Here is a 57,671-nt window from a genome sequence, read left to right on the forward strand (position 1 = left end):
TTCAGCGAGTAAACGGCTATTTATTTTCTTTTGAAAATTGCCACTCATACGCTCTTGAATAATATTTTCACGCAATGAATTAAGTACCACAATACTCGCCATACTGGTGAGGATAAGTACTGTTACAAGCGTAAAACCACTTTGTTTTTTAGCCATTACACACCACCAAAAGCATTGTTTAAAATAACATTAGAAACCGCAATATCAATGGCAATAGTGTCTTCAAATTGCGCAGGTAAGTTCTCTGGGCCAACATTAATAGTGACAATGTTATTATCAATTGCAAAACTCAACCGGGCGACTCCCGTCAATAACCGCTCTGCTGGAGCTGCTCCTAATGTACACATTAAATTATTGCCTACTAAGCTATAAACTTCATTTATATCAGCTGTTGATACACTGCCATTACAGGTGATAACCCCAGCTGGCTGAGTAACAGTAATTGCCGAGCCATCTGCTGCAACCAAAGGTGCGCTTGGTGTTTGTTTAATGCTACGCGTAAAAACCTTACTTGTGTAACGTATTACTTCTTGCGCATTTTCAAGCTCTTTACTAACTGAAATAGTGCCTTTAATAGCTGAGTATGAAAGGCTAACTCCAGCTAGTAGGAATGAACCAGCGGCTAGAGCCACCATCAGTTCTACAAGGGTATAACCTCGCGGACGATAAATTGCCATCATCAAATACACCCAACTGGTAGCTCAGGGTAACTAGCATTTAAGGTAATTTGATTTTCTAATTGAGCAGGGTCTTGTTGCTTGATCCGCTCATCAGCCCATGAAACTGTGATTTGCATATCATGCGCATACGCCGCAGGTAAGCTCAGCTGATAATCATCGATTTGCGGGTCTAAAGAGGCACGAAAGTTAGCATCCGTGAATAAAGCTGGATTTGTCGTTTGTAACTCACACAAGCGAGGCCAAATACGCTCTAAAGTATTTTGCCCTTGCACCAGCGATACAGTGTAATTAAAACTGTTAGTGGCATATTGTAGCGATTTGAGCTGAGCTGCTGCCAACCCTAATAAAGCAATACCGGCGATAACAACTGACAGCATCACTTCTAATAATGAAAAGCCACTTTGTTTAATCATTATGCACATGCCACTGATTTTTCAGCTAACCAATTTTGGCCGCTTTTTAAAATGCACAAGTAATAATCTACCGTTTTATCATTGTCATCTTTAATTAAAATCTCGCTCGCCGCAGAGATTTCGCCACTTGACCACACGGTACGATCAACTAAACCAACTGTTACACCATGATGTTGGATGACGAATTCTTTTAATACTGTATCAACACCATCAACAGCTGCTGTTACCTGCCATTTATCACCACTTACCACTAGCTTAATCTCACGATTACGTTTTACCGCCTCACTACGCGCATATTTATACACACTATTGAGCTGATTTGCGGTGGTAACAACCCGATCTTGCATGATTTGCTGGCTAAAAGAAGGAAACGCTAATACCGCCATAATCGCAACGATCCCAACCACAATCATCAACTCCACTAATGTAAAACCGGCTGTTCTAGTCATGGTTACTCCCAGCAACTATTAGCATCAGCTGATTGTGTGCCATCATGCTTAATCACTAATGCACCACAGCGATCTCCTGCTTGGGCAGAACCGATTTTTGGGGTTGCAGTTAATGTAAAAGCACGACTTTTAAAATTAGCATCAGCTGCAGCGCCACTAACGCGGTTTAGCGCTGTATAAGTAAAAGTATAAAAATCTGTATTTTTTGCCGTATCAAAAGCATTTGGATAACCACCATTACGCGAATAAATACGCTCTAATACTGCACCATGTTGCAACATTACTTGTTGAATATCGGCACGGCGACTACGCTCCATATGCTCAATATATGAAGGCATAGCTACACTGTATAATATGCCTAGAATGGCAACGACTATTAATAACTCGATTAATGTGAAACCAGAAGAAAGCTTCGCATTTTTTATCATCTGCTCTTTCAATTTAAACATCCTTAACACTATGCCCAGTGCACAAACAATATACAGTGACAGCGCTGTCACTGTCAATAATCTGTAACCTAATTACAATGCAGCTACATTTTAATAGGTATAAATAATTAGTTTTTATTTTAAATCAAACTATACCAGATAAAAAACCTAAAAAAGGGACTTTAATCAATATTTATGTGGGAAATGATATGCTAGCTAGTGATATGTGTGAGAATAATAAACAAAAAAGCCGTGCTTTTCAGCACGGCTTTTTTCGCTTAATTAGAAATTAAGCTTCAGCGATTACGATTACTTTGATAGTAGCCGTTACTTCTGAATGAACTGCGATTGATACGTCAAATTCGCCAATCTCACGGATAGTACCTAGAGGTAAACGAACTTCTGACTTAGCAACTTCAACACCAACAGCTGAGATAGCGTCAGCGATGTCGCGAGTACCGATAGAACCGAATAACTTACCTTCGTCACCGGCTTTAGATACTAATGTAACTTCAGCTAATGCTTCAAGCTTATCAGCGCGTGCTTGTGCAGCAACAAGCTGGTCAGCGATTTTCGCTTCAAGCTCAGCACGACGTGCGTCAAAAGTTTCAACGTTAGCTTTAGTTGCAGGAACTGCCTTACCTTGTGGGAAAAGGAAGTTACGTGCGAAGCCAGATTTAACTACAACCTGGTCACCTAGGCCACCTAGGTTAGCGATCTTATCTAGTAGAATAACTTGCATGTTTCTACACCTTTTAAAAACGTGTTAATCCGCTGCTTACTTATGTAAGTCAGTGTATGGAAGAAGGGCTAAGTAGCGAGCACGCTTGATAGCAGTTGCTAGCTGGCGCTGGTATTTAGCGCTAGTACCTGTAATACGGCTAGGTACGATTTTGCCACTTTCTGTAACATAGTTTCTAAGAGTAGCTAGATCTTTATAATCGATTTGTTGTACGCCTTCCGCTTTAAAGCGGCAGAACTTACGACGTCTGAAATAACGTGCCATGAGATAAATTCCTCAAATAATTCTTTCTATATGCTGAGCATGCAAAACCAATTGGCTAAGGCCGTTACGACCTTCGTGACGATTTAAAAAACCGCTCACTTGCAATGCCTGCCCAACGTGCAAATGTTGAGTCTGTTGTTGCATTTGCTTACCACTAGCAACCACTTGAAGCCGTACATAACTATTACGGTTAAGGTCTGCTTCAATTTGCATTGATTTGTGTTCTACAACAAAAATACAATGCGGGATACCAGCAGGGCTTTGGCTAAACTTAGGTGTTTTACAAACAACCCCAGAAATAACCAGCTGATTCATAAAAGGACTGACCATATGGTTTACCTTAAAATTATCGCTGATCAAGTGCCATGCTTGGACTCAAAACAATTAAGCAGCTGGTGCTTCTTTCTTCTCTTCTCTTACAAGAGGAGATGCTTCAGTTACAGCGTCTTTAGTACGCATAACTAAGTTACGAAGCACTGCATCGTTGTAGCGGAAAGTAGTTTCTAGCTCGCTGATTACTTCAGTAGGTGCTTCAACGTTCATAAGAACATAATGAGCTTTATGAAGCTTGTTGATTGGGTATGCCAGTTGACGGCGGCCCCAGTCTTCAAGACGGTGGATAACACCACCAGCTTCAGTGATAGAACCAGTATAACGTTCGATCATACCAGAAACTTGCTCACTCTGATCTGGGTGAACCATGAATACGATTTCGTAATGACGCATGGATATTCCTTACGGTTAATAGAGCCTTCTACCGTTTCAGCCGGTCGGTTTAAGGCAAGGAATTAATATTAAATAGGCCGAAATGAGCGCGCATTTTACGCTTAGTCGGAAAATTAAGCAAGTAGGTTTTTAGCTTTAAGTGGTAAGTTGAAAAATCAGCTATCCGCTCAAAAAGAAAAACCATGCTTATTAAGTCAAGCATGGTTTCAAATTTTATCTCTAAACTGACGGCTACAAGCTTAAAGCTTTTCTTTTATGGCTGTGTCGTATTTCTCTGACGCAGTACTTCAAATAAACAAATACCTGTTGCTACAGATACGTTTAAGCTTGAAACAGTGCCCGCCATTGGGATTTTAACTAACACATCACAATGTTCGCGCGTTAAGCGGCGCATACCTTCACCTTCTGCGCCCATAACAATCGCCATAGGGCCAGTTAGATTGGCATCAAATACATGAACATCGGTTTCGCCAGCAGTACCAACAACCCAAACACCGGCATCTTTAATTTCACGTAAAGTACGCGCAAGGTTAGTCACTTGGATCAGCGGTACTGTCTCAGCTGCACCACAGGCAACTTTACGCGCTGTGCCATTTAGTTTTGCTGATTTATCTTTTGGCACAATAATGGCGTGAACACCGGCAGCGTCTGCACTACGTAAGCAAGCACCTAAATTATGCGGATCTGTTATGCCATCGAGAACCAGTAAAAATGGCGTTTCTTCACGCGCAATGATTGCATCTAAATCTTTTTCATTGAAAGTAGGAGCTGCGATAACATTAGCAATAATGCCTTGATGCTGTTCACCCTTTGATTTGTTATCAAGCGCTTTACGCTGCATAAACTGCACTGATATACCAAATTTACGCGCTTCTTCAATAATTGGAGATAAGCGTTTATCATCACGTCCTTTTAGGGCATAAATTTCAATAAAACGCTCAGGCTCACTTGCGAAAATTGCTTCAACAGAGTGAAAGCCAAAAATTAATTCATTACTCACGTATCACTTGCTCCTGAACTCTTACTTTTACGGGCATTTTTGCCGGGTCTTTTCGGCTTTTTCACGGCCTTTCTCTTTGGTTTTTTTGCAGTCGTTGAAGTGCCAGCATCCGCTGATTTTCCTGCAGGCTTCTTTTTACCTCTACTGGCACTGTTTTTTTTTGGCTTTGGTTTTCCCTGTTCAGAACGACCGCTAAGTTCACCAGGCTCTTTCGCGTCAGCTTTTTTACCTGGTATTTTGCCACGTTTTAGCTGCGAACGAACACTTGCCGGCTGATGCCCTTTTGCATCACCACGACGACGGGCGTATCTGTCTTGTGCAACATCGCCACTGAGCGTTAAATTGATGCGACGCTCATCTAAGCTTACCGATGCCACCTGAACAGTGACTTTATCGCCTAAACGATAAACTTTACGAGAATGCTCACCAATCAAGCAATGTTTAGCGCCATCATATTGAAAATACTCATCGCCTAAATTAGTGACATGGATAAGGCCATCAATTTGTAAATCAGCTAAGCGAATAAACAAACCAAAGTTAGTAACCGATGAGATCACTCCTTCAAATTCGTCGCCCACATGATCTTGCATGTATTCACATTTCAGCCAATCAGCTACTTCACGGGTTGCATCATCTGCACGACGCTCCGTATTTGAACACTGCTCGCCCAATTGCGCGACTTCTTCGTCACTATAAACATACGCACCCGACGTAACCATACCTTGGGCTTTCAAAATGCCTTTAATCGCACGATGTACGACTAAATCTGGGTAACGACGAATTGGCGAGGTGAAATGTGCATATTCACCTAATGACAAACCAAAGTGACCGATGTTTTCAGCTTGATATACTGCCTGCTTCATCGAACGCAGTAGCATAGTTTGGATAAGTTCAGCATCAGGGCGGTCGCCAAGCTTGGCTAACACATGGGTAATTTCTTTTGGTGTTGGCTCATCACTGAGTGTTGATTCAATACCCAACTCTGATAAAAACTGTCTAAAGTTAGCCAGTTTTTCTCCATCTGGTTCAGCATGAACACGATAAAGCGCGCTGGCTTCGTGTTTTTCAAGCATTTTAGCCGCAGACACATTGGCTAAAATCATACATTCTTCAATCAGCTTGTGGGCGTCATTACGCAGCACCGGCACTATTGATTCAATCTTACGCTGAGCGTTAAATACAAAGCGTGTTTCAAGGGTTTCAAACTCAATCGCTCCGCGCTCTTGGCGGGCGGCTTTTAATGCCATATACATTTGCTGTAAATCAGTTAAATGTGGCACGACCGGTGCGTATTCAGTACGTAACTTCTCATCACCTTGTAGGATAGCGTTTACTTTGGTGTAGGTTAAGCGCGCATGCGAATTCATCACCGCTTCGTAAAAGCGATAGCCTGATAATTTACCTTCAGCCGATACCAGCATTTCTGCGACCATACATAAACGGTCAACTTTTGGATTTAATGAACACAAGCCATTGGACAATACTTTTGGCAGCATAGGAATAACTTGTTCAGGGAAATACACTGAGTTACCACGTTCGATTGCCTCGGCATTAAGTGGGGTATTCATTGCGACATAATGGGATACATCAGCAATCGCTACCCATAACCGCCAACCACCCGATTCAACAGGCTCACAATACACCGCATCATCAAAATCGCGAGCATCTTCACCATCAATCGTAACCAATGGTAAATCACGTAAATCAACTCGATTTTGCTTGTCACCTTCTTCGACAAACTCACCTAAGTGTTCAACCTGCTTTTCAACCGCTTCTGGCCATACATGCGGGATATCGTGATTACGCAGTGCCACTTCAATTTCCATACCAGGGGCTAAATGCTCACCCAGTACATCAATGATTTTCCCTACCGCATTCATATTACGGTTAGGGTTTTGGGTAATTTGCACTTGCACCATTTGGTTGTGACGTGCGCCGTTTTCACTGCCCGGCAAAATAATAATATCTTGGGTGATACGTGGATCTTCCGCCACCACCACTGCTATGCCATGCTCAACAAAATAGCGACCAACAATCGGTGCTCGCTCGCCAGCCAGCACTTTAATAATACGCGCATCGCACTTGCCGCCGGAGCCTCGTTTGGTGCCTTTAGCCAGTACTATGTCGCCATGCAGCACCGAACTCATTTGATGCTTGGCAATAAACCAGTCTTTACTTTCGCCTTCGACTTCTAAAAAGCCAAACCCGTCACGGTGACCGATTACTTTGCCTTTAACAAGCCCAGCTTCATCAATTAAGGCGTAGCATTTAAATTTATTAAAGAAGAGTTGACCATCACGCTCCATGGCACGTAAACGACGCTTAAAAGCAATTTGACGCTCATCATCGTTTACCGCTAACTCCTCACATAATTGATGAAAATTAGCAGGCTTGGCACGGTCTTTTATATGAGTAAGTATAAACTCACGACTTGGGACAGGGTTTTCGTACTTTTCTTGTTCTCGACTGAGATTAGGATCTTGGTTTGACATTCACTATCTTGTTAATTGGTTATGATGTTATTTTAACCCATAACCGATCAATGAGACAGGCAAAAGCTATGAAACTTTTAAGAAAGCGCTTTTACTTGCTTTAAACAGCTTATTACGGCGTTATAACCAACCTTTTTGTTTGGCTATACGCGCTGCATCTACTCGGTTTATGGCATTTAATTTAGCAATAGCGTCTGATAAGTAATTACGTACCGTGCCCTCGCTTAAGTATAACCTTGCGGCAATATCGGCTGTTTTCAACCCTTCACTTGCGAGTTGTAATGCTTTTCGTTCTTTATCTGTCAGCGGATCAGTATCATCTAATGCGTTAATAGCAAGCTCAGGATCAATAACCTTTTGCCCGTGCATTACTTTTTTAAGCGCGCTAATTAATTCATCGCTCGGGGCTTCTTTTAAAATAAAGCCCTTAACGCCAGCACTTAAAGAACGCCTAATATAACCCGCTCGCGAAAAGGTGGTCATAATAACTATTTTTATAGCAGGGTATTTTGATGCAATTTGCTCACTGAGTTCGATGCCGTTCATGCTAGGCATTTCGATATCTGTTAAAATAATATCAGGAAGAGAGTTACTGTCTAGCATGTTTATGGCTGTTAATGCATCTTGCCCGTTACTTGCTTGACCAATTACCTCAATATTAAAATCTAGACTTAATAATGCTGCGATTGCGTCGCGCACAAGCCCCTGATCTTCTACTAAATACACCTTGATCATCAGAAACCCTTCGCTGTTAAAGGCAGCATCACATTTAAACTAAAGTTATCCTCACAGGTAAATGTAGCCTTACCATCTAGCTGCTCTGCTCGTTCTTTAATGCCATTTAAGCCATTTCCAGGTTTTATTGAGCTGCCTGGTGCATGATCAATCACATTGATTATTAATTGCTGCTGATTTTGCGTTATGCTAATTATACATTTCTTGGTGCTGCTATGGCGTAGTAAGTTAGTAACAACCTCCTTAATTATAAGACTTGCTATGCCTTCTACTTTCGCAGGTAACGCATTTAACTTCACGTTAAAATCGGCCTCAAAACCTTGCTCGATTAGCCTTTGTTTTAATTGTGAAATTTGACTCGCAAGATTGAGCTGTTTTAAATCACTGACAGCACTTCTCACATCACTCAATAGCTGCCTTGCAAGCTCTGCAACTTGGGCAATTTCAGTATTTGCTTGTGTGTAACGTTCACCTTGATTTAATTTATTAGCAAGCTCTGCTTTTAAAGCAATAGATGAAAGAGAATGGCCTAGAATATCATGTAAATCGCGAGCAATACGCTCGCGCTCAGCAATAGCTGCTAATTGCTCTAATTGTTTTGCACTTTCTTGCTCACGAATTTTATGAATATGCTCTTTACGCGTAGCGACACCAAAACTAAAAAGTGCAATACTCAATATTAATGAGCCACCTAAAAAATATTGTGGGTTATCAATATCTGTAATATAAGTACTAAACACCACACCAATAAAGACCCCTGTAACTGACATCGCTCGAGATAATTTTGCAAAACTAAAACCGGCAATAAAAGCTGAAAAACCAAATAATGTAGAGCTACCTGTCGTTAAAAAGCTTGCAAAAATACACACTAAGAGCATCGCAATAAATAATTTCGTTACTTCCCCTTGTTTTTTATTTACAGCCTGAATATACAGTGTAATAAATGTTATATAAAAACCTAAAGTAGCACTGATATTAAGTGTACTTAAGTGGGAAAAATTAAAAATGGTAGGCAATAAATAAAAAACCGAAAAAAGTAAATGCCCCCAACTCCAAAAGGATTTTGCTTTAGTCTTTGGGGTTAATTTATTAAGTAGCATACTCATCCTTAATTTAATTGCCTTGCACTTTCAGACCAACAATACCTATAAGAATCAAAATAATACAACCAATTTGAAAAGCAGATAATGGCTCTTTAAACCACACAAAGCTCATAATCGTTATTCCTAAAGTACCAATTCCTACCCATACAGCATAACTAATACCCAAAGGTAAAGACTTTAAAGCAAATGATAAAAATGCAAAACTTACCCACATCGCTAAAAAAGTAATCACACTTGGCCATAATTTAGTGAAACCATTGGATTGCTTCATAGACAACGCCCACACGACCTCAAATATACCTGCTATTAGTAAACTAACCCACGCTGCAATATTCATCAATTTATCACTCCTTAGTTATTAAATTTATGGTGTTTATTACCTTTAATAACTTAACTATCCCTTTTAATGATGAGTGAGTGTAGTGTAAATTGTCATGAATAAAACTGACTTTTGTCATACATAAAGATACACAATACCTAGTCATAACACCTAGACACTAAGCTCTTTGATAACAGGCAAAGTGCTGGTATTAAAAAAATAAAAAGGTTCATAGATGCAGGCTCAACAGCAAAGTTTAGTTTATTTACACATTGCGGTATTACTTTTTGGTGGCACAGCACTATTTGCCAAATTAATAAATCTAAACGCATTAGATATTACCGTGTACCGCGCAGCCATCGCGGGTCTGGCTATTATGATATTGCTGTTATGGCAAAAAAAAGCAATTAAACTCAGCTGTGCTAAAGATTACTTAATTGCTTTGTTGTTAGGAGCTGCTGTAGGTATACATTGGGTCACCTACTTTGCTGGTATGCAAATGGCTGGGATTGCGGTTGGCATGATTGCATTTTTTACTTACCCTGTGATCACCGTATTTATTGAACCATTCTTTAATGGTAGTAAACCCAAAGTAAACGATTTGCTCAGCGCAGGTGTAGTAATAACTGGGATCTATTTGCTGACCCCAAATGCAGATATGGGTAATGATGTCACCTTAGGCGTGGTAACAGGTGTTATTTCAGCATTTTTTTTCGCATTTAGAAATATTGTTCATAAGCGATACTTTAGCCACTACGGTGGGCCACAAACTATGTTTTATCAAACATTAGTGGCTAGCTTGTTATTATGTGCTTTTATTGAAGTACCAGTGATTAATATATCGAACCAAGATCTAGGGTTATTGCTCGTCGCTGGCGTAATTTTTACTGCAACTCCGCACTCTTTATTTGCAGCAAGTTTACAGTATTTATCAGCATCAACAGCGGGACTTATTTCTTGTTTACAGCCTTTATACGGCACATTTTTAGCTTTTTTGCTGTTGCATGAACAACCTTCACTACAGACCCTGCTTGGCGGTGCTTTAGTGATCAGTGCAGCATTTTACGAAACATGGTCAGTTACTCGGAAACACACATTATGATAAAAGTTTTTGCTCATCGCGGCGCCAGTGGCACTTATCCAGAAAATACCCAGAGTGCGATAACCGCAGCAGTCGAAATTGAAGTCGATGGTATTGAAGTCGATGTACAAAGCTGTTTGGATGATTACATGATCATCCATGATACTTGGCTAGATCGCACCACCAGCGGCCGTGGCAAAATAAATAAACTCACCCGAGAGCAAATTCAATGTTTTGATGCTGGCAATGGCGAATTTGTCCCAACCCTACAGCAAACTATTGATTGGACAGCCAATAAAGTGCTCTTAAACCTTGAGTTAAAACACACTTTCTCGTTGGATAAATTTGTTGAGCTGATTGAGTTAAATATCGTTAATAACAAACTATCTCAGGACATGCTGTTAGTCTCTTCATTTGATCATCATCAATTAATGTGGCTTAAACAAAAACTACCTTGGCTAAAAATTGGCGCGTTAACGGGCTCCATTCCTATCAACTATGCTGAATTTGCCCAGCGCTTACAGGCGTTTAGTATTCATGTTGATAAAAACTTTATTAACCATGAGTTTGTCGCGGATGCCAAACAACGCGGCTTACAAGTTTATGCATACACGGTTGATAAACAAGAAGATATTGAGTTAATGCTGAGTTTTGGTGTCGACGGAATTTTTACTAATTACCCATGCAACACGAAAATGATTTTAAACTCACTGTAGTTATCAAAAATGGCTGCCGTTCATCCTATATTCTTGAATTAAAGTGAATTTGAACGATACTGAGTAAAACAATACAACAGCCGAGCGGGCAATTGATGAGTGGGTATATGCGTATTTATAACTTTATAGAACAAAGCTTCTTTTTTACTTTAACCCGAAAGATTGTTGGCAATCTTAGCTTTGTATTTTTTTTCCAAGCTATTACTTTGATTTGGTTATATAAAAGTCTAACTACGCAAGACGCAGACACTAGCCTATTTTGGTTACTCACGGTGATTATTATTGCCGGCTTTGCCTTTACACTCTTTTACATGCGCTTTCTGATCGTGCGCCCAGTTACAGCAATGCGTGATACTTTAATAAAAATTAACCGCCAAGATGCAAACTTAGCAGCTAAACTCCCCCACTTTACCTATGATGAATTTCGTGAGATCAGCCAACAGTACAATACCTTTACTGATCATCTAAGCCAATTACTCGCTACCACTTACCAAAGTTCGCAGGCCAGCGCACAAAGTAATAATCAAGTGACTGAGTCAATGCAACATACGGCGCAGCTAAGCGAACAACAAATTGATTTTAGCCAAACAATAACCGCAGCCAGTAATCAAATAACTGATAGTCTGCAAAGTATCGTTACCAATACCGATGATGTTCATCAAGTAAACGCAGAGCATTTAAACTTTGTTACACACTCTGCACAAGAACTCACAAAACTAGTCACTCAAGTTAAATCGATTAGTCATGTATTGAGCAGTTTTTCAGAAACGATTTCTGGCTTAAAACAAAACAGCGAGAATATTCGTAGCATCCTGAAAATGGTTGAAGAGTTTTCAGATCAAACTAATTTGTTGGCGCTCAATGCTGCAATAGAAGCCGCTCGTGCGGGTGAAGCAGGTCGTGGTTTTGCGGTTGTAGCAGATGAAGTAAGAACTTTATCGGTTAAAGTAAGTGATGCAACTCGCCAGATCAGCGATTTCATAAACCAAATGGATTCTTTAGTAAATCAAACAAATAAAGAATCTGAGCAACTTGTCAGTTATTCACATAATGCAGAAACAACCATTAGTAATACATCCCATGGATTTACCGATCGGCTTGTTGAATTTGAACACAATCAACAACAATTACAGCAAATTGTAAGCGCTGTGCACTTACTCGAACAGACACAAAATCAAACCCATCAATCAGTTGAACAAATCGTTGCATTAGGCAGCCAAGCAAAAGCACAAATTGATGTAGCGTTAAGTGATTGTCAATTATCACAACAACTAAGTGAGCAAACTCAGCAGCAGTTAAAGCGTTTTGTCTAAGTACAAGCGTTTTAACTGCGCTGTAAATGTGTTAAATTGCGCCGTTATTTTTTCTTAATGATGTACCCATGTGAGTAGTTCAATATCCGATCACACGCAGTTAGCCCTTGATATAAAACAGTGGGGTAAAGAACTTGGCTTTGCTGAAGTTGGCATCACTGACATTGATTTAAGCAAACACGAAGCACAATTACAGCGCTGGCTTGATTTAGGCTATCACGGCGATATGGAATATATGGCCGCTCATGGAATGAAACGCGCTCGCCCTGCGGAGCTAGTCCCTGGTACTGTGCGGGTTATATCAGTAAAAATGAATTACCTGCCCCCCGATGCAAGCTTTGCTAAAACCCTCAAAAATACCGATAAAGCTTATATTAGTCGTTATGCGTTAGGGCGTGATTATCATAAACTGATGCGTAATCGATTAAAGAAATTAGGTCAAAAAATTGAGCTGCAAATCGGTCAATTAGGCTATCGGCCATTTGTTGATTCAGCACCAGTTTTAGAACGTCAACTTGCTGAAAAAGCAGGTTTAGGCTGGCGTGGAAAGCACAGCTTGCTAATCAATAAAGAAGCCGGTTCTTGGTTCTTTTTGGGTGAGTTATTTGTTGATATCCCTTTACCAATTGATAAGCCCAATGAGTTTGAGGGATGTGGAAAATGCGTAGCCTGCATTACTTTATGCCCAACCGGCGCAATTGTAGAGCCTTACGTGGTTGATGCACGCAAGTGTATTTCTTATCTTACTATTGAGCTGCAAGGACCAATCCCTGAGCAGTATCGCTCACTATTAGGTAATCGCGTTTACGGCTGTGATGATTGCCAATTAGTTTGCCCATGGAACCGCTACGGGCAAATTACCGATGAAGCCGACTTTCATCCACGAACACAACTAAAAAATAAAGATTTACTTGATTTATTTAGTTGGGATGAAGCTACCTTTTTAAAAAATACCGAAGGCAGTCCGATCCGTCGAATTGGCCACCAGCGCTGGCTACGAAATATTGCTGTAGGTTTAGGTAATGCGCAATTTAGCCAATCGATCGTTGACGCGCTTAGCGCCAGCTATGATCAATCAACCGAGTTGGTAAAAGAGCATATAGAGTGGGCGCTTAAGCAACAACGCTCAAAACAAGATAAATTGCTACGAAAAACCGCCCGTTTGATACGTATCGTAGAAAAGGGCTTACCAAGAGATGCGTAGCTTCACACCCCTTGATTATTTACTGTTACTTTTTCAATAAGATAGATAGGTCTTGCTCAATTTCATGAAAAGCGGCTTTCACTCCCTGCACAGACTCTTCACGGGCAACTGAGTTTTGAATCGCTTGATCTACCTTCTGATAAATAAACACTTCTTGATCTTCGTCTAACCCCATTGATGGAATACGCTGTTCTAACTCTTCTTGTAAACGCTTGAACACCGCTTCATTACTCTTACGGTTTTCATTTAACAGCTCAATTAAGCCATGAAACTTGCTATTCACCATAGTAATTGCATCATTTAGCTTTGTTTGTTGCGACTGTAAAGCTTCACGAGTCATGATTGCTCGTAGCTGTTGCTCTGTGACACTGACAATAAAGCACACATGGTCACGGATCCGGCCATGCTTATCAGGATCGTGATCTGGCATATTTAAAATCAATAAACTAATTAATTCATAGTTAACTAAGATACGGTGAGAAAACTCATGTAGGCGGCCCTTATTTTTGAGCATATCAAACAACTCAATTACAATTGGCGAACACGTACCATTGAGGGCAAAGTGCTCAGGAGCATCAGCAATAACTCTAAACTCAATATTACTTTGTAAATCAAACGATCTTAAACAATGAACTAGGGCCTCCCCAAGCGCTTTGGTGTTGTTAATCATACCAATCTTCTCAATATAATTAACTATTTGCCCCATTTCACTACTGTTTGCCATAGCATTGAATGCAGTTGATGTGGCCTCTTCAATTTGCTGTTCTAACGATTTTTTTTCAATCAGTACTTGATTAAGAATTTTCAGTTTCGATTTAAGTTCATCCTGTCCAAATGGCTTAACAATATAATCTTCAGCACCTACAGCATACCCTTCCATCCGCTCCTCTACTGTGCCTCTGGCTGATACAAACATGACTATGATATGAGCCGTACGAGGGTTTGCTTTTAGTCTTCTACATACTTCATAACCATTCATTTGTGGCATACTCACGTCAAGTAAAATTACTTGTGGCGCAAACTCTTCCACGATACTGAGGCACTCAGGACCACTGCTAACCATCTTTAATTCAAAATCAAGATCTAATAATATTTCTTCTATAATTTCTAAATTAAAGGGCTCATCATCAACAGCTAGAATTCTCGTTACAGGCATAATTGTCATCCATTTCATAATTCATATTAATAGTTTAGTCGTAAAAAAAACTCTTACCAGTAAGGCTAAGTAATTTATTATTGCTTAGCTGAAACTTTTTATTTCTAAAGGCAGAGCGATGTGAATCGTCGTGCCTCCTGAGCTATTGTTATGAGCAGAAATAACTCCTTCATGTAATGAGACAAACTCACGGCATATGGCTAAACCAAGCCCTGTTCCACCAGCACCGCTATTAGTTGTGCTACTCTGCACGAATTTTGAGAACACATACTCAAGTTCATCATCAGGTATCCCTATACCACTATCAATCACTTCAATAATTGCCTGCCCTTGTTGATTAGTTAAAACGACTTCAATACGGCTATGCTGATCACTAAATTTCAACGCATTGCCGAGGATATTACGTAATAATTGATTTATTTGCTCTTCATCACAGTCAATTATAATAGGCGGTTTTGGTGGCAAATACTGTACTTCAATCTCTTTTTCCATAGCGGTACCTGACACATCATCAATACTGGTTTTAATAATATTACTCAGGTTATGCGGGCGCGGATTAAAAGGGAACTTACCAACATCGAGTTTAGATAGGTCGAGTAAATTATTAAGTAATGAGAGCAGCCGCTCGCCACTACACTCTATGCGAGATAAATATTTCTGTAGCTTTTCAACTGAAATATCACCTCTGCCGAGTTTATCTAAACCAAAGCGAGCAAAACTTAATATTGAATGCATAGGAGTACGTAATTCATGGGACATATTAGCAAGAAACTCTGATTTACTGTGATTTGCTGCCTCGGCGACATTTTTAGCATGCTCAAGCTGCGATGTTCGGGCACGTACTTGCTCTTCAAGCATATCTTTTGCCTCGAGCAACAGCTCCTCTTTAAGTTTAAGATGAGTAACATTCTTAAAAATAACCGCGAGTGCAATATTACCATGATGGTCAATCTCATTAAACGAACCAACTAATGGGATAGCCTCTCCCTCTTTCATTGGCAGATATACATCACAACTAAATTGACGATTTTTATTTAACGTCGCTATTTTTTCTTTAATTTGCTCAGCAGACATCGTATCTAATAAAGTAAAAACTGAGCTACCTTTAAGTATTTTTGCAGGTAAATTAAAGAGTTTAGAGCAAGCATCGTTTGCTTCAATCACTTCACCATTACGCTCAAATAACATAATCGCATCAGGTGTGTGCTTATAAATAACGCGTAACAAGCTATCCTTTTCAATAAGTGCATCAACGGTATCTTGCAGACGTTCAACTAACTCTGTGTTATGCCGTCTTAACAACTCAGTTTGCCAAAGTTTATGCACAGATTGCAGTATCATATTTTCATTGATCGGTTTAACCAATACGTCTTCCACCCCTTGACGAATTGCTTCAATCATCGACACTTGATTTGGTTTTGAGGTAAATAACAAACAGCGACATTGCGGATATAATACTTTGAGAGCCGCGAACACTTCTAAACCTGAGCCATCAGGCAGACTAAAATCACTCAATAACAGATCAATTTCATGCCCTTGCGCTTGAGTTACCGCAGAGCTAATACTATGAGCTGTAATCGTTTTAATATGGGCGCCTAACAGGCTATTTGCTATTTTTTCAAGCCGCTGGGGGATATGATCAACCAGCAATACCGTTGGTAATACTAAAACACTATCGGAGCCAAGCTCTAAAACACTCTCCAGCAAGGTGCTGATTTCTTTATTCGCAAAAAATGGATAAATTACAATAGCATTTGGCACCAGCCGATTAAGATCACTAAATGAAGAAAGTTGTTCATTGTTTTCAACTTTAGGGGCGAGAAGCAAAAAGCGATCTTGATTGATCTGCGTTACTAAAGAATTTGCGGTAGCTAATGGAACGCCATGAGCCACAGCCACTAAATCATAACAACTAAACGCAGTGCACTCATGTAGCATTGAAAAATGAATCAACTCAACTTCACAGCCAATCAATTCGAGCAATACTTTTATTCGCATCGCTAAAATGCTACTGCTATCAACTATCAATATTTTCCGCACAGCTTTGACCACGCTTTTCATCAACTTGAGATTGTAAAAGCGTAGCCTAAGTTTTCTGCATTAACATAATCAAAGAGGTTATTTTTTGGGAGTACCGCTACCCTAAGTGCTTACCTAAAATAGTTAAGCTGTAGTGATTGCCATCCATAATTGCTACATTAGGCAACTCTCCCCACCGTTGATAACCAAAACGCTCAAACAATTTAACACTCGGTATATTATGACTAAATATAAATGCCAGTAGTACTTTAACATTTAATGGCTTAGCTTGCTCTTGGGCAAAAGTAAGTAAACGTTTACCAAGCCCTTGACCTTGTGCATCGGCTGTAATGTAAATACTGACCTCTACCGTACCATCATAGGCTGGACGGCCATAAAATGACTTATAACTAAGCCAAGCTATCACCTTCGAGTCTTGCTCATAAACGTAAATAGGCCGCTGCTCGGTATGGCTATTAAACCAACTTTGCTTGTCTGCTATGCTTACTTGTTCGGTGTCGGCTGTAACCATTCTACTTGCGATTGTTTCATTATAAATTGCAACTATAGCGGCTAAATCATTACTATTTGCTAATCGTATTGTCATTTTGTTTTTAGCGGTTGTTGATCAATTCATTGCATAGTAACGTATGAGTTAAACTGACACTACTGCAAAATAAACGGTAGACTGCCATCTAGGGTGATCAGCCACAACAAGTTAAGGAATCGGTATGTTTAAAAAATTATTATTATGCTGCGCAATACTCAGTTGTAGTGTTTATGCACAGCCAGAGCAAACAAGCCAACAGCAGGTTGAGGCTACATCATGTGATGACTTCACTAATGTTACTATGCGCAAACTTCGCTCTAAAGAGAGCATTAATTTATGTCAATTCAAGAATAAACCCTTATTAATAGTCAATACGGCAAGCAACTGCGGTTTTACGCCACAATTTGAAGGTCTAGAAGCGCTATATCAAAAATACCAAGATCAAGGTTTAGTGATACTGGGATTTCCTTCTGATGATTTTTTCCAAGAAGAAGATGACGAAAAAGACACCGCTAAAATTTGCTTTGTAAATTACGGCGTAACTTTCCCGATGTTTGCCACCAGCGAAGTCAGAGGCAGTGATGCTAATGCTATATTTAAACATTTAAATGCCCAAACGAGTTCGCCAAATTGGAACTTTTATAAATATCTTGTATCTGCAGATCGCAAACAGGTTGAACGTTTTAATAGCAAAACCAAGCCTGATTCAGACAAGTTAGTTAAAGCAATAGAACAAGCAATTTCAGATATTTAATTTTATACTGGTACAAGTAGTTATTATTGAACTAGAATAACGTAAGATTTGATTAAAAAAACACCACCTTGAAACGGGAGATTTTATGACAGTGGCAAGTGCAAGACACATATTAGTAGACAGCGAAGCGCAGTGCTTAGATTTAAAAACCAAGATTGAACAAGGCGAAGATTTTGCTGAGTTAGCTAAGGCACATTCAAACTGCCCTTCAGGTCAGGATGGCGGTGCATTAGGTGAGTTTGGTCCTGGTATGATGGTTCCTGAATTTGATAAAGTGGTATTTTCAGCACCGATTAATCAAGTACAAGGTCCTGTGCAAACTCAGTTTGGCTACCACTTACTTGAAGTGACTAGTCGTACAGAATAACGTTGGTTTTATTACTAACCTTAAAGAAAGCCGCCTCTGCGGCTTTCTTTTTATCCTAAGGAAAGCACATGCAACTATTAGGCTCAACAACCTCGCCATTTGTACGCCGCATTCGTATTTGGGCACTGTTAAATCAATGTAGTCTTGAGTTTATCAACTTAGATATTTTTTCAGACACTGATCGTCAGCTGATGATACAAAATAATCCAGCCCGAAAAATTCCAGTGCTAATCACTAAGCAGCAAACTTTAGCTGATTCAAATAACATCATCCGCTTTTTGCTCGAACAACACAGTCAAACTCGTCTGAATTGGCAACAAGAGCACCTACTAACAATCATTAATGCATGCAATGATTCGCTGGTTGAGCTATTACTTTGTCAGCGTTCAGGATTCGATACACAGGATGATAAATTATTCTTTAATCTACAAAATGAACGCATTGCTGAAACATTAAGCTATTTAAATAACCATTTTGCAGATGCAGAATTTAAAAGCTGTGAATACCTGTGCATCAGTTTATACTGCTTACTTGATTGGATTTGCTTCCGCGAGTTAACGGATCTAACGGCACATACCGAGTTAATGAATTTCTATTATTCATTTGCTCAGCAACAGGCAGTGCAGCAAACCGATCCACGTAATTAACATTTAAGGGTAAACACATGAGTGATATCGAAATTGAATCAGAACTAGTTAGTTTTGTTGAAAAAGTACGTCAAAGTGAACAAATCTGGGCGCTAGGTGCTGAAGATGGCGGTTTTGTGGTTTGTGACTCTAACCAATTTGAAAACACCGATGTACTACTATTGTGGGAAAGTGAAGCAACAGCAAAAGCCCAGTGTAAAGAAGAATGGGCCGATTACAGCCCACTGCAAATCACCTTGGATGAGTTTTTAGATGACTGGGTTGAAGATCTAAAAGAAGATGACGCACTGGTTGGCCTAAACTGGAATGACGACCAAGTATGTGTTGAAATCGAGCCGGTTGGATTAGCACGCGCACTAAGCGAATAAGCATTATTTAACATTGCTTTACTGCGCTGGTTTATTTGCTATAAACTAGCGCAAATCTTTACTTTCAGGGTATTACGTTGAAGTCCCATCTTGGTCGCCGCCCTTTTTCCGCTATGGAATTACATACGCTTTACCATGGCTATATATATGGTGATCAACGCTTACCTCGCGAACAGCCGAAACACTGGCATTTTTGGCTCCCTTTAATCGCTTATTACAGCGGAGCTTACAGTGATGAAATTGGCCATTTACAACTGTGCGATATTGTTGAACATCAACAGATCCTTTGTTTTCATTTCCATACCCACGGTAAAATAAAAGCCCGTATTGTGCCTATCCATCAAGCACTTTTTGATGCTGGCTTAAACGAGTATATCGCAGCAGTTAAACAACAAGGACACAATCGCCTATTGTTTGACTTACCATCTAAGTCAGGTCGCTATAGCGAGAAAGTTCGCATTTGGTTCTCTGGTGAAGGAGAGCGTGCCGGCTACTTACAAAAGTGTGATATTCCCAATATCGATCAACTTGGTATGAAAACCGCTGTCAGCAGTCTCAGGCTCAATTTTGAGCAGCAAATCCGCATTTATGCAATTCAAGCAGGCAATAAAGATGCTTTTAATTATCTGCTGGGTTTTAATGAATATGAATTGACTGAATTTAGCGATGTAATCACCCTTAATCAGATCTGCCAACAAATACGCGTGATCAACCAGCACATTGATTGGCACCGCTTTAATCAGCGCCACACCATTTGACAAACTTTGTTACCAACTAGCTCATTACTCACTGCTTAAAAACTGTTACGATAACTGAGCACAAAACTCTAACAAGAAAATATCAGGGATATCTATGTTTATTAAAAGCCTACTCACACTCAGTGTGGCCGTTGCAGTAAGTTCAGCTCATGCTAATGAGTTTGTCCTAGAAAAGCTCGCAAAACCAAGTTCTCAACACGTATCTCTAACGCTTGATCCAGCTCAAGAAACCTTTAGCGGTATGACCGAAATCGCCCTTGAAGTACTTAAGCCAACTAACTATATCGAGCTAAATGGTGTTGCTTACGCAACGCAAATGGCAAAACTGCTTGGGGCAGAAAACTGTGACTTAAGTGCTGAAATGCTAAAAACAGGTAAAGTAAAATTTAGCTGCGATGAGCAAATTCAACCAGGTAAATACACGCTTAAAGTCGACTTCACTGCCCCCTATAATCGCCAAAGTGTTGGCCTGTATAAAACCTTAGATCAGGGTGTGCCGTATTTATTTACCCAATTTGAAATGAGCGATGCCCGCCGCGCATTCCCTGTATTTGATGAACCAAGTTATAAAATTCCATTCCAATTAACGATTACAGCACCTAGCTCTCAAAAAGTGTATGCCAATACACCTGAGTTAAAAACGACCGTTAATGGCGATATGACCACTCACTTTTTTGATAAAACACCGCCAATTCCTTCATACTTAGTGGCCATGGCTGTCGGTCCATTTGAGGAGCGTGAAGTCAAAGGCATGCCAATTCCAGGTCGTGTGATCACGCCACAAGGTAAAATTCACTTAGGTGAATATGCCGAGCAAGCAATGCCAAAAGTATTGGCCGCGCTTGAAGGCTACTTTGGTATTCCTTACGTTTATAAAAAATTAGATTCAGTCGCTGTTCCAGAGTTTCCATTCGGTGCCATGGAAAACGCAGGCTTAGTTACCTACCGTGAAGATATTTTGCTGCTTGATTTGGCTACAGCGACTCGCAATAAAAAACAACGTAATGTATCTATCATCGCTCATGAACTTGCTCACCAGTGGTACGGTAACTTAGTAACCATGAAATGGTGGAATGACTTATGGCTAAATGAAGCGTTTGCAAGCTGGATGGCTGCTAAAATCACAGCCCAGCTTAACCCTGAATTTGAATCACATTTAGACCTGCCGCAAAATAACGTTATGGCGTTAGATGCTCGTTTAAGTACTAAGCCAATTCGTAAACCAATCAAAACCGAAGCCGATATTATGGACGGCCTAGGCTTAGCTTATAGCAAAGGCAGCTCGGTATTAGCTATGGTTGAAAACTGGATTGGCGAAGAGGCTTTCCAGCAGGGTATTCGTGCTTATTTAAAAGAGTTCTCGTATAAAAACGCCGAAGCAGCCGACTTATGGCAAGCCCTTGGTAAAGCATCAAATAAAGATGTGGCAGCGGTTTTAAAATCGTTTATCGAACAATCTTCATTCCCACTGATCAAAGTAACTCAGCAAGGTAAAACGATTACCATTAATCAAAGCCGCTTTACTAACGCGGGCGTTGATGCTCCTGCACAGCTTTGGAATGTGCCAGTTGCAATAAAATACGGTGCTGGCGATAAAGTTAAAACTGCCAATGTATTACTAACTAAAGCCAATCAAACTGTTGAACTTGAATTTGAACCTGAGTGGATTTATCCAGATCAAGGCGCTTTAGGTTATTACCGCTGGGTGATGGATGACAAACAATTTGCTGCATTGATTGATAACGCCGCACAGTCATTGACAGTACGAGAACGTTTAGCGTTATTGTCTGCCGCTGATGCATTACTAGATGCTGGTGTTATTTCTGCTGCACATTTAATGCAAACACTAGAAGTTTTTGTAAGCGACAAACACCCACGCGTTGCTAATACCGCTTTGGGTTATTTAGCCGCACAAAAGCGTACCTTTGAAGATGAAAGCAACCAAGACCTGTGGCCTGAATTTATTCGTAAAAGCATCATGCCTGCAGCTAAACAGTATGGTTTAACTGCAAAAGTTAAAGAAGATGCTGCAATCTCGCAATTACGTACTCAAGTAGTTGCGCGTTTAGGTTTTGATGGTGAAGATCAAAGTGTGATCAATACCGCCAAGGCACAAGCCCGTGTTTACTTAAATAACCCAGAAAAAGTTGATCCGTACCTTGCGTCAATCTACTTAAACTTAGCCGCATTCCATGGTGATAAAAACCTACTCGATGCATATATAAATACCTTTAAAACTACCAAAGATCCGCAAGTGCGTACAAAAATGCTAGCGGCTATGAGTTACTTTGGCACGCCAGAGCTACAAACTAAGGTATTAAATTACAGCTTAACTGACGATGTCACTGCATCTGACATGCGTACGATTATGTCAGGACAGGCTTACACGAAAGCCCGTGAAGCTTTGTTTATTGAATGGATATACGCGAATTACGATAAGGTAGTTGCAAACTTGCCACCTTTCTTCGTACCTAACCTGCCTAACTTTACCACCTCAGGTTGTAGCGCCAGCAGCTTAGCAAAAACGCAAACTTTCTTTATGAGCAAAATTGCTGATGAGCCAGGTTATGCCCGTACCTTAAGCAAGCTTGAAGAAAGCGTAAATAATTGTATTGCACTTAAAGAACGTGAACTAGCTTCAGTTAATAGTTTCTTAAAACGTTAATTTGTACGGCAAGCCATTGGCTTGCCGTTTTTTATCAACAGCGTTATTTATCCATTGATAATTTTTACTAGCTGAGAAATAAACTCTTTTGCTCCTTCAACGCTGGTCATTTTAAAACCTATTCCATAATGTATTGGATTCGTGCTTTTAAAAATACGCGTTGGAAACCGTGTCATTTCACTACTATGAAAAAAACCGCTAATGCGGTTAACGCCTGCTATTTTATTAAAATCATCACTAAAGACTTCCAGTGCAGGACGAAGCACAAGCTTAGCTTGGCCACCTTCTATATGCAGATAAATTGCTTCTTTGGACTTAGGTAACATATATTCAGTGATATTCTTAATTCTAAAATTACTACGGCACTCTAATGCAATAAGTTGCTCGTTGATTTGCTCTGGACTAGCTGACATGGATATCCTTGATTTTCATTAAGCTCTTAGCTGTAAACTACAGCACAGCCAAGAACCTGCAAAGTTTTATATTATAGTTATTTAACGCAGACAAAAGCGAGTTGATCATTTAAGTAGCTCATACGGGTAATATTGGTATCACAGAAAGGCGTTAAATCAAGCCATAGCGAGACCTGCTCAGGGCTATTTAGCTTGCGCTGGTAAACACGATTATCGACCGCATAAATGACCGTATTAGCGTCTTTAAATGCGTAATCTTGTACAGTCTGCGGTAAACGAAAGAGGTCAGTGACGGTATTTTCTTGCGGATCATAACTTGCTAACCAGTGCTGCTGCGCTTTGCTATAACTAAATGTATAGGCAGCTAATGCATGATTAAATGTCAACGTACGGCCAATATGCTCAGCAACCACTTTTGGCTTCGCTGCAGCAACCTGAGTATATTGTAAAGTATGTGGTTCGCCTAAAATAAACATCACCATATCATTTTTGGCGCCCCAGGCATGATAACCAACTGGTTCTATCCACTCAAAAATACGACTTGGTTTAACATTATCGTCAAACGGATATTGCCATAACTTTTGCTTACCATCCGCCTCGACTACGATAGCTGACAGTGCCTTACCATTAGGTGTTAAAGTCGGCGAGTATTCACTCACAGCAGTATTTGTTAAATTAGTTACTTGCTTATTGGTAAAATCATAAAAAGCTAGATCTGTTTGACTTTGCCCTTCACTTTGCACTTCTTGGGTAAAATAAATACCACCTTTGGTAAGTAAAGGCTGATTATTATAAACATCATTATTAGTGATACGGCTTACTTGTAACCCATATTCTGTGTTAAGTTTAGCAAGTAAAATTTCGCTTTTTGGCATCGCAGCTAAAACGCTATTAGGGGTAACTGCAAGGGTGGCAACAAAACTTAGCCAAGGTAAAGTCAATTTCATATCATTCTCTAATTATTTTTATCGCCCTTATAATAGCGCTATTTTATAGTTATTCCCAAGTCTGTTATTGATATGTCACTTGACCTACCCCCTTACTACGCCTTATAACTACAGAGCTACTTAAAACGAGAAAAATTATGTCAGCTAAACATCCTATTATTGCGATCACTGGTTCATCTGGTGCGGGTACTACCACCACGACAAGTGCTATTAAGCATATATTTCGTAGTCTTAATATTGAGGCCGCATTTATAGAGGGCGACAGTTTTCATCGCTATACTCGTCCTGAGATGGATAAAAAAGTTCGCGAAGCGCAGCAAGAAGGTAAACACATTAGTTACTTTGGTCGTGAAGCTAATGACTTTGCAGCCCTTGAAGGTTTGTTCAGCACCTATGGCGATACTGGAGCAGGTAAATTACGTCGTTATTTGCATACCTTTGACGAAGCCGTGCCATACAATCAACTACCAGGTACCTTTACTCCGTGGCAAGAACTGGAAAGCAGCACCGATATTTTATTCTACGAAGGACTGCATGGCGGTGTTGTCGATGAAGATCATGATGTAGCTAAGCATGTTGATTTACTAATTGGTATGGTGCCTATCATTAACCTTGAGTGGATCCAAAAGTTAATCCGCGACACCTCTGAACGTGGTCACTCTCGCGAAGCTGTTATGGGCTCAATTGTCCGCAGTATGGATGATTACATTAATCACATTACGCCACAGTTCTCACGTACTCACATAAACTTTCAGCGCGTGCCAACCGTTGACACCTCAAACCCATTTAGCGCAAAAGATATTCCGTCCCTTGATGAAAGCTTTGTGGTTATTCGTTTTCGTGGCATAGATGACGTCGATTTTCCGTATTACCTACGTATGATCGAAGGCAGCTTTATGTCGAGGATCAACACCTTAGTGGTCCCTGGTGGAAAAATGGGACTCGCTATGGAGTTAGTATTAACCCCACTTATCAAAGATATTATCCTTAAAAAGCGTGCGCTTGCCGAATTAGCCCCCGTTGATTTGCCTATTTAAGAAATACGCTTGCTGAAATACATAGCTTATGTAAACTGCTGACTTCATCATAAAAGGAGATATCAGCATGACAGAGCCATTACGCATTCTTGTCGGTTCCAGAAATCCGGTAAAAATAAATGCTGCCCGCAGTATTTTCTCTCTCTATTACCCTGATATGACGATTGATTGTCAAGGAGTTGATGCACCTTCACAAGTACCTGATCAGCCAATAGGTGAAGATGAAACACGAATAGGCGCACAAAATCGTGTCTTGTATTGCCAACAGCATTACCAAGCTGATTTTTATGTTGCAATGGAAGGTGGTGCTGAGCAATTTAGCTACGGCCCCGCTACCTTTGCATTTGTAGTCGTTGCTGATAACCAACAACGTGCTATCGGTCGTAGTAGTAACCTTCCTTTACCCCCAAGCCTGTATAATGCGTTATTGCAAGGCAAAGAACTTGGCGATGTAATGGATAACGCATTTAATACTACCAATATCAAACAGCAAGGCGGTGCTATTGGTTTATTAACTAATCATCATGCCACCCGAGAAAGTACCTATACGCAAGCGCTGACACTCGCTATGGCGCCTTTTCTTCATCCCGCGCTTTACTCTAAGGAAGTTTAATGAAGTACACCCATGTTTTATTTGATGCCGACGAAACCTTATTTAGCTTTAATGCCTATGCAGGCTTAAAAAGAATGTTTGCAGTTTATGGCGTTGATTTTAATGACGCTGATTACAGTCATTATCAAGCAACAAATAAACCGTTGTGGCTTGAGTATCAAAACAATACTATTTCCGCTACTCACCTACAAGTCACTCGATTTAGTGAGTGGGCTAATAAGCTGAATGTTCCAGCTCAACAGCTTAATGATGATTTTTTAACTGCCATGGCTGAGATCTGCGAACCATTACCTGGTGCTATTGAACTGCTAAATAAACTAAAACCGCATGCTAAATTAGGCATTATCACTAATGGTTTTACCCAGCTACAAGCACGCCGCTTAGAGCATACCGGATTAAAAGAGATGTTTGATTGTTTAGTTATCTCTGAGCAAGTGGGAATTGCAAAACCAGCCGCAGAAATTTTTTATCACACTTTTGAACTGTTAGGTAATCCACCAAAAGAACAGATCTTAATGGTCGGTGATACCGCAAGCAGTGATATCTTAGGTGGCCAAAATGCCGGGATTGATACCTGCTGGCTACAGCATCCCAACACAGTTCTGCCAGAAGGCATTGAACCAACATACCAAGTGACTGAGCTGGTACAGTTACAACAGCTGTTAGGATTGTAAAAAGGTTTAATACCAATCGACTTAAATATTTAACCATTCTAGCGAGCTAAATAAAGCGCTAACTGCGTTATAATTTTTTAAGTAGAACAACTACATGTCAAAATTTACGCCTTGTTATCACTCCATTTATCTGTCGCTATAAATGGTCAGTAACTTAACACGATTGGTATAACATTAAAAAACTAAACCGCAATATTTAAACAAAAAAATGACGCTAGATAGCGTCATTTTTTATAACTGTTTTAAGCGTTTGCGATTAAGCTGTGGCTACTTCTAAACCTGGTGCTGGCATGTATACTGGGGTATCAAATGTTGCCCATTCCCATGCTGACTCAGTCGCCATAATTTTACGAAGTAACTTATTGTTCAGGTCATGGCCTGATTTATAAGCTGTAATTTTTCCTAAAATGTTGTGGCCTGTCATAAACATGTCACCAACACAGTCTAGAATCTTATGCTTAACAAACTCATCGCTATAACGCAGACCGTTAGGATTAAGTACTTTAAACTCATCCAATACCACGGCGTTATCCATGCTGCCACCTAAAGCTAGGTTATTAGCATGCATATATTCAATGTCTTTCATAAAGCCAAAAGTACGTGCGCGGCTGATTTCTTCCGTAAAGCTTTGTGCCGTAATATCTAAACCGATACGTTGGCGGCTTTCATTGATTGCCGGATGATCGAAAGCAATTTCAAAGTCGATATGAAAACCATCATATGGTTCAATCTCGGCCCATTTATCACCTTCTTCAATACGTACTTTTTCTTTAATACGAATAAAGCGCTTAGCCGCATTCTGCTCTGCAATGCCGCCTTTTTGTAACAAATAAATGAATGGTAATGCACTACCATCCATTATTGGTACTTCTGAGCTATCTAATTCAACGATCAAATTATCGATACCCATTGCCGCTACCGCAGCAATAAGGTGCTCAGTCGTAGATAAGCGAACGCCATCTTTATTAGTTAAACAGGTACATAATTGCGTATCGCCAACGGCTTCAGGTGTTGTTTCAAAATCAACAACCGGATCAAGGTCGACACGACGAAATACTATCCCAGTATTTGCGCTCGCAGGTCGGAGAGTAATAGTGACCTTCTCACCTTTGTGAAGTCCAATTCCTATGGCTTTGACTATCTCTGCAATGGTACGCTGTTTAATCATAGCTTCGCTCACTTATAGTTACAGTTAGACCGCCGATTATATCACATATACGACCAGCTGCCAAATTCGTTCGCTTTTCAAACAAAAACAATTACCTTTTTGCTTAATCTGCTTGTTTTCTTAAAAATGCAGGGATGTCGAAATAATCGCCACCTTCTGATTTATTAGACTTTTTACCGCTATCATTAGTTTTAGATAAACCACTATTGCTTTGCGTTGTCTTGCTCGATTCATGCTTTTCAATCGCTGGAGCAGCAGTCATTTCATCGCCACTACCTTGGCTTGCAAAGCTTGGTACATACATACTGCTAGTTTGGTTTGTTGAACTGCTAACATCAGAACCTGACGCTTTTTTAAAGCCGTTATCGACAATACCAAACTGTGGACGACGATCGCCGCCTAAACCTGTAGCGACTACAGTTACACGTAGTTCATCAGTCATTTCAGGGTCAATAACCGCACCAACCACCACAGTCGCATTTTCAGATGCTAATGCTTTAACGTGATTACCAACAATTTCAAACTCTTCAATTGCGATATCCATACCTGCAGTGATGTTAACTAGGATGCCTTTCGCGCCAGTTAAATCAACGTCTTCAAGTAGTGGGCTTGAGATTGCAGCCTCTGCAGCTTCTTGCGCACGATCAGGACCCGATGCAGACGCTGTGCCCATCATCGCAGTACCCATGGCTGACATTACTGTACGTACGTCGGCGAAATCCACGTTAATCAAACCAGAACGAGTAATTAGTTCCGCAATACCTTGCACGGCACCAAATAATACATCATTTGCTTTAGCGAATGCGTCTAATAGTGTAGTCCCTTTGCCTAAAACTTTAAGCAATTTATTGTTAGGAATTGTAATAAGTGAATCTACAATTTCTGACAATTCGTTAATACCTTGTTCAGCCGCTGCTGCGCGCTTTTTACCTTCAAAGTCAAACGGACGTGTCACTACAGCAACCGTTAAAATACCTAACTCTTTAGCAATTTTGGCAACCACAGGCGCAGCACCTGTGCCAGTACCACCGCCCATACCCGCTGCGATAAATACCATATCAGCACCTTCAAGGCTGGCACGAATAGTATCGGCGTCTTCTTCTGCTGATTTACGACCTACATCAGGGTTTGCACCCGCACCTAGCCCAGACGTGATCTGAGTACCTAGTTGCACTGTAATATCTGCTGATGAGTTACGTAATGCCTGAGCATCCGTATTAGCGGCAATAAAACGCACGCCTTCAATTTGTTGCTTAACCATGTGCTCAACAGCGTTACCGCCGCCGCCGCCCACGCCTATTACTTTTATAACAGCTTCTTCGCTGTGTTGTTCCATTATATCAAACATGTTTACTCTCCGACTTGAGTATTAAAACTCGCCTTGAAACCACTTCGTTATGCGGTTCCACCAATTATTATCGCCTTCAGGTTTCGATTTTTGTGCATTCATCGATTGCATTGTGCGGCCATATTGTAATAAGCCAACCGCCGTTGCATATGAAGGGTCATCTACATAATCTGTCAAACCAACTATCCCTATAGGTTTGCCTATTCTCACTGGCATCTGGAAAATGTCTTCAGCCACTTCCATCGCGCCAGCCATTTTAGCACTACCGCCAGTAATGACGAGTCCTGCTGCAATTTGGTCTGCTAATCCTGAACGATGAATTTCTTCCATCGCTAATTCAAATAATTCTCTAAAACGTGGCTCAACCACCTCAGATAAGGTATGACGCGACATTAACCGCGCTGGTCGTCCGCCTACACTAGGCACTTCAATAGTTTCTTCGCTGCTGGCCATTTGGCTACTTGCACAGGCATATTGTACCTTGAGTGATTCAGCATGGGATATCGGTGTACGAAATATTTTTGCAATATCGCCAGTAACTTGGTTGCCCGCTACAGGAATAACTGCAGAGTGGCGCAACGCACCATTGATATAAATAGTGATATCCATCGTACCGCCACCGATATCAAGTACCGCAACACCGAGCTCTTTTTCGTCATCGGTTAATACCGAATAACACGACGCTAATGCGGTGAAAATCAGTTGGTCAACTTCAAGACCACAACGCTCAACACATTTTTCAATATTTTTCGCCATATCGTTTGAGCAAGTTATGATGTGAGCACGGGCTTCCATTCGTACACCACTCATACCACGCGGGTTTTTAATCCCTTCTTGCATATCGATACTATATTCTTGCGGCAGTGCATGCAGCATTTTACGTTCGGCTGAAATAGGCACAGAGCGCGCAATATGAATAACATTTTCAATGTCTTCATCAGTCACTTCAGTGTTATTAATTGCCACAACACCACTTTCGTTTTGGCACTGAATATGTTTACCTGAGATCCCCAAATACACGGAGCTAATACGGCAATCAGCCATAAGTTCAGCTTCATCGATTGCACGACGAATAGACTCCGACACCAAGTTAAGGTCGTTTACGCCGCCTTTATCCATACCATGGGACACTTGGCTGCCAACCCCAACAATGCTGAGTTTGTTATCTGCGGTGATTTCACCAACCGTGGCCACCACTTTTGAGGTGCCAACGTCTAATCCAATCACTAGGTTTCTTTCTGCTGACTTAGTCATGCCTTACTCTTATTTTGTAATTGCGCTTCTTCCAGGAGCTTCCAGCTCACCGCAAGGCCGGTATCATACCGTAAATCCACTACATCTACTTGTGCATCTGCACGTTTTTCCATCCGCGGGTAAACATCTATAAACCGTTGTACCCGTTTAGCTTTTTCTTTACGCCCTAATTTAAGGCGAATACCGTTATCGAGCCATAACTGCCATGAAAATCGCTCTGACAATGCCAGACTGGTTAACTTTAAATTATTAACCTTAAGCATTTCATCAAACTGCTTGAAAGCTCCCCATGCTTCAAATTCACTGCCCTCAGGGCCATAAAGTTGTGGCAGCTCGTCACTGAGCTTCGCACTGCTAGCTTGAAACACTTCACCGCTTTGGTTAAGTAATAAATCACTGTTCCACACTGCGACAGCCTGATGCTCTACCACATACACTTGTAATGTATCTGGCCACTGCTTACGTACCGATGCAGTAGCCACCCAAGGTAAGTCTTGCACTAAACGTTGTATGTTTTTCACGTCTAAATCAAAAAAACTCGATAAGTCGGCTTTTTTAATCGCGCTAATAATCGCTTTTTCATCTGTGTATTGAGGTTTCCCCAACACCGCTAAATGCTTTATCTGCGCATCTTTATTTTCCACCAACCACTGTCTAACGCCGCTGGTTATTTGTACTAAGCTAAAAACTACAATAAGGAAAAAGCTCACACCAAAGATTAACGACCAATTGAGTTGCTGTTTTAATTGTTGCGCTTTTTCCAAAAAGGGATGCATATTAAAGCGTTTGCTCCAAAATGCGAACAACTAATTGCTCAAAGCTTGCACCATTTGCTTTAGCAGCCATTGGCACTAACGATTTTTCAGTCATTCCTGGTACTGTGTTTACTTCTAACAAATAAAAGTTACCGTCTGCATCTTGCATTGCATCAACACGACCCCAACCACTGGCACCTACCAGATCAAATGCCGCTAAAGCCATTGCTTGTAAATGCGTGGTATCGCCAGCTGATAAGTCTGCTGGGCAATGATATTGCGTGGTATTTGACTGATACTTTGCTTGGTAATCATAAAAACCATTCGGGGTGGTCATTTCAATTACTGGCTGTACCTCATCGCCTAGTACAGTGATTGTAAATTCGCGCCCTGTTATCCACTGCTCAACCAGCACTTGGCTGTCAAACTTAAACGCTTCGGCTAAAGCAGCTTCAAGCTCTTGCGCATTATTTGCTTGCGCCATACCAATGCTAGAACCTTCGTGCGACGGTTTTACCATCACTTTTTTCAGTTCATTCATTATCGCTGTAGCATCAAAACCACGTTTGCTATCCACCACCGCATAAGGCGCAGTGCTCAAGCCCGCAGATTTAAATAAATGCTTACAACGTATTTTATCCATCGCCAATGCTGAGCCTAATACGTTACTGCCAGTGTATGGCAACCCCATAAACTCAAGTGCACCTTGAATAGTACCGTCTTCACCACCGCGACCATGCAGGGCGATAAATACTCGTTCAATGCCGAGTTCTTTTAATTGCCATAACGGTTGCTCTTTTGGATCAAAGCCAATGGCATCAACGCCCGCATTTTGTAATGCGTTCAATACCGCTTGGCCTGATTTTAGTGATACTTCGCGCTCAGCTGAGTGTCCACCAAACAACACTGCCACTTTGCCAAACTGTGTGTTTAATTGCGTCATACCTTTACCTGCTTAAGTTGCTCAATCGACAGCGATGTCGCCGCGAGTGTTTTTACTAATTGACCAATATTACCAGCACCTTGGGTTATAACTAAATCATTATCTTGTAACGTATCAGCTAATACTCCAGCTAGTTCAGAGCTACTTGCAACATGCAGTGGTTCTTTACCGCGTTGACGTAAGCTGCGACATAAACTTTTACTGTCTGCGCCAATAATTGGCTCTTCACCAGCGCCGTATACATCAAGCAATAATAACTGATCAACATCGGCTAACACTTTTACAAAGTCTTCATATAAATCACGAGTACGAGTAAAGCGATGTGGTTGATAAATCATTACTAAGCGTTTATCAGGCCAGCCTTGGCGAATTGCCGCTATAGTCGCTGCAACTTCTGAAGGGTGATGACCATAATCATCCACCAGCATTACTTTGCCACGTTCGTTTTCAAAATCGCCATAATGCTGAAAACGACGTCCGATACCTTCAAACTGTTGCAATGCTTCTAAAATCGCGTGATCAGCTATTTGTTGATCTTTTGCAACAGCAATAGCTGCAGTGGCGTTCAATGCATTATGTTTACCTGGCATATTTAAATGCACAGTTAATTCATCACCTTGCTTAGTGCGCACTTTAAACTGACTGGTATTTGCCGTTTGGCTAAAATCAGTCATGCGGTAATCGGCGTCGCTTGATTCACCATAAGTGATCACAGGACGGCCAAATCGCGGAATAAGCTCAGCTGCCACTTCTGAATCGATACACACCACAGCAAGGCCATAAAAAGGCAGGTTATGAATGAAGTCCACATAAGTATCTTTCATTTTTTCTAAGCTACCGCCGTAGGTATCCATGTGATCTTCTTCAATATTAGTGATCACCGATACCATAGGTTGCAAATGCAAGAATGACGCATCACTCTCATCAGCTTCAGCAATTAAAAAATCACTTTTACCGACTTTTGCGTTACTACCCGCACTATTAAGTAAGCCACCAATAATAAAGGTTGGATCCAGCCCAGCTTGAGCATAAATACTCGCGATCAAACTAGTGGTGGTGGTTTTACCATGAGTGCCAGCGATAGCAATACCGTGGCGAAAGCGCATTAGCTCGGCCAACATTTCTGCACGGCGCACAACCGGAATACGTGCCGCCTTAGCTGCAATAATCTCAGGGTTAGTTTCATCAATTGCACTTGAAACCACCACTACATTGGCATCTTTAACATTACTTTGATGATGGCCAATAAACACTTCAGCGCCAGCTTGGATCAAACGTTCGGTCATTGCACTATGGGCAATATCAGAGCCAGTAATACGATATCCTTCAAATGCGAGTACTTCGGCAATACCGCCCATTCCTGCACCACCAATACCAATAAAGTGGATAGTGCTAATTCGGCGCATTGCCGGGCGAGTGCTCTTGTGTGTTGACATTTGTTTCACTTAATTATCTCTTTTTTCTGTTACTTGCAGCGCTGACAAGGGGACACCTGCGGCATCCATACAATGCCATGCGACATTGGCAGTAGCTTCTAGTGTCGCCAATTGCTTAGCATTGCCTGCAAGTTCACTGATTAATGCTGGTTTGGCTAAATACGGGCGTAATAGTTCAACAATACTGTGTTGATTGAACTGCCCCTGTGGCATTAATAATGCCGCATTGCCATCAACTAAAAATTTTGCATTCGCAGTTTGATGATCGTCAACCGCATGCGGAAACGGCACAAACACGGCCATTTTTCCTGCAGCAGCAATCTCACTTACGGTTAACGCCCCCGCGCGGCAAATTACAATATCTGCCCAGCCATAAGCCGTATCCATATCATCAATAAACTCAGCCACCTTAGCTTGTTCAGCACTAAAACCTTGCTGCTGATATACCTGTGTTACTGAGCCTAAATGACCTTTACCGGTTTGATGCCATGTATTGATCTGAAACTCTTCACTGAGCTGTTTAAATGCTGCTGGCAAAGTTTGGTTTAGCACCTGTGCACCTAACGAGCCACCAACGACCAACACGTTAACCGGACTTGATACTTCCCGCATTGCCACATTTGCTACGCTGGCTCGTACCGGATTACCAACCACGTCACTGTATCCAGAGGCAAATGCTTGCGGAAATGCAGCCAACACTTTATTGGCAAACTTGGCTAAGTACTTATTACTCATACCGGCAACTGCATTTTGCTCATGGATCACCAGTGGTATACCTAAGCTTTTTGCGGCAATGCCAGTCGGCCCAGTAACATAGCCGCCCATTGCTAACACAACATCAGGTTGTTGTTTTTTCAATACTTTGCGTGCTTGTAATATGGCATTAATCACCATAAAAGGGGCTTTGACTAAACGTGCAAGGCCATTGCCACGTACACCTTTAACATTAATAAAATCAATCTCAATATTATGCTTTGGTACAACCTGCGCTTCCATTCGATCAGCAGTGCCAATCCAACTCACTTGCCAACCTTGTTGCCTTAAGTGATCAGCCACAGCTATGCCGGGAAAAATATGCCCGCCAGTACCGCCAGCAACAACGACTAATTTTTTATTCATCGCTTGCCTCCACCGGATGTTGCTTGTTTAGTGGCCATTTTGGTTTCAAAATCCACGCGTAATAAAATACCTGCCGCAATAGTCATGATAAGTAAACTTGAGCCACCATAAGATACAAACGGCAAGGTTAAACCTTTGGTTGGCAAAATACCGGCACTCGCCCCCACATTAACCATGGTTTGAAATGCAAACCAAATACCTATTGCGAATGCAAAGTAACCTTCATATTCTTTGCCACATTTAAGTGCTTGCTGACCAATTAACAGTGCTCTAAACACCAAAGTACCAAACACCATTAAAATACTGACGATACCGATAAAACCTAACTCTTCGCCAATCACCGCAAAAATAAAGTCATTATGGGCCTCAGGTAAATACTGCAATTTTTGCACACTATTACCTAAACCTTGGCCAAACCAACCACCTTGGCTATATGCCATCAGCGATTGTACTAACTGGTAGCCTTTACCAAATGGGTCATCCCATGGCTCTAGAAAACCGACCACCCGCGCCATCCGATATGGCTCAACAATAATGAGCAATACGACTAAGCCTACGCCTGTTAATATCAAGGCAAAAAACTGCCATAACTTAGCCCCAGCTAAGAACAATAAGCCTACGGTAGTTACAAACATCACCACCACAGTGCCTAAATCGGGCTGTAATAAAATCAACAATGCGTAAACTGCAAACACCGCGATTGGCTTAGCAAAGCCTTTGATGTTTTCTTGAACTTCCTCACGTTTACGCACTAAGTAACCGGCGATATAACTGAAAAAGAATAATTTAGCCGCTTCAGCGACCTGAAAGCCCACCGGACCTACTGGGATCCAACGTTTTGCGCCATTCACTTCACGTCCAACGATTAACACCACTATCAGTAGCGCCATGCCAAACAGTAATAAGTAAGGATTCGAGCGTTTCCACCAAGTCATTGGTACACAACAGGTGATCCAAAACAGCACAAAGCCCATCGCCAAAAACATGCTGTGGCGAATAATAATATGATAGGGATTGTTAAATAAGCGATCAGCGGTCGGCATCGACGCACTCGTCACCATCACAAACCCCAAGCCAATTAGCATGATCACACAATATAACAGTGGCACATCGTATAACTGCGCCGAAGGCTTAGGAGTCAGGGTGTCACGAATATTAGCTAAAGCAATCATACTGCCTCCGCTAATACGCATTGACTAAAGTGCTCACCACGTTGCATATAATTGTTATACATATCAATACTGGCACATGCAGGTGCAAGCAACACAATATCGCCCGCAGTGGCAAGTTGCTTGGCAAGCATCACCGCTTGCTGCATATTTTCTGTTAAGTGGCCTTTGTCAGTCAACGCAACCAGTGCTTTGGCATCTTTACCAAAACAAATAAGCGCTTTAACTTGCTGTTGTAAATACGGCTTTAAGCTATCGAGATCGGCGCCTTTGGCATCGCCTCCGGCAATCACCACTAGTTGCTTGGCCTGATCGGCTAAACTTTCTATCGCCGCAATGGTGGCCCCGACATTCGTAGCTTTAGAGTCATTAAAATATTTAACCCCCGCTTGCTCGGCAACAAACTGACAACGATGCGCCAAGCCAGTAAATTGGCTAAAAGCTTGTGCAAACTGACTAGCACTGATATCAAATGGGCTCAATAATGCCATAACCGCTAACGCATTTAGCTGATTATGACGACCAACTACGGCTAAGCTACTAACAGGCAATAGAGCTTTGCCTTGATAACTAAAGTAACTGTCACCTTGATACGTCATTAAACAATAATCCGCATTTTCTAAGCCAAAGCTTAATTGCGGCATTGTTTTTGTATACGTTGCTGGGTCAGTCTTATTTACTACAGCCAGCGCGGCATTAGCATAAATCGTTTGTTTTGAATCAATATAGGCTTGGTAGCTCGGGTAACGGTCTAAATGATCTTCCGACACATTAAGTACCGTAGCGCTAACCGGTTTTAAGCTGTGCATCGTATCGAGCTGAAAACTCGATAGCTCTAATACGTAAACATCAAAATCATCAGCTAATAAATCCAGTGCGGCAGTACCAATATTTCCGCCAAGTCCGACTTTATAGCCAGCCGTTTTCAATACTTCATAAGCCAACGTAACGACAGTCGATTTACCGTTAGAGCCTGTTACAGCCACCACCGGCTTGTCTGTTAAACGAGCAAATAACTCAATATCACCAATCACTTCAACACCCGCTTGCATTGCTTGTGCAACTGCTGGAAGTGTTAAACTTAAACCGGGGCTGATGATGATCATATCAGCGCTTTCAAGCTGTGCAGTTGCCAAATTACCAAACTGCGTCGTTAAATTTGGCGCATGTTGTTGTAACCAATCACAACCGGGCGGTGATTGGCGACTATCAACTACATTAGGCGTTAAACCTTGAGATAATAAAAAACGCACAATGCCCAGACCGGTTACACCGAGTCCGAGCACTGTAATATGTTTGTTTTTCATCTCGTTTAAATACGTCATTTACCTGATCTTTAATGTTACTAGGCCAGCTAACACTAGCACGATAGAAATTATCCAAAAACGCACGATAACTCGTGGCTCAGGCCAGCCTTTTAATTCGTAATGATGATGGATTGGTGCCATTCTAAAAATCCGTTGGCCACGTAATTTATAAGAGCCAACTTGCAAGATAACCGACAGTGCTTCCATCACAAATACACCGCCCATAATGATTAAAATTAACTCTTGGCGAACTAATACAGCAATAATACCCAATGCTCCACCAAGCGCTAATGAACCAACATCACCCATAAATACTTGTGCTGGGTAAGTGTTAAACCATAAAAAGCCTAATCCGGCACCAACAATGGCGGTACATACCACAACCAACTCACTGGCCAATGGTAAATGTGGAATATGCAAGTAAGCTGAGAAATTCACGTTACCTGTTAAGTAAGCGATAATAGCCAGTGCTGCTGCCACTAAAATAGTCGGTACAATGGCCAGACCATCCAAGCCATCGGTCAGATTCACAGCATTTGACGTACCCACCACTACAAAGTAAGTCATAACTATGTAAAACAAACCTAGTTGCGGTAATACATCTTTAAAAAACGGCACTACTAATGATGTTTCGTTGGCATGATTAGCAGTAAAAAATAATGCGCAGGCAACCACTAAGGCAATCACTGACTGCCAAAAATACTTCCATTTAGCAATTAACCCTTTTGGATCTTTGCGGATCACTTTACGGTAATCATCAACAAAGCCCACAATTCCCAATGAGCCGATCACAAACAAGGTAGCCCATACATATTTATTCGCTAAATCAGCCCACAGTAAAGTACTGGTAAAAATAGACGCTAAAATTAACAAGCCTCCCATGGTTGGGGTGCCCTTTTTCGATAAATGCGACTCCGGGCCATCGTTACGAACTACTTGACCAATTTGCATTCTTTGCAAAGCACGGATCAACTTAGGCCCAAAATACAATGAAATTAATAATGCCGTTAAAATACCAAATACAGCGCGAACGGTTAAATACGAGAACACATTAAATGCACTGTAATATTGTGTTAAATACTCAGCCAGCCAAACTAACATTGAGATACTCCATTGCGGCCAGTTTGCTGGCTGTTAACTAAATCTTGTACTAATAATTCCATGCGAGAACTGCGTGATCCCTTCACGACTATGGTGGTTTTTTGTGCTGAGTCAGTTAACTGTGCTTGTAATTGTTGTAACAGTTCCTCGCGGCTTGAAAAATGCCGCTGTGGTTTAGCAAATTCATCACTGGCGTATTGACTCAATACACCTAAGCTATACAACTCATCAATACCTTGTTGTTTGGCATAGGCGCCAACTTGTTGGTGATAAAGCGCAGCTTCTTCACCAAGTTCTCCCATATCACCTAACGCTAAAATACGCTGACCTTGTATATCACTAAGTAAATCAATCGCGGCTTTAACCGATTGCACATTGGCATTATAAGTGTCATCAATCACGGTTAGTGTTTCATTGACTTGAATAATGTTTACTCGGCCTTTTACTTCAGCCATGGTTGCTAGTGCCGTTGCCACCGCCTCAAGACTAACGCCAAATTCACAGGTTAATGCAGCTGCTATAAGGGCGTTTGTAACATTGTGACGACCTGGCAATGCAAGCTTAACGGGTACTCGCTGCTGCTTGGTACAAATATAAAAAGACGCCTGAGCTTGCTCATCGAGGCTGACTTCTTCTGCCCAAATATCTAGTTTATCAGTGCTTGAAAAACGTTTTACACTGCGCCCTTGTAACTTAGTAAGCCAACCATCACTAAATTCGCTGTCACAGTTAACTAGCGCAATGCCATGCTCTTTCAAACCATCGTAAATTTCACTTTTAGCCGTTGCCACACCCGCAAGAGAGCCAAAACCCTCAATATGCGCAGCTGCCACATTACAAACAACGGCAACATCGGGCTTAGTCATCGCCGTGGTGTAGGCAATTTCACCAATATGGTTAGCGCCAAGCTCGATAACCGCATATTTGTGCTGCGGTTCTAGGCGTAACAAGGTTAATGGCACGCCAATATCATTATTAAAATTACCTTTGGTCGACAGTACTTCACCGTGAGGAGCTAAAATAGCTGCGCACATTTCTTTTACTGTGGTTTTACCGACACTGCCTGTAATTGCGATAGTTTTTGGTGCCACACTGGCCATTACCGCAGCACCAATTTCGCCTAGCGCAATACGCGTATCCGTAACTAAAAACTGTGGAATATCAACGGCAACTTTTTGACTAACAATAGCGGCTATTGCGCCTTTGTCTTTCGCTTGTTGTAAAAACTGATGGCCATCAAAATTAGGGCCTTGTAGGGCTAAAAATACTTCTCCTTCGCATACGGTGCGAGTATCGGTATTAATATTTTTTACTGTTTGATTATCACCTTGATAATCAGTTGCTAGCACATTTGCTAGCCAATCAAAATCCATTGGGATCATAACTGCGATCCTCTTATTTGTTGTTCTTGTGGGTCTAGCTTTTGTTGTAAGTGCTGTTGGACATATTTACGATCGCAAAAATCTATCCGTTGCGTACCAATTATTTGATAATCTTCATGGCCTTTACCTGCAATAAGCACTACGTCATTGGCATTTGCGTTATCTATTGCAAAGGCAATAGCATGAGCACGGTCAGCTTCTAAGTGCGCACGGTCAGGCTGGCTTAAACCAGCAGCAACATCTTTAATGATCTGCCATGGATCTTCGCTACGCGGGTTATCACTGGTAATAATTACTTTATCAGCATTTTGCTCAGCCGCTTGGGCCATCATTGGTCGCTTGCCTTTATCACGGTCTCCACCGCAACCAAATACACAACTTACGCCACCGGGCACATGTTGTTGCAATGCTTGCAATGCTAAAGCTAACGCATCTGGCGTGTGAGCATAATCAACAATACAGGTTGGTTGGTTTGGCGCGCTAAATGCTTGCATGCGTCCAGCAACTGGTTGCAAGCTTGCACAACCCGCTGCCAGTTGATCTAATGGGTAACCTAAACCAAGTAAAGTTGCGATTGCAGCCGCTAAATTATATAAATTAAATTCGCCAAACAGCGGACAGGTAATAGCAATATCACCCCAACTTGTAGTCAACTGTGCCGATATACCGGTTTTATGGTAAGAAACATCAGTGAAGTATACAAACTTAGCACCTTTTGGCTGCAAGTTTTTATGGCCATAACACACTAAGTTATTAAAATCGTATTGTTCTAACCATTGCTCTACTTGGTTATCATCTTGATTTAGTACCACCAGCTGCGCGTCAAAATCTCGCATTAGCATTAACTTTGCATCGGCATAACTGGCCATATCACCGTGGTAATCTAAATGATCGCGCGATAAATTGGTAAACACAGCAGCTTTAAAGTGCGTTTTCGCAACACGCTGCTGTACCAAACCATGTGATGACACTTCCATCGCCACCAGTTTGTTATTGTCAGTGGCAAGTTGCGCTAATATTCTTTGTAAATCAACACAAGACGGTGTGGTATTGATTAACTCAGTTAAACTTTCTGGTTGCCCATACCCGAGCGTACCTATAATCGCTGATTGGGTGTCGCAAAACTTAGCTAAATGAGCAATCATCGCAGTGGTGGTTGATTTACCATTGGTGCCAGTAACACCCACCACATCTAATTGTTTACTTGGTTGCTGATAAAAATGACTCGCTAATGCGGGCAATTTCTTATTCAAATCGGAAATTAAATAAAGCGGTTCAAAATCACATTCAAATTCACATAAACGATCAGCAATTACTGCAACTGCACCATTTGCAATCGCTTTATCAATAAATTGTCCGCCATCTAATTGATGACCTTTAATTGCTACAAAGACATCCCCAGGGGTGACATCTCGACTATCCAAACGCAAGTGCTTTACTAGTAAGCTTGTTGCTGCTACTTCTATTTGTTGTAAAATTATTTTTAAATCACGCATCATCATCTATGCCCTTCACGTAGGCAACCGAGCCTTTGTCTGGTGCCACGTTTAAAATTCTTAACGCATTGGAGATTATTTCTGCAAACACTGGTCCTGCAGTTGCACCGCCATAATAAACATCTCCACCGGGCTCATTGATCATTACAACAACAGCTAAACGTGGATTACTCGCAGGTGCTATACCAGTAAAGTAACCTACATACTCATCACCATAACCACCTGCGGCAGCTTTTTTAGAGGTACCCGTTTTACCCGCAGCACGATAACCATCAACTTTTACCCGGCTCGCTGTACCACCTTCTTCAAAAACGCTTTCCATCATATGCACAACCGCTTCAACATCTTTTTGTTGAAAAACACGCTCGCCTTCAGGGATTGAATCTTGCTTGAGGATGGTCAATGGTCTATTGATCCCGCCGGCACCTAACATGGCATAAAAACGCGCCATTTGTGCGGTGCTTACAGCAACGTTATAACCAAAAGAAAGTGCTGCAATTTCATGGTCAGACCAACGTCGATTCGGATAAAACAAGCCACTACTTTCACCAACCATGCCGGTGCCTGTATCTGAACCAAAGCCAACCTTTTGGAACAAGCCAACAAAGTAATCCTTCGGTACATCTTGAGTTATTTTTGTCACCCCCATGTTACTGGAGTACTTTAAAATCTCACGTAAGGTCATTTCACCATGGTTACGCGAGTCTGTAACTAACGTACCACCAATGCGCATCCAGCCTGGGTAAGTATCAATTTTATCATCCGGTTGGATTGAGCCGTAGTCTAACCCAGCTAATATGGCTAGAGGCTTAACGGTTGAACCTGGTTCGAACAAATCCGTGATCGCTCGATTTCGGCGTTTATGCGGGGCTGCATCATTTAAATTATTTGGATTAAAAGACGGGCTGTTAACCATCGCTAACACTTCACCAGTTTTCACATCGACCACCATCGCAGAGCCAGACGTTGCTTTGTAGGTTAGAACTGCTGATTTTACTGCTTTATAAGCAATCGCTTGAATGCGTTGATCAATACTTAAATGAATACTTTCAGGCTCGATCCGTTCACGTTCATCAAGCACTTCAACTTCACGACCCTGTGCATCTTTGCGAATTGTGCGACGACCTTCAACGCCAGTTAATGCGTTTTCGTAAAGCTTCTCTATGCCTTCGATACCTTTGCCATCAATATTAGTAAAACCAAGCACATGTGCGGTAACTTCTCCGGCAGGATAATAGCGTTTTGATTCATCTAATAGATGAATACCAGGCAGACGTAAGTCGCCAATATAATTGGCAACGGCAGGGGTTACTTGGCGTTTTAAATAAACAAAGCGGCGACTGGCATCATCCCGCAAGCGACCATTGATTGTTTTCGGTTCAATACGCAGTACGTCGGCAAGTTCACGCCAACGCAAATCATTTTTGTAGTACAACGCAATACGCTGTTCAAGTAGCGCGGTATTTTCTGCAAGAGCATTCTCATCTTCGCCATTTTTACGCGCTTGCTTGAGCACTTTAGCACGCAATGATTTATGCAATGCTTTAGGATCCGCATACACGCTTACCACAGGCACACTAACTGCAAGTTCTTTACCATGACGGTCAAAAATCATCCCGCGTTGCACATGCAACTTTTCCACGCGCACAGTACGTTTATTACTTTCTGAACGGGCTTTATCAGGCTCGATAACTTGTAAATAAGCAGCACGAGAAACTAAAGTAACAAAAACCAGCAGCACCACAGAGCACACCAGCATAAAACGCCATGTGATCAAACTATTAACTGGTTTTTTCCCTCTACTTCTCATGGTAGTACTATCACCTGTTCGTCTTGGCTTGTGGACCGTTTCATCTGAAGTTGCTCGATAGCAATTTCTTCAATGCGTGCATGTTGCGAATAAAACTCTTCTTCAACTAATAGGTAACGCCATTCTAAATCGAGTTCATCTCGCTGTTGTAACAACTGATCTTGCTCAATCAGCTCTTGGCGAGCAAAGTGAGTGACCTGCACCACACTCAAACTTGATGCGAATATCACAACCAACAAGGCCGAGGTTAGCTTATTAGCTCCTAGGCCTTTGATTATTTCTAAAAATAAATTGGGTTGTCGATGATTCGCTTTAGGCTTCATCCCAACCTCTGTGCCACCCTAAGTACTGAACTGCGTGAACGTGGGTTACGGTCAACTTCAGCTTGGCTTGGCTTAATAGCTTTACCCACTGCCTTTAACGTCAGATTTTTATTTATTTGTGCATCAGTTAAAGGCAGACCTCTGGGTAATGCCACTCCCTTACTCTGTTTTTTAATAAACTGTTTAACAATACGATCTTCTAGTGAATGAAACGAAATCACCACTAACCGACCACCGGGCTTTAGTACACCCAGCGCAGCTTGTAATGCCGTTTGAATCTCTTCCAATTCACTGTTGATATAAATACGAATAGCTTGGAAAGTACGCGTCGCAGGATGTTTGAATTTATCTTTTACTGGCACTGCTTCGTCAACTAAATCAGCTAGTTGCTTAGTTGTTGTAATCGGCGTATGTGCTCGCACTTCAAGCACTTTATGTGCAATACGACGACCAAATTTTTCTTCGCCATAAGTTTTGATCACATGAACAATCTCCTCCAGCTCGGCTTCAGCTAACCACTGCGCAGCACTGCGGCCGCTGGTAGGATCCATGCGCATATCAAGCGGGCCATCTTTCATAAAGCTAAAACCACGCTCGGCATCATCTAGTTGTGGTGATGACACACCGATATCTAATAAAATGCCATCTACTTTTCCTAATAGATCGTTTTGCTCTGCCACTTCGTATAGATTAGAAAAGCGAGTATGGGCAATGGCAAAACGACTATCATCGGCAAACTTTTCGGCAGACTTGATCGCTTGTGGATCTTGGTCAATAGCTTGTAATCGACCATGTTCACCAAGGCGCGCCAAGATTTGTCCAGAATGTCCGCCTCGGCCAAATGTACCATCCATATAAATACCGTCTGGCTTAATTGCTAGACCTTCGATGGTTTCGTCCATTAGTACGGAAATATGTTCAAATTGCGCTGTCATTAGCTATTGTTTGCCTTTTTATTGTGTGATCAGAGCGAAAAATTATCTAAGTCTGGGGTTGATTCAAACTCACCGAGTCGTTCAATTTCGGTGTCTTGGCGCATTTGTTCATGCCAACGCTCTTCATCCCAGATCTCAAATTTATTCATCAAACCGACCAACATGATTTTTTTGCCTAAATCAGCATGAGACCGTAACGACGGTGCCAGCAATATTCGACCATTTTTATCTAATTGGTATTCTGTTGCATTACCTAACAACATCCTTTGCATGCGTCGAGCGCGTGGATTCATATTGGAAATTTTAGCTAAGCGATCTTCTATATCCTGCCATTGCGCCAATGGATATAACCACAAGCAAGGCTCGTTCAGTGCGACAGTACAGATCACCGTCCCCTGATCTTCAGACAACAACGAGTCTCGGTACTTAGTCGGTACCGCAAATCGTCCTTTATCATCCAAACTCAGTGAACTCGCACCACGGAACATAAAAAGCCTACTCTAAAAGTTTGTAATTAATCTGTTTTGATTAATTTGATCCAATTTGATCCACTAAATACCACTTTTTACCACAGTGCTCCAGTTTAGGGCTTGACAAGCTATTTTGTCAAGTCAGCAAAAACCTATAATGGCGTGTTAAAGCCAGAAAAAATAAGGCCTAGCGCAAAGCTACTGAATTACGTGGGAAAAAGTGGATAACTACAAAAAAAATATTTTATTCTGAGATAAAACAAAATAAACAGACTTAAATGATTAATGAATAATCAATGAACAGTTACAAAATATTAGTAGCGAATTGCTGCTTAATAGATCTTGTAAAATTTACGCGATCTTTTTGCAATAGTTACTTAAAACGCTGTTATTTCAAACAAACCAATTCGGAAAATAAAAAATAAAAATTTGATTTATAAGGAATTAAATAAGATTGTAGAAGTGGTACGAAGGCTGCAACAAGTATTACACAATTTAGTTTTAATATTTAAGGAACGATTACTATGACTACTTCAACATCGAGTTCTAATTCAGCTGCAAAAACCAGTAAAAAAGTTGATGACATCGCTGCTCACACTGAATCGCCATTAACAGATAAAGCAACCTCAGCGGCTCATCTTGCTGTTGATTCGCTGTCTTCTAAGGCTGCAACAGCAGAGCAAAATATTCGCCATGGTGCTTCAAGCTCAGCTGAAACTCTGACTGAAAAGCAAAAAATTGCGCGTGAAAAACTGTCTGAATACAGTGGTAAAACTCGTCAATTAGCCGCTGAAAATCCGCTTGCTACAGCTGGTATTGCGTTTGCAGCCGGTATGCTAGTAACTGCACTATTTCGCCGTAGCAAGTAAGCGATTATGCAACCACATACCGATCCTAAAGATAAACAGCATCAAGCCGCTGATCCTGCACCGCAAAGTGCTGATCAGTGGCAAGATCATCTTGCTAAATTGTCTCAATACGGTGAACAGCTTTATCAGGACTATCGCCAACAGGCAGGTATTTGTAAAGAATTAGCGAGTGCCGAGTGGCGACTATCAACCCGCTCTTTGGCATTGACTATTATTTTACTGGTAAGTTTTGCCGGTGGCTTAGTATTGTTGTGGGCCGGTTTGCTGATCACACTTGGCTTTGCGATTTTTGCCTTTAGTCAATCAATATGGCTCAGTGCTGTGTGTCTAATTGGCTTACAATTGCTTTGTTTGATGTGGCTGTGGAAAAATATTGGTTATATCAGCAGTAAAATTGGCTTTGATAAAACTGCGCACAGCATTAAACAATTACTCAATATAAATAGGGGTGAATAATGCTAATTGCTTATTTTATTAAGAAACCAAATCATAAAGTTCGTCACTTAAGTCAAAAAATGAATAGCATCAATGCGTTAAAACAGCAACATCATCAAGCTTTCAATTACCGACTTAAACGCTTTGCAGTATCGAATGTAGGTATTGCCAGTGCCTTTACGGCAGGTGCAGGCTTTCAGGCGCTAAATGGTCATAACCAAAATTCATCCAAAAAAATAAAGCTAAGTCAATTTAGCTGGTTATTACGTTTACTATAATAATGAGGTTTACGTAGCGCAATCATACTCTTTTGCGTAGTTGCTCTATTATTTATTAGAGAAAGTATAAATAACCTTTTATTGTATATGGTTATTTTCAACTTAATTGGCTACAATTTTATGCCAAAGCCCAGTATGAAGAGTATTGTTATTTTTTCCTCATCGTTACAACACCGACTTTATCGTTTATTTATCTTACTGAGCTTACCAGGTATTTTGGTGATCTTATTTAGCCTTTGGCATGCTAAAGAAACGGCGCGCCAAGAGAGTCGGCTGCAGGCTTTAACGGTTGCCGAACAGCTTGTTGAGCAGCAAACTGAGCTACTCAAAAAAATTAAAACATTTACTATTCAGCTTGCGGATTTAAAAGACTTTGCCGCGCCACTACAAACCGGCTGCCCTTATTACCTAGCTAAAATACAAGAACTTCAACCTGAAATTGCAAATATTGGTATCGTCAATATACAAGGCGATGCGGTGTGTTTATTACAAGGACGCAAAGAAAATATTAATATTGCCGATCGTGAATACTTTAAAAATGCTGTGGCAACTAAAAGCTTTGCCATTGGCTATTTTCAAAAAGATCGCAGTATCAATTCCCTCAGTTTCAATTTTGCTTATCCACTTATTGATCAGCAGCAACAAGTATATGGGGCGGTAGTAACGGTTGTCACATTAGATTGGTGGAGCCAGATACTTGCCAACTCTCACTTACCCGAAGATGCCATTGCTGTTATAACCGACAACAACGGTCGCATTATTGCAAATTACCCTAACGATCCATCGCTGTTTGGCGAAAATATTAACGCCTATGGGTTTAGTTCTGAACTACCTATGCTCAATAGCACAATTGAATTGCAAGATATTAATCACATTTTACACAGTAAAACCATGTATACCGATGAAACTAAAAATAGCCTAAACGTCTATGTTGTCATGCCATTTAATAACGCAATTCAAGCTGCCAACCAACTATTTTTTATCACATTAGCTGCATTTACATTGATGATTATTGGCCTCTCTATATATGCTCATAGCCAATTAAAGCGCAACGTATTAACGCCCATAGCACAACTCACTCTGACGATTAAAGAGCTTGCGCAAGGGTTATTACCAAAACAGTTTTCTTTAAATAGCCCAGAGCTGAATACTCTCTATCAACATTTTAAAGAGATGGCGCAAACACGTCTGACGGCAGAAGCGAGTGTCAAACGCCAACATGACGAATTAAGTAGTTTATTAAACGCTTTGCCTGATACCTATATTCGGATCAATGTTCACGGTGATGTACTGAACTTAGGTGGGCAAATTTCACAGTTAAATTTACCGGTGTGTACGCGTTCAAAGTTACATCTTCGCGAGCTACTTGGTGAAGAAAAAAGTAAACAGTTACTTAGGAATTTACCCTGTAAAAATAAAACTAGCCAATTTGAGTTAATAATCAATAACAGCGAAGTCGAGCAAGTATTTGAAGCGCGGATCAGTGCCAAGCATAATAGCAACGAGTACACCATCGTATTGCAAGATATTAGCCAGCGAAAGAACGCTGAAAAAGCCTCTCATCTGGCCTCATTGGTCTACTCAAATAGCAGTGAAGGAATGGCTATTACCGATCCAAACGGCGTTATCTTAGATGTTAACCCAGCTTTTTGTGAAGTAACTCAATACAGTAAAAAAGAAATAGTGGGCAATACCACCGCTATCTTAGCTTCAGGCAAACACAGCAAAGCGTTTTATCATGAAATGTGGCTACAGTTACAAAAAACGGGTCGTTGGCAAGGTGAAATAATTAACCGTCGTAAAGATGGCGAGTTATTCACTGAATGGCTTACTATCGATACTGTATACAATGAACATTCTGAAGCGCAGCGCAGAGTCGCGATCTTTACCGATATTACTGCTAAAAAAGCAGCAGAAGATCTGATATGGCATCAAACTCACTATGATCATTTAACCAATCTACCTAATCGAATTGAGCTTAAAGAACGCTTAAATCAGCGCCTCAACAACAGCTTAAATCCTAATGAGCCACTGGTGATCATGCTACTTGATCTTGATCATTTCAAAGACATAAATGACACCTTAGGCCATTTTTATGGTGACGAATTACTTAAGTTGATCGCAATTCGTTTGCAACAAGAAATTGTTGATATTGAGTTTATTGCACGTATTGGTGGCGACGAATTTGTCATTGTGCATGCCAAGCTAGTCACTGAAGAACACATTAAAAAAGTAGCCAACGATATCCTCAATGCCATGACAAAAGCATTTATACTCGAAGGCGAAGAACTACACATAGCAACCAGCATCGGCATCGCTATTGCACCAATCGATGGCGATAGCTCAGAGCTGTTATTAAAAGCCGCCGACCAAGCCATGTATAAAGCCAAACAAAATGGTCGTAACTGTTTTGAGTTTTTCAATCACAACTTACGTGAGCAAGCACAAGCGCGTATGGATTTACTCAAAAACATGCGCTATGGCATTGAACAAAAACAATTTGATCTTTATTACCAAGCAATCGTTAACCTAGATTCTGGACACATTCATAAAGCAGAAGCACTATTGCGCTGGCGCCACCCGACACGCGGCGTAATTAGTCCCGCAGAGTTTATACCTCTGGCCGAAGAGTCTAGATATATCAACCCATTAGGACAATTTGTATTTACTCGCGCATTACAAACGCTAACGATTTTACGAGCGCAGGTTGATGCCAACTTTCAACTTAGTATTAATGTCTCGCCGGTACAATTTAGCTGCCTTGATAGCGGTATTGATCTGTGGCCAGCCTTACTAAAAGCCGCCAATTTACCACCGAGTGCAATTGTTAGCGAGATCACCGAAGGGTTAATGATCGCACCAGAGCAACTCACTCAACAACGTCTGAAAGCGCTGGTAAAATCCGGTATGGAACTCGCTTTAGATGACTTTGGCACCGGCTATTCATCGCTTGCCTACTTGCAACAAATGGACGCAGATTATTTAAAAATTGATAAATGTTTTGTTGATAACATTCAAGCCGACAATCAAGATCTCGCGTTATGCAAAGCAATTATCACTATGGCACATCAATTTGGTTTAAAAGTGATTGCCGAAGGCATTGAAACACCAGAGCAGCAGCAATTATTACTTGGTATAGGGTGTGATTATGGCCAAGGCTATTTGTTTGCAAAGCCATTACCCGAACAGGAATTTTTAGCACTGGTAAGCAACCAATCCACAACAGCTACCTAAATATTGCTGATCCAGCACAAACTATGCACAGAAAACTTAGCTAGCTATTGTTTAATAAATAACGAACTGATAGGTTACCAAACAGATTTTATTAAATTAACTGTTAGCCGTGATTTCAAAATTGCCTCGTTGGGTAGAATATGGATCGTTTTTACTTGCGCTTGTTGCTGGGCTTGTTAATTCGATAGGGTTACTAGGCTTCAAACATCAATCAATTTCACATCTATCAGGCACTGCAACACTCCTTGGCACAAGCCTTGTTACCTCCCACGTTACTGATGTATTACACCTAGCTCTTATCCTACTGAGTTTTTTAGCTGGTGCGGCGATCTCCGGCGCTTTTTTGCAAAGTGGTGCATTAAAACTTGGCCATAACTACAGCAGCTTGCTGTTATTTGAAGCCATTCTGTTAGCAAGCTCAGTGTATTTTTTATCGAATGACTCTGTAAACGGGCACTATTTAGCATCTGCAGCCTGCGGCTTACAAAATGCGTTAGCCACCACTTACAGCGGCGCAGTTATTCGCACCACCCATGTTACCGGTATCTTTACTGATCTAGGGCTAATGCTTGGCGCTAAATTAAGAGGCGAACCCTTTGATAAACGCAAAGCACTGTTGTTTTTACTGATCATCTCAGGATTCATTTGCGGTGGTACATTAGGTGCTTATGCATTCCAGTTTTATAAATTTAATGCACTCTTTATCCCCGCCACCATCTGTCTAGTATTAGCCGTTAGCTACTCAGTGTTTAAAGCGATTAATAGTAACAAGACTTAGCCCTTTGCACGGTTCACACCTCTTTTGCAGTACATCATTGCTACAAACCTACATTAACGTTCATCTTAAGAATCGACAGGTAATTTCACTAGGAATAATTCTTAGACATAGTAAATTGATTTAGATGTATAATTCCTGAAAATGGAGGGATTTATGCGGATTGGTATCATTGAAGATCATCAGTTAGTTCGAGATAGTTTTAAAAAACTACTTGAGCTCGAGTTAAACTGGCAAGTAACAATTGAAGCTTGCTCAGTGAACGAAGCAAAGTTAGCAGTAAATATTGACCAGCCAGATGTCTTTATCGTTGATATTTCAATGCACGAAGGTGAGACTGGCCTGACTTTTCTATCATACTTAAATGAGCATTACCCAGAAATAAAAACCATTGTAGCTTCTATGCACGACCATGAACCGTACGTCAGCAATGCAATACAACTTGGGGCGCTTGGTTATGTGTCAAAGCGCTCAGCTTCAGACGCTATGATTGATGCGGTAAAAACAGTAATGCGCGGCCATCGCTACATCAGTGAAGACGTTAACTTCAACTACACCTGTGTTTCTGATAAAAAAGACCTTTTAACAAATAGAGAAATAGAGGCTCTACCACTTTTTGCCAAAGGCTTAAATGCCAAACAGGTTGCTCAACAGCTCGGCATGATGCCGAAAACCGCTCACGTACATAAAACAAATATTTGTAATAAACTAAACGCAACAACTTCATTTGAACTATTAAAAGTTGCCATTGATATCGGGGTTATTCAACTTAATGAGTTGGCCTAGGCTTATCACTGCCACACCTTCCACTACAAACATAGTACTAGGGGCAGCTAAGCAATGCGCGGTTTGCGTTGCTTACTTAATCGCGCTGTGTGCCTCTACATGGGTTAGTAACCATCTAGAAACCGTCCCACAAAGTAGTGCTATATTTCTCCCTGCAGGTATTAAACTGGCTTTTGTTATTATGTTCCCAACACGCTATTGGCCAATAATATGGTTAGCATCACGACTCTATGCAGCGTATTTAGGTTCTTTTTATACCCAGCAATGGCATTTAAATTTATTGCATGGTGCGTGGCAAGAGGCTATCTATTTAGCCATTGTCTTCGCTTTTAAGCATAGCCGTTGGCCACCAACGATAAAAGATAGTAAAGGTGTGCTTTCGCTTATTTTACTAGCAAGCTTAGCGGCAGCATCAAAATGGTTTTTGTTTGCCAGCTCTTTTGAGTTCACAACTTGGTTAGAAGGTAAACAACTACTGCAATATCAGTTAAATATGACTTTAGGTGATTTAACTGGCAGCTTGTTTATCACACCTTTTATTATTTTGTGTGCTAACAGTTATCACCGAGCCTTTAGCCTAGAGGGCGGAGTTAAACTAATTATCACAGTCACTGTTTTTACCCTATTAATGCTGTCGATTTATCTGCTGCGCCCTGATATCTACTCACTATTACGCTTGGCTTCCCTACTACCAATTATTTGGTTTTCTTATCACTTTGGTATTACAGGCGCTATATTTGGCGCAGCAGCAGCAAATGGCTTAATAATATTAGAAGCAAGCATCACACAAGATGCAACTAATACTTATATTAGCCAATTGTTTATTCTGACCAATGCCGCAACGAGTTTATTACTCGGTGCGGCAGCAGCAGAGCTGCGACAAAAAAATAATATGCTAACACTGACAAACATTGAACTTAGAACGCAATTAGAAAAAAACCAACAACTGGCTATCAAAATGGTGAATGTACAAGAAAGTGAGAGAAAGCATTTATCACAAGAGCTTCATGATGAATTAGGGCAAAACCTGACTGCATTTAAAACCGATCTTGCCGTTTTAACCAGTATGACGGATAAAAGCGTCAGCGCGATTGTGACTACGTTAAAACAAAATGCTAATTCAATGTATGATTCAGTCTATCACCTGATGCATTATCTGCGTCCGCGTGAGCTTGATGAATTAGGCTTAGCAAAAGCACTTTCACAAGGGAAGTTTAAAAGCTTAATGCATAAAGAAAAAGTTAGGTATATAACACATTTATGCATAAACGAAGCAATTAGAGATGAACATCAAATTGCGATCTATCGAATTTGCCAAGAAGCAATCACCAATTGCATCAAGCACAGCTGCGCATCTGAGTTGGTAATTAGTTTAGATTCCAACTCGGATCTGATCACGTTAATTATTCAGGATAATGGCAATGTCGCGACAACCGCCTCACATTCTGGTGGTTATGGTCTCGCTTTCATTGATGAACGCGTGACTGCTCTTGGCGGCCAATGCTCATTCTCAAACGAGCAAGGCTTCACCATTAATGCAACATTCCCCATATCAGCTGATGAACAAGTCCGCTAGCGAATATAAACTTGCTTGGAATAAAACTTTTTCCTTACCTGTATCGCCTCATTATCGTTAGCAGGTACTTGCACTTCAGCTTGATTACCGACTAACTGTAATAGCAATCCTTGAGCAATTTCCTTATCCCCGACTTTTGATTTTATAACCACTTTTTTGCCAATAGCACCTTGCAGCCGAGGCTTAGGAAAAGTGACTTTATTGATTGGCTTTAAGCCTTCATAATTAGTGAAAAGATTAACGCAGTGCTGTTTTGCTGCAAGTATCAAATCGTCTTTAGACTTCACAATATCGACATTATTCAAAAAGTGAATAAGTGCACTATTACGCCGATCAAACTCACTGGACACATCCTGTATATTAAGCGCTGATGCCCATTTACGGAGCACTAAATATTTTCCTAGTTTGATCCGCGTCAAGCTGGTTGATGCCCCAGTCATCTTGCTATACCACTCGATGCGGTAGCATGATGAACCTAAGCTATGTAATAGCACCGTTGTATTGCCAAACTCCCTTGTACTGCCCTCGATCACGCTCATTCTAATTCCCTAAACTAGCAATAAAGCAATAGGTTAGGCGCTAATGAAAGAGGTTAATATCATCGTTTTTCTTATTGCGACTAAGAAAATGGCTTATAGCATTTGTGCCTAGTTTGGATTTAGAGCGTATATTTCAAGCACAAAAAAGCCCGCAGCGTTAACTGCGGGCTTTTTTATTGAATGAGTGAGTCAGCCTATAAGCCGGGTTCTGTCCTTTCCGAAGAAAGTGATAATCATTCGTCTAGGCCATAAATCGCTCTATGGCTCAAGCAACCTACCCGGTTCCAACGTGGGCCACGCCATAAGGAACCCTATTTGGTCTTGCTCCGGGTGGAGTTTACCTTGCAACCAACTATTGCTAGTGGCCCGGTGCGCTCTTACCGCACCCTTTCACCCTTACCAATCCGAAGATTGGCGGTCTCCTCTCTGCTGCACTTGTCGTAGGCTCACGCCCCCCAGCCGTTAGCTGGCACCCTGCCCTATGGAGCCCGGACTTTCCTCCCCCTGCGCATTTTCGTTGCAGGCAGCGATCATCTTGGCTGACTCGGCGCGCAGTATACCTGAGCTGGATTGTATGTGCAGTAAAGATTTAGCCTTTTTCGTCAATAATTGTTTTATAAAGGGCATTTTTCTTCATGCCAAAATAATCGGCCACTATACCGCAGGCTTTTTTCATTGGCATTTCATTCTCAAGTAACGCCAACATTTTACGTGCTTCTGGCGGAATATCATCAACCTGCTTTGGATTACCAGGCAACATTAGCACTATTTCGCCGCGCTGTTTGGTTGGATCGTCGGTTAAAAACTGTTTAAGTTCACTTACTGTGCCATTAAAAAATGTTTCAAAGGTTTTGGTCAACTCTTTAGCAAACACCACTTGTTGCTCACTACCAAGCGCTATCTCCAAGTCATCTAAACTTGCCATGATGCGATGAGTACTTTCGTACATAATGCTGGTTATATTGGAATTAACCGCTTCAATAAAAAAGTCTTGGCGAGCTTTGCTTTTTGCTGGGGTAAAACCAATAAACTGAAAACGATCTGTTGGTAAACCTGAACAACATACAGCTGTTATGGCGGCGCATGCTCCTGGTATGGGTGTGACATGTGCGCCCTGCTCTCGGCATAAATTAACAACCGCATAACCAGGGTCACTAATTAGCGGTGTGCCTGCATCCGAAACTAATGCTATATTTAAACCTTGATTAAGTTGATCAATAATTTGTTGCGCTTTTTGCTTTTCATTATGGTCGTGCAAAGCAAAGGTTTTAGCTTTAATACCAAAGTGACTAAGCAACTTACCGGTATGGCGCGTGTCTTCAGCAGCGATTAAGTCAACTTGCGATAAAGTCGCGATTGCACGCTGACTTAAGTCGTCATAATTGCCGATTGGGGTGGCTACAATGTAAAGAGTGCCGATTTTCTGTGAATTCTCCTCATTTAACATTGAGGTCTCCTGCGTCAGTCAGTAATATAAGCAAATCGCGTTAACGTATTGGGAAATCATTGTGCGACTTAAACTTGTTAGTCTATTAATCATATTGTCAGGGTTATCGGCCTGTAGTACAACCGAAAAACCGACTAAAACCAGTGAAAACCTCAGTTCAGCTAATAGCGCATCACAAATTCAAGCGACTGACGCACAATCTATGTACCAACTAGCCTTAAATCGCCTAGGCGCTGACAAAATCCAACTTCTTTATAGTGCGCGTGATGCTGCGATTGTAGAGCAACAATGGCCACTGTTAGAGCAAATTAGTACTGAATTAGAACGCACACCTAGCGTAGACCAAGTGCAAAATAAACTCTATACCGCTTTTGCGCAAATGCAACAAAACAAGAATACCCTCGCACTTGAGATGCTAGCCAGTTTAGACAGCCAATTGACTCAACCGGAGCATTTTGCTTGGCATCAATATTTAACCGCCAGTATTTACGCATCACAAAATTTACCAAAACAAGCGATGCCATATTTTTTTCGCGCTTCTGAAACCGCAAGTAAAAAGAACTTAACGATCCCACAATTAAATAGTGCGTTATGGCAGAACCTTCAGCAGCTTTCATCTTATGCCCTTGAACGCTTTAACCGCGGCTCAGTGATACAGCAAGGTTGGGTAAATTTAGCTTTATATCATAAAGTTTACTTAGGTGCCCCTGTAGAACTTGACCAAGCAATTAATAATTGGCAGCGCCGTTATTCAGGCCATCCGGCAATCGCGGTATTACCAAAAAAGGCTGCGGATCTAATTACTGCTGAGCCACTGAATATTGAACGTTTAGTTGTTTTATTACCCCAATCAGGTGCTAATGAACGCCTAGGTGATGCCTTAAAAGCTGGCGTGTTAGCAGCACTAGATAACTCATCTATTGATGAAACCATTTTTATTGATGAAATGCTTAGCTCTGCTGAGCTTTCTGCAAAATTACTCGAAATTAAACCAAACTTTATAATTGGGCCGTTACTCAAAGCGAACATTGATAAGCTAGTTGCAAGCAAAGCATTACAAGATTACCCAGTTTTGCACTTAAATACCTTTGATGGTGAGCGCCAGTCTCCACAGCATTACTTCTTTGCGCTTAATCCTGAACACGAAATACAGCAAGCACTTGAGCACTTTTTAACGGTTGGTTATCAAAAACCTATGCTGCTTGCGCCAAATAATAGTTCAGGCCAGCGCTTAGTGGATTTATTTAACCGACAATGGCAACGCTATAGTGAAACCACACCAGAAGTTGGTCTTTATAATGATAAAAAAGATATGCCAACCACCATTATTAACCTGTTAGAAGTTGATAAATCAAAAGAACGTATTGCGACCGTTAAGTCATTATTTAAACAAGAAGTAGAAAGCGAAACCCGCTCTCGTCGTGATATTGATGTTATTTATATTCTCGGTGATGCTATCGAAACTCGCTTGATTAAACCTTATTTAGATGTAAATGTGAGTACCTTTGCTGATCGCATTCCTCTGTATGCCAGCTCAAAAAGTCATAGCAAGCAAATCGATAGCACCGATAAAGGCGATCTCGATGGTTTGTATTTTACCGAGTTACCATGGATGCTCAGTGGACAAGTCAAAGATCATGCCTTGCGTCAGCAATATAACTCGCTGTGGCCAGAACAGGCTGATATAAGTCAGCGTTTATTTGCGATGGCCTATGATTCGGTTGCTATGTTAAGTAGTATCACACAATTGAGTATGCTTCCCGGTAAGCGGTTTAATGGCTTAACCGGTCAATTAAGCATTACCAGTGATGGGCAAATAAATCGCCAACTTAATTGGGCGCAATACAAAAATAGACAAATCCAGGCGGTGCAGCTAGCAACATCAGCACCGTTACCATTATTTATGCAATCAGCTACCAGCCGGTCAAACAGTGAGTAGCTAAAAGCAATATAAAACAATATAAAACAAGGATGTTGTGATGTCGTGGTTTAAACAACTGTGGCAAAATAGCCGAGAGAAAGGCCAGTATTACGAGCTACAAGCGCAAAAATACTTAGTAACGCAAGGGCTGATCCCGTTAGAGCGAAACTATAACTGCCCCTACGGGGAGCTAGATGTAATAATGCGCGATGGCAACACGCTAGTGTTTGTGGAAGTGAAATTTCGCAGTAGCTATGTTAAGGGTGGAGCAATCCACGCTTTAGGTAAACAAAAGCAAGAACGTTTAAAGCGCTCTATTTACCATTATTTAGCAACCAAAAAGCTTAGTGATCAAGCAATAAGAATCGACTTTGTCGCAATAACAGGCGGCACATCGCAACAACTTAATTGGATAAAAAACGTATTTTAATATGCAAGATACTATAAAAGAGATTTTTACTGAAAGCATTCAGGTGCAAATAGCCGCCGGCGAAGTACTCCCAAGCGCCCTAGAAGCCGCTGCATTTACCATAGCGCAAAGCCTAATCAATGGTAATAAATTGATTTGTTGCGGTACTGCGAGCTGTCATATGCTTGCTCAGCATATGGCCGGTATATTGATCAACTACTACGAAACAGAACGTCCTTGTTTACCGGCAATCGCGCTGTCACAAGAACATATCAATCTTGGTCAAAGCACCCAAAGTGACGACCAAGAAACTTTTGCGCGGCAAATACGAGCGTTTGCTCAACAAGGCGATTTACTATTGGTCTTAGCAATTAATGGCAACGAAAAAAACATCATATCGGCAGTCGAAGCCGCACTCACCAAAGATATGAAAGTTATTGTTATGGTTGGTGATGATGGCGGTGAGCTAGTAGGTTTACTCGGCGCCAATGATGTCGAAATTCGTGTTCCGTCAAAACGTCCGAGCCGCATCATAGAATCTCACTTGGTTAATCTTCACTGTTTGAGTGAACTCGTCGACTTGACCCTATTCCCACAGGAAGAAAGCTAATGTTGAAACAATCTCTAATTGTTATTAGTACAGTACTATTATTACAAGGCTGCGCTGCTGCAGTTGTTGCAGGTACCGCTGGTGCCGTTACCGCAGCCAACGATCGTCGTACTCTTGGTTCGCAAATCGATGATAGTAATATC

General features: G+C 41.2%; 61 protein-coding genes and 1 other RNA gene (2 of these 62 cut by a window edge). 24 read left to right on the forward strand and 38 right to left on the reverse strand.

The annotated features are described in order from the left end of the window. The 14 genes from H5203_RS08050 to H5203_RS08115 form a co-directional block, all read right to left on the reverse strand. A protein-coding gene (locus tag H5203_RS08050; RefSeq protein WP_182819569.1) for a hypothetical protein crosses the window boundary here: on the reverse strand, positions 1–156 show its 5' portion. 1,677 nt of this gene lie to the left of the window's left edge; only the first 156 of its 1,833 coding nucleotides appear in the window; its start codon is at positions 154–156; the stop codon falls past the left edge of the window. Continuing rightward, positions 156–680, reverse strand: coding sequence for a PilW family protein (locus tag H5203_RS08055; RefSeq protein WP_182819570.1), 525 nt, complete (start codon positions 678–680; stop codon positions 156–158). The genes H5203_RS08050 and H5203_RS08055 overlap by 1 nt, the downstream gene beginning before the upstream one ends. Next, positions 680–1,093: a prepilin-type N-terminal cleavage/methylation domain-containing protein gene (locus tag H5203_RS08060; RefSeq protein WP_145236995.1), complete on the reverse strand. Its 414-nt coding sequence runs from the start codon at positions 1,091–1,093 to the stop codon at positions 680–682. The genes H5203_RS08055 and H5203_RS08060 overlap by 1 nt, the downstream gene beginning before the upstream one ends. Next, positions 1,093–1,542 (reverse strand): GspH/FimT family pseudopilin, encoded by a 450-nt coding sequence (locus H5203_RS08065; protein ID WP_182731624.1) that lies wholly within the window; start codon positions 1,540–1,542, stop codon positions 1,093–1,095. The genes H5203_RS08060 and H5203_RS08065 overlap by 1 nt, the downstream gene beginning before the upstream one ends. A 2-nt stretch (positions 1,543–1,544) precedes the next feature. Continuing rightward, positions 1,545–1,982 (reverse strand): type IV pilin protein, encoded by a 438-nt coding sequence (locus H5203_RS08070; RefSeq protein ID WP_310736427.1) that lies wholly within the window; start codon positions 1,980–1,982, stop codon positions 1,545–1,547. Between the two features lie 277 nt (positions 1,983–2,259). After that, a complete protein-coding gene (gene rplI, locus H5203_RS08075) occupies positions 2,260–2,712 on the reverse strand; it encodes a 50S ribosomal protein L9 (protein ID WP_182819571.1) in 453 nt (150 codons plus the stop codon). Between the two features lie 36 nt (positions 2,713–2,748). Next, positions 2,749–2,976 carry a 30S ribosomal protein S18 gene (rpsR, locus tag H5203_RS08080; protein WP_002962753.1) on the reverse strand — a complete coding sequence of 76 codons (228 nt, stop codon included), beginning with the start codon at positions 2,974–2,976 and terminating at the stop codon, positions 2,749–2,751. 12 nt (positions 2,977–2,988) lie between these two features. Continuing rightward, entirely contained in the window at positions 2,989–3,306 is a 318-nt protein-coding gene (priB, locus tag H5203_RS08085) for a primosomal replication protein N (protein WP_182731625.1), read from the reverse strand. A gap of 54 nt (positions 3,307–3,360) precedes the next feature. Next, complete coding sequence (gene rpsF / locus H5203_RS08090; protein WP_145236974.1) at positions 3,361–3,702, reverse strand: 30S ribosomal protein S6; 342 nt, start codon at positions 3,700–3,702, stop codon at positions 3,361–3,363. A gap of 253 nt (positions 3,703–3,955) precedes the next feature. Then, complete coding sequence (gene rlmB, locus H5203_RS08095; RefSeq protein ID WP_145236971.1) at positions 3,956–4,702, reverse strand: 23S rRNA (guanosine(2251)-2'-O)-methyltransferase RlmB; 747 nt, start codon at positions 4,700–4,702, stop codon at positions 3,956–3,958. Further along, a complete protein-coding gene (gene rnr, locus H5203_RS08100) occupies positions 4,699–7,194 on the reverse strand; it encodes a ribonuclease R (protein ID WP_182731626.1) in 2,496 nt (831 codons plus the stop codon). Before rnr ends, rlmB begins: the two co-directional genes overlap by 4 nt. Positions 7,195–7,314: 120 nt before the next feature. Next, positions 7,315–7,929, reverse strand: coding sequence for a DNA-binding response regulator (locus tag H5203_RS08105; RefSeq protein WP_182718062.1), 615 nt, complete (start codon positions 7,927–7,929; stop codon positions 7,315–7,317). Then, positions 7,929–9,029, reverse strand: a complete 1,101-nt coding sequence (locus tag H5203_RS08110) for a sensor histidine kinase (RefSeq protein WP_392352704.1) — start codon at positions 9,027–9,029, stop codon at positions 7,929–7,931. Before H5203_RS08110 ends, H5203_RS08105 begins: the two co-directional genes overlap by 1 nt. A gap of 13 nt (positions 9,030–9,042) precedes the next feature. Continuing rightward, on the reverse strand, positions 9,043–9,369 hold the full coding sequence (locus H5203_RS08115) for a multidrug efflux SMR transporter (protein ID WP_182731628.1): 327 nt from the start codon (positions 9,367–9,369) through the stop codon (positions 9,043–9,045). 217 nt (positions 9,370–9,586) lie between these two features. Here H5203_RS08115 and H5203_RS08120 point away from each other — a divergent pair, with 217 nt between their 5' ends. The 4 genes from H5203_RS08120 to queG all read left to right on the forward strand — a co-directional run bounded on the left by H5203_RS08120 (position 9,587) and on the right by queG (position 13,665). After that, a complete protein-coding gene (locus tag H5203_RS08120; protein WP_182731629.1) occupies positions 9,587–10,453 on the forward strand; it encodes a DMT family transporter in 867 nt (288 codons plus the stop codon). Further along, positions 10,450–11,148: a glycerophosphodiester phosphodiesterase family protein gene (locus H5203_RS08125; RefSeq protein ID WP_145236954.1), complete on the forward strand. Its 699-nt coding sequence runs from the start codon at positions 10,450–10,452 to the stop codon at positions 11,146–11,148. Before H5203_RS08120 ends, H5203_RS08125 begins: the two co-directional genes overlap by 4 nt. A 95-nt stretch (positions 11,149–11,243) precedes the next feature. Beyond that, entirely contained in the window at positions 11,244–12,461 is a 1,218-nt protein-coding gene (locus H5203_RS08130) for a methyl-accepting chemotaxis protein (protein ID WP_182758753.1), read from the forward strand. A gap of 70 nt (positions 12,462–12,531) precedes the next feature. After that, the gene (gene queG, locus H5203_RS08135) at positions 12,532–13,665 is read left to right on the forward strand and encodes a tRNA epoxyqueuosine(34) reductase QueG (RefSeq protein WP_182819572.1); all 1,134 of its coding nucleotides are present in this window, start codon (positions 12,532–12,534) and stop codon (positions 13,663–13,665) included. Positions 13,666–13,690: 25 nt separating this feature from the next. Here the strand turns inward: queG and H5203_RS08140 are convergent, their stop codons facing one another. The 3 genes from H5203_RS08140 to H5203_RS08150 form a co-directional block, all read right to left on the reverse strand. Next, positions 13,691–14,821, reverse strand: a complete 1,131-nt coding sequence (locus tag H5203_RS08140) for a PleD family two-component system response regulator (RefSeq protein ID WP_182735139.1) — start codon at positions 14,819–14,821, stop codon at positions 13,691–13,693. Positions 14,822–14,905: 84 nt separating this feature from the next. Next, positions 14,906–16,819 (reverse strand): ATP-binding protein, encoded by a 1,914-nt coding sequence (locus H5203_RS08145; RefSeq protein ID WP_259401922.1) that lies wholly within the window; start codon positions 16,817–16,819, stop codon positions 14,906–14,908. Between the two features lie 139 nt (positions 16,820–16,958). Next, positions 16,959–17,447, reverse strand: a complete 489-nt coding sequence (locus H5203_RS08150) for a GNAT family N-acetyltransferase (RefSeq protein WP_182819574.1) — start codon at positions 17,445–17,447, stop codon at positions 16,959–16,961. Between the two features lie 124 nt (positions 17,448–17,571). On the opposite strand from H5203_RS08150, the gene H5203_RS08155 reads away from it, so the two are divergent. The 6 genes from H5203_RS08155 (at position 17,572) to H5203_RS08180 (ending at position 22,949) form a co-directional block, all read left to right on the forward strand. Then, the gene (locus tag H5203_RS08155) at positions 17,572–18,144 is read left to right on the forward strand and encodes a glutathione peroxidase (RefSeq protein WP_182819575.1); all 573 of its coding nucleotides are present in this window, start codon (positions 17,572–17,574) and stop codon (positions 18,142–18,144) included. Positions 18,145–18,229: 85 nt separating this feature from the next. Then, complete coding sequence (locus H5203_RS08160) at positions 18,230–18,511, forward strand: peptidylprolyl isomerase (RefSeq protein WP_145236931.1); 282 nt, start codon at positions 18,230–18,232, stop codon at positions 18,509–18,511. 68 nt (positions 18,512–18,579) lie between these two features. Then, entirely contained in the window at positions 18,580–19,158 is a 579-nt protein-coding gene (locus H5203_RS08165) for a glutathione S-transferase family protein (protein WP_182758750.1), read from the forward strand. A 17-nt stretch (positions 19,159–19,175) separates the two neighbouring features. Next, a complete protein-coding gene (locus tag H5203_RS08170; protein WP_145236925.1) occupies positions 19,176–19,526 on the forward strand; it encodes a DUF2750 domain-containing protein in 351 nt (116 codons plus the stop codon). Between the two features lie 77 nt (positions 19,527–19,603). Further along, positions 19,604–20,284, forward strand: coding sequence for a hypothetical protein (locus tag H5203_RS08175; RefSeq protein WP_149980621.1), 681 nt, complete (start codon positions 19,604–19,606; stop codon positions 20,282–20,284). A 94-nt stretch (positions 20,285–20,378) separates the two neighbouring features. Continuing rightward, positions 20,379–22,949: a M1 family metallopeptidase gene (locus tag H5203_RS08180; RefSeq protein ID WP_182731637.1), complete on the forward strand. Its 2,571-nt coding sequence runs from the start codon at positions 20,379–20,381 to the stop codon at positions 22,947–22,949. Between the two features lie 47 nt (positions 22,950–22,996). Here H5203_RS08180 and H5203_RS08185 read toward each other — a convergent pair whose 3' ends face one another. Beyond that, positions 22,997–23,362 carry a hypothetical protein gene (locus H5203_RS08185; RefSeq protein ID WP_145236916.1) on the reverse strand — a complete coding sequence of 122 codons (366 nt, stop codon included), beginning with the start codon at positions 23,360–23,362 and terminating at the stop codon, positions 22,997–22,999. Between the two features lie 77 nt (positions 23,363–23,439). Continuing rightward, entirely contained in the window at positions 23,440–24,309 is an 870-nt protein-coding gene (locus tag H5203_RS08190) for a hypothetical protein (RefSeq protein WP_182819576.1), read from the reverse strand. Between the two features lie 137 nt (positions 24,310–24,446). Here H5203_RS08190 and H5203_RS08195 point away from each other — a divergent pair, with 137 nt between their 5' ends. The 3 genes from H5203_RS08195 (at position 24,447) to yjjG (ending at position 26,633) form a co-directional block, all read left to right on the forward strand. After that, positions 24,447–25,346: a phosphoribulokinase gene (locus H5203_RS08195; RefSeq protein WP_145236910.1), complete on the forward strand. Its 900-nt coding sequence runs from the start codon at positions 24,447–24,449 to the stop codon at positions 25,344–25,346. Between the two features lie 67 nt (positions 25,347–25,413). After that, entirely contained in the window at positions 25,414–25,959 is a 546-nt protein-coding gene (gene yjjX, locus H5203_RS08200) for an inosine/xanthosine triphosphatase (protein WP_182819577.1), read from the forward strand. Continuing rightward, complete coding sequence (gene yjjG / locus H5203_RS08205) at positions 25,959–26,633, forward strand: pyrimidine 5'-nucleotidase (RefSeq protein WP_145236903.1); 675 nt, start codon at positions 25,959–25,961, stop codon at positions 26,631–26,633. The genes yjjX and yjjG overlap by 1 nt, the downstream gene beginning before the upstream one ends. A 256-nt stretch (positions 26,634–26,889) precedes the next feature. On the opposite strand, the gene lpxC is transcribed toward yjjG, so the two are convergent. From lpxC to mraZ, 16 genes are all read right to left on the reverse strand, one after another. Next, positions 26,890–27,801, reverse strand: coding sequence for a UDP-3-O-acyl-N-acetylglucosamine deacetylase (gene lpxC, locus H5203_RS08210; protein ID WP_182718054.1), 912 nt, complete (start codon positions 27,799–27,801; stop codon positions 26,890–26,892). 103 nt (positions 27,802–27,904) lie between these two features. Then, positions 27,905–29,149: a cell division protein FtsZ gene (gene ftsZ / locus H5203_RS08215; RefSeq protein WP_182731641.1), complete on the reverse strand. Its 1,245-nt coding sequence runs from the start codon at positions 29,147–29,149 to the stop codon at positions 27,905–27,907. Between the two features lie 21 nt (positions 29,150–29,170). After that, complete coding sequence (gene ftsA / locus H5203_RS08220) at positions 29,171–30,403, reverse strand: cell division protein FtsA (protein WP_145236894.1); 1,233 nt, start codon at positions 30,401–30,403, stop codon at positions 29,171–29,173. Then, positions 30,400–31,179, reverse strand: a complete 780-nt coding sequence (locus H5203_RS08225) for a cell division protein FtsQ/DivIB (RefSeq protein WP_182819578.1) — start codon at positions 31,177–31,179, stop codon at positions 30,400–30,402. The genes ftsA and H5203_RS08225 overlap by 4 nt, the downstream gene beginning before the upstream one ends. 1 nt (position 31,180) lies before the next feature. Further along, positions 31,181–32,101, reverse strand: coding sequence for a D-alanine--D-alanine ligase (locus tag H5203_RS08230; protein WP_149980616.1), 921 nt, complete (start codon positions 32,099–32,101; stop codon positions 31,181–31,183). Next, entirely contained in the window at positions 32,098–33,537 is a 1,440-nt protein-coding gene (gene murC, locus H5203_RS08235; RefSeq protein WP_259397186.1) for a UDP-N-acetylmuramate--L-alanine ligase, read from the reverse strand. Before murC ends, H5203_RS08230 begins: the two co-directional genes overlap by 4 nt. 9 nt (positions 33,538–33,546) lie before the next feature. Beyond that, on the reverse strand, positions 33,547–34,656 hold the full coding sequence (murG, locus tag H5203_RS08240) for an undecaprenyldiphospho-muramoylpentapeptide beta-N-acetylglucosaminyltransferase (protein ID WP_182819579.1): 1,110 nt from the start codon (positions 34,654–34,656) through the stop codon (positions 33,547–33,549). Further along, the gene (gene ftsW / locus H5203_RS08245; RefSeq protein ID WP_182718050.1) at positions 34,653–35,828 is read right to left on the reverse strand and encodes a cell division protein FtsW; all 1,176 of its coding nucleotides are present in this window, start codon (positions 35,826–35,828) and stop codon (positions 34,653–34,655) included. The genes murG and ftsW overlap by 4 nt, the downstream gene beginning before the upstream one ends. Beyond that, a complete protein-coding gene (gene murD, locus H5203_RS08250; RefSeq protein ID WP_182735146.1) occupies positions 35,825–37,150 on the reverse strand; it encodes a UDP-N-acetylmuramoyl-L-alanine--D-glutamate ligase in 1,326 nt (441 codons plus the stop codon). Before murD ends, ftsW begins: the two co-directional genes overlap by 4 nt. Continuing rightward, the gene (gene mraY / locus H5203_RS08255; protein WP_145236872.1) at positions 37,151–38,233 is read right to left on the reverse strand and encodes a phospho-N-acetylmuramoyl-pentapeptide-transferase; all 1,083 of its coding nucleotides are present in this window, start codon (positions 38,231–38,233) and stop codon (positions 37,151–37,153) included. Continuing rightward, entirely contained in the window at positions 38,227–39,615 is a 1,389-nt protein-coding gene (gene murF, locus H5203_RS08260) for a UDP-N-acetylmuramoyl-tripeptide--D-alanyl-D-alanine ligase (protein ID WP_182819580.1), read from the reverse strand. The genes mraY and murF overlap by 7 nt, the downstream gene beginning before the upstream one ends. Beyond that, positions 39,612–41,111: a UDP-N-acetylmuramoyl-L-alanyl-D-glutamate--2,6-diaminopimelate ligase gene (murE, locus tag H5203_RS08265; protein WP_182819583.1), complete on the reverse strand. Its 1,500-nt coding sequence runs from the start codon at positions 41,109–41,111 to the stop codon at positions 39,612–39,614. The genes murF and murE overlap by 4 nt, the downstream gene beginning before the upstream one ends. Continuing rightward, positions 41,104–42,921 carry a penicillin-binding transpeptidase domain-containing protein gene (locus H5203_RS08270; RefSeq protein WP_182731646.1) on the reverse strand — a complete coding sequence of 606 codons (1,818 nt, stop codon included), beginning with the start codon at positions 42,919–42,921 and terminating at the stop codon, positions 41,104–41,106. The genes murE and H5203_RS08270 overlap by 8 nt, the downstream gene beginning before the upstream one ends. Further along, complete coding sequence (ftsL, locus tag H5203_RS08275; RefSeq protein WP_145236863.1) at positions 42,918–43,244, reverse strand: cell division protein FtsL; 327 nt, start codon at positions 43,242–43,244, stop codon at positions 42,918–42,920. The genes H5203_RS08270 and ftsL overlap by 4 nt, the downstream gene beginning before the upstream one ends. Next, a complete protein-coding gene (gene rsmH / locus H5203_RS08280; protein WP_182760322.1) occupies positions 43,241–44,179 on the reverse strand; it encodes a 16S rRNA (cytosine(1402)-N(4))-methyltransferase RsmH in 939 nt (312 codons plus the stop codon). The genes ftsL and rsmH overlap by 4 nt, the downstream gene beginning before the upstream one ends. A gap of 29 nt (positions 44,180–44,208) precedes the next feature. Beyond that, positions 44,209–44,667, reverse strand: a complete 459-nt coding sequence (gene mraZ / locus H5203_RS08285) for a division/cell wall cluster transcriptional repressor MraZ (RefSeq protein WP_145236856.1) — start codon at positions 44,665–44,667, stop codon at positions 44,209–44,211. A gap of 506 nt (positions 44,668–45,173) precedes the next feature. Between mraZ and H5203_RS08290 the strand changes: the two genes are divergently transcribed. The 7 genes from H5203_RS08290 (at position 45,174) to H5203_RS08320 (ending at position 52,602) form a co-directional block, all read left to right on the forward strand. Beyond that, positions 45,174–45,518 (forward strand): DUF883 domain-containing protein, encoded by a 345-nt coding sequence (locus H5203_RS08290; RefSeq protein WP_182731648.1) that lies wholly within the window; start codon positions 45,174–45,176, stop codon positions 45,516–45,518. Positions 45,519–45,524: 6 nt separating this feature from the next. Next, entirely contained in the window at positions 45,525–45,974 is a 450-nt protein-coding gene (locus tag H5203_RS08295) for a hypothetical protein (protein WP_182731649.1), read from the forward strand. Beyond that, positions 45,974–46,231: a hypothetical protein gene (locus H5203_RS08300; RefSeq protein ID WP_182819581.1), complete on the forward strand. Its 258-nt coding sequence runs from the start codon at positions 45,974–45,976 to the stop codon at positions 46,229–46,231. The genes H5203_RS08295 and H5203_RS08300 overlap by 1 nt, the downstream gene beginning before the upstream one ends. Positions 46,232–46,351: 120 nt before the next feature. Further along, positions 46,352–49,465, forward strand: a complete 3,114-nt coding sequence (locus H5203_RS08305; RefSeq protein WP_259401923.1) for an EAL domain-containing protein — start codon at positions 46,352–46,354, stop codon at positions 49,463–49,465. A 109-nt stretch (positions 49,466–49,574) separates the two neighbouring features. Further along, complete coding sequence (locus H5203_RS08310; protein ID WP_182731652.1) at positions 49,575–50,243, forward strand: YoaK family protein; 669 nt, start codon at positions 49,575–49,577, stop codon at positions 50,241–50,243. A 153-nt stretch (positions 50,244–50,396) separates the two neighbouring features. Then, the gene (locus H5203_RS08315; RefSeq protein WP_149980610.1) at positions 50,397–51,026 is read left to right on the forward strand and encodes a response regulator transcription factor; all 630 of its coding nucleotides are present in this window, start codon (positions 50,397–50,399) and stop codon (positions 51,024–51,026) included. Next, a complete protein-coding gene (locus H5203_RS08320; protein ID WP_182819582.1) occupies positions 51,013–52,602 on the forward strand; it encodes an MASE1 domain-containing protein in 1,590 nt (529 codons plus the stop codon). The genes H5203_RS08315 and H5203_RS08320 overlap by 14 nt, the downstream gene beginning before the upstream one ends. Here H5203_RS08320 and H5203_RS08325 read toward each other — a convergent pair. The 3 genes from H5203_RS08325 to rsmI form a co-directional block, all read right to left on the reverse strand. After that, complete coding sequence (locus H5203_RS08325) at positions 52,599–53,141, reverse strand: hypothetical protein (protein ID WP_182731654.1); 543 nt, start codon at positions 53,139–53,141, stop codon at positions 52,599–52,601. The two genes, H5203_RS08320 and H5203_RS08325, sit on opposite strands and share 4 nt — an antisense overlap. Positions 53,142–53,322: 181 nt before the next feature. After that, an RNA gene (gene rnpB, locus H5203_RS08330) (RNase P RNA component class A) lies at positions 53,323–53,688 on the reverse strand. A 42-nt stretch (positions 53,689–53,730) separates the two neighbouring features. Then, on the reverse strand, positions 53,731–54,588 hold the full coding sequence (gene rsmI / locus H5203_RS08335) for a 16S rRNA (cytidine(1402)-2'-O)-methyltransferase (protein ID WP_149980608.1): 858 nt from the start codon (positions 54,586–54,588) through the stop codon (positions 53,731–53,733). 61 nt (positions 54,589–54,649) lie between these two features. On the opposite strand from rsmI, the gene H5203_RS08340 reads away from it, so the two are divergent. The 4 genes in view from H5203_RS08340 to dolP are tightly spaced (at most 40 nt apart) and all read left to right on the forward strand, a layout consistent with a single transcriptional unit that may run on beyond the window. Next, positions 54,650–56,527, forward strand: a complete 1,878-nt coding sequence (locus tag H5203_RS08340) for a penicillin-binding protein activator (protein ID WP_182731660.1) — start codon at positions 54,650–54,652, stop codon at positions 56,525–56,527. Between the two features lie 40 nt (positions 56,528–56,567). Continuing rightward, a complete protein-coding gene (locus H5203_RS08345; protein WP_145236829.1) occupies positions 56,568–56,939 on the forward strand; it encodes a YraN family protein in 372 nt (123 codons plus the stop codon). 1 nt (position 56,940) lies between these two features. Beyond that, the gene (locus tag H5203_RS08350) at positions 56,941–57,528 is read left to right on the forward strand and encodes an SIS domain-containing protein (RefSeq protein ID WP_145236825.1); all 588 of its coding nucleotides are present in this window, start codon (positions 56,941–56,943) and stop codon (positions 57,526–57,528) included. Next, positions 57,528–57,671, forward strand: the start of a protein-coding gene (gene dolP / locus H5203_RS08355) for a division/outer membrane stress-associated lipid-binding lipoprotein (protein WP_145236822.1). The gene runs 423 nt beyond the window's last position; 144 of the gene's 567 nt are visible here — the first part of the coding sequence; it begins with the start codon at positions 57,528–57,530; the stop codon falls past the right edge of the window. Before H5203_RS08350 ends, dolP begins: the two co-directional genes overlap by 1 nt.

The sequence above is a fragment of the Pseudoalteromonas sp. SG41-1 genome (assembly GCF_014164575.1).
Taxonomy (GTDB): domain Bacteria; phylum Pseudomonadota; class Gammaproteobacteria; order Enterobacterales; family Alteromonadaceae; genus Pseudoalteromonas; species Pseudoalteromonas rhizosphaerae.

Excerpts from the sequence above, each read along its gene's own strand:
- H5203_RS08055 (WP_182819570.1), bottom strand. The coding sequence starts at position 680 with ATGATGGCAATTTATCGTCCGCGAGGTTATACCCTTGTAGAACTGATG.
- H5203_RS08060 (WP_145236995.1), bottom strand. The coding sequence starts at position 1,093 with ATGATTAAACAAAGTGGCTTTTCATTATTAGAAGTGATGCTGTCAGTT.
- H5203_RS08065 (WP_182731624.1), bottom strand. The coding sequence starts at position 1,542 with ATGACTAGAACAGCCGGTTTTACATTAGTGGAGTTGATGATTGTGGTT.
- rplI (WP_182819571.1), bottom strand. The coding sequence starts at position 2,712 with ATGCAAGTTATTCTACTAGATAAGATCGCTAACCTAGGTGGCCTAGGT.
- rpsR (WP_002962753.1), bottom strand. The coding sequence starts at position 2,976 with ATGGCACGTTATTTCAGACGTCGTAAGTTCTGCCGCTTTAAAGCGGAA.
- priB (WP_182731625.1), bottom strand. The coding sequence starts at position 3,306 with ATGGTCAGTCCTTTTATGAATCAGCTGGTTATTTCTGGGGTTGTTTGT.
- rpsF (WP_145236974.1), bottom strand. The coding sequence starts at position 3,702 with ATGCGTCATTACGAAATCGTATTCATGGTTCACCCAGATCAGAGTGAG.
- rnr (WP_182731626.1), bottom strand. The coding sequence starts at position 7,194 with ATGTCAAACCAAGATCCTAATCTCAGTCGAGAACAAGAAAAGTACGAA.
- H5203_RS08105 (WP_182718062.1), bottom strand. The coding sequence starts at position 7,929 with ATGATCAAGGTGTATTTAGTAGAAGATCAGGGGCTTGTGCGCGACGCA.
- H5203_RS08110 (WP_392352704.1), bottom strand. The coding sequence starts at position 9,029 with ATGCTACTTAATAAATTAACCCCAAAGACTAAAGCAAAATCCTTTTGG.
- H5203_RS08115 (WP_182731628.1), bottom strand. The coding sequence starts at position 9,369 with ATGAATATTGCAGCGTGGGTTAGTTTACTAATAGCAGGTATATTTGAG.
- H5203_RS08120 (WP_182731629.1), top strand. The coding sequence starts at position 9,587 with ATGCAGGCTCAACAGCAAAGTTTAGTTTATTTACACATTGCGGTATTA.
- H5203_RS08125 (WP_145236954.1), top strand. The coding sequence starts at position 10,450 with ATGATAAAAGTTTTTGCTCATCGCGGCGCCAGTGGCACTTATCCAGAA.
- H5203_RS08130 (WP_182758753.1), top strand. The coding sequence starts at position 11,244 with ATGAGTGGGTATATGCGTATTTATAACTTTATAGAACAAAGCTTCTTT.
- H5203_RS08140 (WP_182735139.1), bottom strand. The coding sequence starts at position 14,821 with ATGCCTGTAACGAGAATTCTAGCTGTTGATGATGAGCCCTTTAATTTA.
- H5203_RS08145 (WP_259401922.1), bottom strand. The coding sequence starts at position 16,819 with ATGCGAATAAAAGTATTGCTCGAATTGATTGGCTGTGAAGTTGAGTTG.
- H5203_RS08150 (WP_182819574.1), bottom strand. The coding sequence starts at position 17,447 with ATGACAATACGATTAGCAAATAGTAATGATTTAGCCGCTATAGTTGCA.
- H5203_RS08155 (WP_182819575.1), top strand. The coding sequence starts at position 17,572 with ATGTTTAAAAAATTATTATTATGCTGCGCAATACTCAGTTGTAGTGTT.
- H5203_RS08160 (WP_145236931.1), top strand. The coding sequence starts at position 18,230 with ATGACAGTGGCAAGTGCAAGACACATATTAGTAGACAGCGAAGCGCAG.
- H5203_RS08165 (WP_182758750.1), top strand. The coding sequence starts at position 18,580 with ATGCAACTATTAGGCTCAACAACCTCGCCATTTGTACGCCGCATTCGT.
- H5203_RS08170 (WP_145236925.1), top strand. The coding sequence starts at position 19,176 with ATGAGTGATATCGAAATTGAATCAGAACTAGTTAGTTTTGTTGAAAAA.
- H5203_RS08180 (WP_182731637.1), top strand. The coding sequence starts at position 20,379 with ATGTTTATTAAAAGCCTACTCACACTCAGTGTGGCCGTTGCAGTAAGT.
- H5203_RS08185 (WP_145236916.1), bottom strand. The coding sequence starts at position 23,362 with ATGTCAGCTAGTCCAGAGCAAATCAACGAGCAACTTATTGCATTAGAG.
- H5203_RS08190 (WP_182819576.1), bottom strand. The coding sequence starts at position 24,309 with ATGAAATTGACTTTACCTTGGCTAAGTTTTGTTGCCACCCTTGCAGTT.
- H5203_RS08195 (WP_145236910.1), top strand. The coding sequence starts at position 24,447 with ATGTCAGCTAAACATCCTATTATTGCGATCACTGGTTCATCTGGTGCG.
- yjjX (WP_182819577.1), top strand. The coding sequence starts at position 25,414 with ATGACAGAGCCATTACGCATTCTTGTCGGTTCCAGAAATCCGGTAAAA.
- yjjG (WP_145236903.1), top strand. The coding sequence starts at position 25,959 with ATGAAGTACACCCATGTTTTATTTGATGCCGACGAAACCTTATTTAGC.
- lpxC (WP_182718054.1), bottom strand. The coding sequence starts at position 27,801 with ATGATTAAACAGCGTACCATTGCAGAGATAGTCAAAGCCATAGGAATT.
- ftsZ (WP_182731641.1), bottom strand. The coding sequence starts at position 29,149 with ATGTTTGATATAATGGAACAACACAGCGAAGAAGCTGTTATAAAAGTA.
- ftsA (WP_145236894.1), bottom strand. The coding sequence starts at position 30,403 with ATGACTAAGTCAGCAGAAAGAAACCTAGTGATTGGATTAGACGTTGGC.
- H5203_RS08225 (WP_182819578.1), bottom strand. The coding sequence starts at position 31,179 with ATGCATCCCTTTTTGGAAAAAGCGCAACAATTAAAACAGCAACTCAAT.
- H5203_RS08230 (WP_149980616.1), bottom strand. The coding sequence starts at position 32,101 with ATGACGCAATTAAACACACAGTTTGGCAAAGTGGCAGTGTTGTTTGGT.
- murC (WP_259397186.1), bottom strand. The coding sequence starts at position 33,537 with ATGTCAACACACAAGAGCACTCGCCCGGCAATGCGCCGAATTAGCACT.
- murG (WP_182819579.1), bottom strand. The coding sequence starts at position 34,656 with ATGAATAAAAAATTAGTCGTTGTTGCTGGCGGTACTGGCGGGCATATT.
- ftsW (WP_182718050.1), bottom strand. The coding sequence starts at position 35,828 with ATGATTGCTTTAGCTAATATTCGTGACACCCTGACTCCTAAGCCTTCG.
- murD (WP_182735146.1), bottom strand. The coding sequence starts at position 37,150 with ATGACGTATTTAAACGAGATGAAAAACAAACATATTACAGTGCTCGGA.
- mraY (WP_145236872.1), bottom strand. The coding sequence starts at position 38,233 with ATGTTAGTTTGGCTGGCTGAGTATTTAACACAATATTACAGTGCATTT.
- murF (WP_182819580.1), bottom strand. The coding sequence starts at position 39,615 with ATGATCCCAATGGATTTTGATTGGCTAGCAAATGTGCTAGCAACTGAT.
- murE (WP_182819583.1), bottom strand. The coding sequence starts at position 41,111 with ATGCGTGATTTAAAAATAATTTTACAACAAATAGAAGTAGCAGCAACA.
- H5203_RS08270 (WP_182731646.1), bottom strand. The coding sequence starts at position 42,921 with ATGAGAAGTAGAGGGAAAAAACCAGTTAATAGTTTGATCACATGGCGT.
- ftsL (WP_145236863.1), bottom strand. The coding sequence starts at position 43,244 with ATGAAGCCTAAAGCGAATCATCGACAACCCAATTTATTTTTAGAAATA.
- rsmH (WP_182760322.1), bottom strand. The coding sequence starts at position 44,179 with ATGACAGCGCAATTTGAACATATTTCCGTACTAATGGACGAAACCATC.
- mraZ (WP_145236856.1), bottom strand. The coding sequence starts at position 44,667 with ATGTTCCGTGGTGCGAGTTCACTGAGTTTGGATGATAAAGGACGATTT.
- H5203_RS08290 (WP_182731648.1), top strand. The coding sequence starts at position 45,174 with ATGACTACTTCAACATCGAGTTCTAATTCAGCTGCAAAAACCAGTAAA.
- H5203_RS08295 (WP_182731649.1), top strand. The coding sequence starts at position 45,525 with ATGCAACCACATACCGATCCTAAAGATAAACAGCATCAAGCCGCTGAT.
- H5203_RS08300 (WP_182819581.1), top strand. The coding sequence starts at position 45,974 with ATGCTAATTGCTTATTTTATTAAGAAACCAAATCATAAAGTTCGTCAC.
- H5203_RS08305 (WP_259401923.1), top strand. The coding sequence starts at position 46,352 with ATGCCAAAGCCCAGTATGAAGAGTATTGTTATTTTTTCCTCATCGTTA.
- H5203_RS08315 (WP_149980610.1), top strand. The coding sequence starts at position 50,397 with ATGCGGATTGGTATCATTGAAGATCATCAGTTAGTTCGAGATAGTTTT.
- H5203_RS08320 (WP_182819582.1), top strand. The coding sequence starts at position 51,013 with ATGAGTTGGCCTAGGCTTATCACTGCCACACCTTCCACTACAAACATA.
- H5203_RS08325 (WP_182731654.1), bottom strand. The coding sequence starts at position 53,141 with ATGAGCGTGATCGAGGGCAGTACAAGGGAGTTTGGCAATACAACGGTG.
- rsmI (WP_149980608.1), bottom strand. The coding sequence starts at position 54,588 with ATGTTAAATGAGGAGAATTCACAGAAAATCGGCACTCTTTACATTGTA.
- H5203_RS08345 (WP_145236829.1), top strand. The coding sequence starts at position 56,568 with ATGTCGTGGTTTAAACAACTGTGGCAAAATAGCCGAGAGAAAGGCCAG.
- H5203_RS08350 (WP_145236825.1), top strand. The coding sequence starts at position 56,941 with ATGCAAGATACTATAAAAGAGATTTTTACTGAAAGCATTCAGGTGCAA.